39 protein-coding genes (1 of these 39 running past the window's edge) are annotated in these 57,671 nt (G+C 61.7%); 9 read left to right on the top strand and 30 right to left on the bottom strand.

Annotation, left to right across the window (positions count from 1 at the left end):
- A protein-coding gene (locus IB241_RS26585; RefSeq protein ID WP_192301153.1) for a hypothetical protein crosses the window boundary here: on the top strand, window positions 1–192 show its 3' end. The gene continues 225 nt to the left of window position 1, outside the view; 192 of the gene's 417 nt are visible here — the last part of the coding sequence; its start codon lies off the left edge, out of view; it ends in the stop codon at window positions 190–192.
- 140 nt (window positions 193–332) lie between these two features.
- Here IB241_RS26585 and IB241_RS26580 read toward each other — a convergent pair whose 3' ends face one another.
- Both IB241_RS26580 and IB241_RS26575 read right to left on the bottom strand, forming a co-directional pair.
- Window positions 333–1,391 carry a diguanylate cyclase gene (locus tag IB241_RS26580; protein WP_192301152.1) on the bottom strand — a complete coding sequence of 353 codons (1,059 nt, stop codon included), beginning with the start codon at window positions 1,389–1,391 and terminating at the stop codon, window positions 333–335.
- An 82-nt stretch (window positions 1,392–1,473) separates the two neighbouring features.
- Entirely contained in the window at window positions 1,474–2,106 is a 633-nt protein-coding gene (locus IB241_RS26575; protein ID WP_192301151.1) for a LysE family translocator, read from the bottom strand.
- A gap of 124 nt (window positions 2,107–2,230) precedes the next feature.
- Between IB241_RS26575 and IB241_RS26570 the strand changes: the two genes are divergently transcribed.
- The gene (locus tag IB241_RS26570) at window positions 2,231–3,646 is read left to right on the top strand and encodes a PLP-dependent aminotransferase family protein (RefSeq protein WP_192301150.1); all 1,416 of its coding nucleotides are present in this window, start codon (window positions 2,231–2,233) and stop codon (window positions 3,644–3,646) included.
- A 4-nt stretch (window positions 3,647–3,650) separates the two neighbouring features.
- Here the strand turns inward: IB241_RS26570 and IB241_RS26565 are convergent, their stop codons facing one another.
- The 5 genes from IB241_RS26565 to IB241_RS26545 all read right to left on the bottom strand — a co-directional run bounded on the left by IB241_RS26565 (window position 3,651) and on the right by IB241_RS26545 (window position 7,508).
- Window positions 3,651–4,316: a methionine ABC transporter permease gene (locus IB241_RS26565; RefSeq protein WP_192301149.1), complete on the bottom strand. Its 666-nt coding sequence runs from the start codon at window positions 4,314–4,316 to the stop codon at window positions 3,651–3,653.
- Window positions 4,313–5,059, bottom strand: coding sequence for a methionine ABC transporter ATP-binding protein (locus tag IB241_RS26560; RefSeq protein ID WP_192301148.1), 747 nt, complete (start codon window positions 5,057–5,059; stop codon window positions 4,313–4,315). Before IB241_RS26560 ends, IB241_RS26565 begins: the two co-directional genes overlap by 4 nt.
- Window positions 5,056–5,850, bottom strand: coding sequence for a MetQ/NlpA family ABC transporter substrate-binding protein (locus IB241_RS26555; protein WP_192301147.1), 795 nt, complete (start codon window positions 5,848–5,850; stop codon window positions 5,056–5,058). Before IB241_RS26555 ends, IB241_RS26560 begins: the two co-directional genes overlap by 4 nt.
- Before the next feature lie 15 nt (window positions 5,851–5,865).
- Entirely contained in the window at window positions 5,866–6,903 is a 1,038-nt protein-coding gene (locus IB241_RS26550) for an isopenicillin N synthase family dioxygenase (RefSeq protein WP_192301146.1), read from the bottom strand.
- Between the two features lie 134 nt (window positions 6,904–7,037).
- Window positions 7,038–7,508: an Lrp/AsnC family transcriptional regulator gene (locus IB241_RS26545; protein WP_192301145.1), complete on the bottom strand. Its 471-nt coding sequence runs from the start codon at window positions 7,506–7,508 to the stop codon at window positions 7,038–7,040.
- Between the two features lie 124 nt (window positions 7,509–7,632).
- Between IB241_RS26545 and IB241_RS26540 the strand changes: the two genes are divergently transcribed.
- Window positions 7,633–8,877, top strand: a complete 1,245-nt coding sequence (locus IB241_RS26540; RefSeq protein ID WP_192301144.1) for a methionine gamma-lyase — start codon at window positions 7,633–7,635, stop codon at window positions 8,875–8,877.
- Window positions 8,878–9,095: 218 nt separating this feature from the next.
- Window positions 9,096–9,767: a helix-turn-helix transcriptional regulator gene (locus IB241_RS26535; protein ID WP_192301143.1), complete on the top strand. Its 672-nt coding sequence runs from the start codon at window positions 9,096–9,098 to the stop codon at window positions 9,765–9,767.
- Window positions 9,768–10,046: 279 nt separating this feature from the next.
- On the opposite strand, the gene IB241_RS26530 is transcribed toward IB241_RS26535, so the two are convergent.
- The 21 genes from IB241_RS26530 to IB241_RS26430 form a co-directional block, all read right to left on the bottom strand.
- Window positions 10,047–11,126: an OmpA family protein gene (locus tag IB241_RS26530; RefSeq protein ID WP_192301142.1), complete on the bottom strand. Its 1,080-nt coding sequence runs from the start codon at window positions 11,124–11,126 to the stop codon at window positions 10,047–10,049.
- A 10-nt stretch (window positions 11,127–11,136) separates the two neighbouring features.
- The gene (gene tssE / locus IB241_RS26525) at window positions 11,137–11,574 is read right to left on the bottom strand and encodes a type VI secretion system baseplate subunit TssE (protein WP_192301141.1); all 438 of its coding nucleotides are present in this window, start codon (window positions 11,572–11,574) and stop codon (window positions 11,137–11,139) included.
- A gap of 3 nt (window positions 11,575–11,577) precedes the next feature.
- Window positions 11,578–12,105 (bottom strand): type VI secretion system lipoprotein TssJ, encoded by a 528-nt coding sequence (gene tssJ / locus IB241_RS26520; RefSeq protein ID WP_192301140.1) that lies wholly within the window; start codon window positions 12,103–12,105, stop codon window positions 11,578–11,580.
- Window positions 12,086–13,174, bottom strand: coding sequence for a type VI secretion system baseplate subunit TssG (gene tssG / locus IB241_RS26515; RefSeq protein WP_192301139.1), 1,089 nt, complete (start codon window positions 13,172–13,174; stop codon window positions 12,086–12,088). The genes tssJ and tssG overlap by 20 nt, the downstream gene beginning before the upstream one ends.
- A complete protein-coding gene (gene tssF, locus IB241_RS26510; RefSeq protein WP_192301138.1) occupies window positions 13,138–14,907 on the bottom strand; it encodes a type VI secretion system baseplate subunit TssF in 1,770 nt (589 codons plus the stop codon). Before tssF ends, tssG begins: the two co-directional genes overlap by 37 nt.
- A 24-nt stretch (window positions 14,908–14,931) precedes the next feature.
- Window positions 14,932–16,506 carry a type VI secretion system protein TssA gene (tssA, locus tag IB241_RS26505; RefSeq protein WP_192301137.1) on the bottom strand — a complete coding sequence of 525 codons (1,575 nt, stop codon included), beginning with the start codon at window positions 16,504–16,506 and terminating at the stop codon, window positions 14,932–14,934.
- Window positions 16,503–19,820 (bottom strand): ImcF-related family protein, encoded by a 3,318-nt coding sequence (locus IB241_RS26500; protein WP_192301136.1) that lies wholly within the window; start codon window positions 19,818–19,820, stop codon window positions 16,503–16,505. Before IB241_RS26500 ends, tssA begins: the two co-directional genes overlap by 4 nt.
- Before the next feature lie 9 nt (window positions 19,821–19,829).
- Complete coding sequence (locus tag IB241_RS26495; protein WP_225595743.1) at window positions 19,830–20,864, bottom strand: hypothetical protein; 1,035 nt, start codon at window positions 20,862–20,864, stop codon at window positions 19,830–19,832.
- 86 nt (window positions 20,865–20,950) lie between these two features.
- A complete protein-coding gene (locus tag IB241_RS26490) occupies window positions 20,951–21,214 on the bottom strand; it encodes a PAAR domain-containing protein (protein WP_192301134.1) in 264 nt (87 codons plus the stop codon).
- Between the two features lie 72 nt (window positions 21,215–21,286).
- The gene (locus IB241_RS26485) at window positions 21,287–22,066 is read right to left on the bottom strand and encodes a hypothetical protein (RefSeq protein ID WP_192301133.1); all 780 of its coding nucleotides are present in this window, start codon (window positions 22,064–22,066) and stop codon (window positions 21,287–21,289) included.
- A 53-nt stretch (window positions 22,067–22,119) separates the two neighbouring features.
- Complete coding sequence (locus IB241_RS26480; protein WP_192301132.1) at window positions 22,120–22,911, bottom strand: hypothetical protein; 792 nt, start codon at window positions 22,909–22,911, stop codon at window positions 22,120–22,122.
- The gene (locus IB241_RS26475) at window positions 22,908–25,550 is read right to left on the bottom strand and encodes a hypothetical protein (RefSeq protein WP_192301131.1); all 2,643 of its coding nucleotides are present in this window, start codon (window positions 25,548–25,550) and stop codon (window positions 22,908–22,910) included. Before IB241_RS26475 ends, IB241_RS26480 begins: the two co-directional genes overlap by 4 nt.
- Before the next feature lie 31 nt (window positions 25,551–25,581).
- Window positions 25,582–27,939, bottom strand: coding sequence for a type VI secretion system Vgr family protein (locus IB241_RS26470; protein ID WP_192301130.1), 2,358 nt, complete (start codon window positions 27,937–27,939; stop codon window positions 25,582–25,584).
- Window position 27,940: 1 nt separating this feature from the next.
- Window positions 27,941–30,571, bottom strand: a complete 2,631-nt coding sequence (gene tssH / locus IB241_RS26465; protein WP_192301129.1) for a type VI secretion system ATPase TssH — start codon at window positions 30,569–30,571, stop codon at window positions 27,941–27,943.
- 122 nt (window positions 30,572–30,693) lie between these two features.
- A complete protein-coding gene (locus tag IB241_RS26460; RefSeq protein ID WP_192301128.1) occupies window positions 30,694–31,185 on the bottom strand; it encodes an Hcp family type VI secretion system effector in 492 nt (163 codons plus the stop codon).
- Between the two features lie 22 nt (window positions 31,186–31,207).
- Window positions 31,208–32,923 carry an OmpA family protein gene (locus tag IB241_RS26455; RefSeq protein WP_192301127.1) on the bottom strand — a complete coding sequence of 572 codons (1,716 nt, stop codon included), beginning with the start codon at window positions 32,921–32,923 and terminating at the stop codon, window positions 31,208–31,210.
- Window positions 32,924–32,930: 7 nt separating this feature from the next.
- The gene (tssL, locus tag IB241_RS26450; protein ID WP_192301126.1) at window positions 32,931–33,608 is read right to left on the bottom strand and encodes a type VI secretion system protein TssL, short form; all 678 of its coding nucleotides are present in this window, start codon (window positions 33,606–33,608) and stop codon (window positions 32,931–32,933) included.
- Entirely contained in the window at window positions 33,605–34,948 is a 1,344-nt protein-coding gene (tssK, locus tag IB241_RS26445; RefSeq protein ID WP_192301125.1) for a type VI secretion system baseplate subunit TssK, read from the bottom strand. The genes tssL and tssK overlap by 4 nt, the downstream gene beginning before the upstream one ends.
- A gap of 23 nt (window positions 34,949–34,971) precedes the next feature.
- Complete coding sequence (gene tssC, locus IB241_RS26440; protein ID WP_192301124.1) at window positions 34,972–36,510, bottom strand: type VI secretion system contractile sheath large subunit; 1,539 nt, start codon at window positions 36,508–36,510, stop codon at window positions 34,972–34,974.
- Window positions 36,511–36,541: 31 nt separating this feature from the next.
- Window positions 36,542–37,042 (bottom strand): type VI secretion system contractile sheath small subunit, encoded by a 501-nt coding sequence (tssB, locus tag IB241_RS26435; RefSeq protein ID WP_192301156.1) that lies wholly within the window; start codon window positions 37,040–37,042, stop codon window positions 36,542–36,544.
- A gap of 451 nt (window positions 37,043–37,493) precedes the next feature.
- A complete protein-coding gene (locus tag IB241_RS26430; protein ID WP_192301123.1) occupies window positions 37,494–39,125 on the bottom strand; it encodes a PvdJ/PvdD/PvdP-like protein in 1,632 nt (543 codons plus the stop codon).
- Between the two features lie 142 nt (window positions 39,126–39,267).
- On the opposite strand from IB241_RS26430, the gene pvdM reads away from it, so the two are divergent.
- From pvdM to IB241_RS26415, 3 genes are read left to right on the top strand one after another with little or no spacing between them, the layout of a single operon-like run.
- The gene (gene pvdM, locus IB241_RS26425; RefSeq protein ID WP_192301122.1) at window positions 39,268–40,617 is read left to right on the top strand and encodes a pyoverdine-tailoring dipeptidase-like protein PvdM; all 1,350 of its coding nucleotides are present in this window, start codon (window positions 39,268–39,270) and stop codon (window positions 40,615–40,617) included.
- An 18-nt stretch (window positions 40,618–40,635) separates the two neighbouring features.
- Entirely contained in the window at window positions 40,636–41,904 is a 1,269-nt protein-coding gene (locus IB241_RS26420) for an aminotransferase class V-fold PLP-dependent enzyme (protein ID WP_192301121.1), read from the top strand.
- Window positions 41,905–41,935: 31 nt separating this feature from the next.
- Complete coding sequence (locus tag IB241_RS26415; RefSeq protein WP_192301120.1) at window positions 41,936–42,808, top strand: formylglycine-generating enzyme family protein; 873 nt, start codon at window positions 41,936–41,938, stop codon at window positions 42,806–42,808.
- A 139-nt stretch (window positions 42,809–42,947) separates the two neighbouring features.
- Here the strand turns inward: IB241_RS26415 and IB241_RS26410 are convergent, their stop codons facing one another.
- Window positions 42,948–43,772 carry a N(5)-hydroxyornithine transformylase PvdF gene (locus IB241_RS26410; protein WP_192301119.1) on the bottom strand — a complete coding sequence of 275 codons (825 nt, stop codon included), beginning with the start codon at window positions 43,770–43,772 and terminating at the stop codon, window positions 42,948–42,950.
- Between the two features lie 199 nt (window positions 43,773–43,971).
- Here IB241_RS26410 and IB241_RS26405 point away from each other — a divergent pair, with 199 nt between their 5' ends.
- Together IB241_RS26405 and IB241_RS26400 are read left to right on the top strand one after the other, a co-directional pair.
- Window positions 43,972–45,624 (top strand): cyclic peptide export ABC transporter, encoded by a 1,653-nt coding sequence (locus IB241_RS26405; RefSeq protein WP_192301118.1) that lies wholly within the window; start codon window positions 43,972–43,974, stop codon window positions 45,622–45,624.
- A 109-nt stretch (window positions 45,625–45,733) separates the two neighbouring features.
- Complete coding sequence (locus IB241_RS26400; RefSeq protein ID WP_192301117.1) at window positions 45,734–48,145, top strand: TonB-dependent siderophore receptor; 2,412 nt, start codon at window positions 45,734–45,736, stop codon at window positions 48,143–48,145.
- Window positions 48,146–48,991: 846 nt separating this feature from the next.
- Here IB241_RS26400 and IB241_RS26395 read toward each other — a convergent pair.
- The coding region (locus IB241_RS26395; RefSeq protein ID WP_192301116.1) for a non-ribosomal peptide synthetase at window positions 48,992–57,671 on the bottom strand (8,680 nt) is incomplete at its 5' end.

Below are 57,671 nucleotides of genomic sequence, written 5' to 3'. Positions count from 1 at the left end.
GCCTTAACCACTCAAGACTTCGACTTCGCCAAAGAATTCGAAAGCGATCACGACAAGTACGAAACAATGGCCTGGGACGAAACCGAAATAGACGACCCCCGAGGCTTCTTCGCCGACATCTACCGAATCGCCAACGAAGTCTGGAAAGACGACCTCCAAAAAGCCAGCCAAGAAGACCCATCAACCTGGTAACACCACCAAACCTGCAGTGAGCGAGCTTGCTCGCGCCGGGCCGCGCAGCGGCCCCAACCCAGGCCACGCGTTTTTTCCAGTCAGGTCCGGGTCGTCCGTGTTGGGGCTGCTGCGCAGCCCGGCGCGAGCAAGCTCGCTCACTACAGGGACCGCAACCAACTTACTTGTACTGAGCTGACGCGATTACGCCCGCTGCTCTTGGCTTCGTACAACGCCAGGTCAGCATCACTCAGCCAACTGATCGAATCCGCGTGCGTCGATTGGTACGGCGCCAAGCCGATGCTCAAGCTAGCCCGCAATGTCGGGTCCTGCGCATAGGCCAGCGCGTTGAACCGATCACGCAAGGCGTCCATCACTTCCGTCGCACGGTTGAGGGGCATGCCTGGCAGGATCACGCAGAATTCGTCGCCGCCGTAGCGCCCCGCCAGGTCGGTGGCGCGCAGGTTCTGGCGCAGGACTTTGCTCAGTTGGCGCAGGACGATGTCGCCGGTGACGTGGCCGTAGGTGTCGTTGATGATCTTGAAGTGGTCGATGTCGATCAGCGCAATGGCGGCGCCGGTCTGGCTGCGGCGGCAGCGTTGGAATTCGATTTCCAGCTGGTCTTTCCAAGCGCCGTGGTTGAGCAGGCCGGACAGGCTGTCGGTACGGCTCAGGGCCAGCAGTTCGCGTTTGTGCCGGGCCAGGGTGACGGCCTGGCGGTAGCAGATCCAGCCCAGTGCCATGGGGTAGAGCATCAGCAGCGGCAAGCAGGCGTAGAGTTGGGCCTGGGTCGTCACGCCGATGAACGCCGGGGTGAATAGCAGCAGCGCAGTGCCGATGCCGAGGCCTTGGGCGGCCCAGCCAGCCAGCATGAAGCGTGCGCCGCCGATGGCGACATTGTTCATGGTCATCATTGACAGGCTGGTCACCGCTGGCAGCGGGTTGAAATGCATGGCACCGACCCAGAACCCGCCGCAAAAGGAGTCGATAAGCAAGTTGCGTCGTTCGCTGCCCAGGGCATGCTCGGCACGTCGCGAGATCAGGAACGCCAGGTGCGGCCAGACGAAGGCGTTTACCAGCATCAGCGCCCATACCCACGGGTGCGGATCCAGGGGGTACATCGCAAACGCCACGCACACAAAGCCGAGCATCAGCCCCAGGGTGCGGGATTTATACAAGCGCGAAGCGAGCGGAAGTCCCTTTCCTCCGACGGCTGCCATGGTGAGGTGCAATCCTGAGGTATTGCTCGGAGTCTAACAGGGTAACAGCAAATCGCCACTACCCCTTATAAGCTCGCCGCATTCAGTGGGAAAAGCCCCGCGCCAGCATCAATGCGACGCCCAGCAGCACCACGGCGGTGACCCGTTGCAGCAACACACGCCGCTTGGGGTTTTCGAGGACATGCTTGATGCGCTGCCCGAAGTAGCAATACAGGCAGCCACTGGCAAATTGCAGCAACAGGAAGGTCAGCCCGAGGATGGCGATGTCCGACGCCGAACTGTGCTCCCCTGCCCCGGCAAACTGTGGGAATACGGCGCTGAACATGATGATCGCCTTGGGGTTGGAAAACCCGGTCAGCAGTCCCTTGCCGAACAGACTGCGGGCACCTTCCACGGCGCCAGCCTTATCCAGCGACACGCCACTGCTGGTCCACTGTTTGTACGCCAGGTACAGGATGTAGGCCACGCCGACCAACTGGATGCCCTGGGTAATCGCCACGTTGCCCTTGATCAGTTCCGAAAAGCCCACGGCAAAGATCAGGATCGAAATCAGGTACGACACGCTGGCGCCAAGCTGAGCCGGGAGTGATCGACGCAGGCCGTCGCGCAGGCCCAGGCTCAACAGCAGCAGGGTCATGGGGCCGGGACTGAAGGTCAGGGTCGCGCAAAACAGCAGGAAATAGACAAACGAAGAAAGCGTCAATGCGCTGGTCATGGTGGTCAGCCCTGGGGGAGAAGGCTTGCAGTCTAGGCAAGCGGCGTTGCGCAGGGCAGGTAAAGTCAGGCCTAATCCGCCCGGACTTTACCGGTAAAATCACCAGCAAAGATAAGGAAGCTGCATGTTGGTATCCGCCATCGCTTTTGTGCCGGGCACGCCCAAGGTGCAACAGATCGTCGAGACGTTCAGCCAGGCTATCGCGAACGGTGAATGGGCACCGGGCAGCCCGTTGCCGTCGGTGCGCGAGTTGAGCCAGACCCTGGGCGTCAGCAAGTTCACCCTCAATGAAGCGCTCGACCGCCTGCGCGGACGCAACCTGCTGACCTCCCGTCAAGGCCGTGGCTATTTCGTCGCGGTGGACAGCACCCGTCCCGCCTCGTCGACCTGGGTCGAGTTGCTGCCCCAGGACCTGCTCAGCGTGCTGCGCCGTCCCCTGGCTACGGTCTATGGCGAACTGCGCCCCGGCGGCGGCCACTTGCCAGAAGCCTGGCTGGACACCGAGGCTATCCGCCAGACCCTGCGCAGCGTGGTGCGTGCACCGGCGTTGCGCATCGCCGGGATGGGCACCCCGGCCGGGCTGTTACCGTTGCGCCAGGCCTTGCAGCAAAAGCTCCACGGTGAAGGCGTGTCGGTGCCGGTGGAGCAAATCATCACCACGCCCAACACTGTGCAAGGCCTGGACATGCTCATGCGCCTGCTCGCACGCCCTGGCGACACGGTGCTGCTGGACGCGCCGTGCTACTTCAACTTCCACGCCAACCTGGCCCTGCATGGGGTCAAGGTGCTGACAATCGAACGGCGCCCCGACGGCTTCGACTTCAGCGCCCTCGAACAGCTGCTGGCCGAACATCGCCCCAGCCTGTACCTGACCACCAGCGTGCTGCACAACCCCACCGGCCACTCCTTCAGCCCGAGCCAGGCGTTCCGGCTGTTGCAACTGACCCGGCAGTACCACTGCCATATCGTCGAGGATGATCTCTACGGCGACCTGCATCCCAACCCGCCACCGCGCCTGGCCGCACTGGCCGGGCTGGAGCAGGTCACCTACCTGTCGGGGTTTTCCAAGATTCTCAGCGCCAACGCGCGGGTCAGCTATGTGGTGGCGGCACCGCAACTGGCGGCCAACCTGACCAATATGAAGTTGATGAGCGGCGGCGTAACGTCCGAACTGTTCGAGCAGGTGGTGTACCGCATGCTCAGCGAAGGCAGTTACGCCAAGCATCGCAAGCGCATGCAACAACGCTTGATCGAGGCCGGTGCGCGGGTCGAGCAATGGCTCAAGCGCTGCGGTTGCGAACTGCCGACGCCGTATGAAGGCGGGATGTTTATCTGGGCGCACCTGCCACCGGGCGTCAACGGCGAACTGCTGGCCCAGGACGCGTTGAAACAGGGCATGGTGCTGGCGCCGGGCACCTTGTTCGGTTACGACCCCACGCGCCGCGACTCGATGCGCTTCAACGTGGCTCACAGCGACGAACCCCAGGCGCAGCAGGTATTCGAGGCCTTGCTGCTCAAGGCTTCACCGGCGCATCAGTGACGGCTCAGCGACGATGGGCCAGTGAGCGCACGCAGCGGTCCCCCAGGCTTTGCACGCCCTGCACCAGCAGCACCAGCACAACCACCGTGACCACCATGATCTGGTTGTTGAAGCGCTGATAACCGTAGCGAATCGCCAAGTCCCCCAGCCCGCCGCCGCCGATCACCCCGGCCATCGACGAAAAACCGATCAGCATCACCAGGGTCAACGTCACGCCGGCCACCAGCGCCGGCAAGGCTTCGGGCAATAACACTTTGAAAATCACATGGCGGATGTCACCGCCCATGGCCACGATGGCTTCGATGCGGCCCTTGTCCACTTCGTCCAACGCGGTTTCGACGATGCGTGCAAAAAACGGAAAGGCCCCAATGGTGATCGGCACCACCGCCGCCGTGCTGCCCAAGGTCGTGCCGACGATCAGCCGTGTCAGCGGGATCAACGCAATCAGCATCACCACGAACGGCAACGAGCGCCCGAGGTTGATCACCGCGCCCAGCGCACGATTGAGGCGCGGCAACGGCAGCAGGCCATCGCGACGGCTGATAAACAGCACTACGCCCAGGGGCAGGCCGATCAACAAGGTAAACAACCCGGCCAATAGCACCATGTACAGGGTTTCGCCGGTGGCATTGAGCAGCAGTTGCAGGATGTCATTCCAATCGGTCTTCATACCGCCCTCGCCACTTGCAGGCTCGGCGCCAGCGAACGACCAAGGCGCGACGCGGGGTCGGCCTGCAGTTGCAGCAGCGTGCCGCTTTCCACGACGCGGCCATCGGCCAGGGACACTGCGCTGTCGCAGATCGCCTTGACCACCTCCAGCTCATGGGTAATGAGCACGATGGTCACGCCAAGTTGCCGATTGATGTCACGCAGCAACTCAAGGATCGATGCGGTGGTTTCCGGGTCCAGGGCGCTGGTGGCCTCGTCCGACAACAGATACGCCGGGCGCGCCGCCAATGCGCGGGCAATGCCGACGCGCTGTTTCTGCCCGCCGGAGAGCTGCGAAGGAAACGCCTGGGCCTTGTCGCTCAAACCCACCAACGCCAACAACTCGGCGACCCGCGCCACGCGCTCGGGCTTGGGCACATTGCCGATCTCCAGCGGCACCGCGACGTTATCCGCGACGTTGCGCGAATGCAGCAGGTTGAAGCCCTGGAAGATCATGCCGATGCGCTGGCGTTGCGCACGCAGCGCCTTGCCCGTGAGTTGGGTGAGGTCCTGGCCATCCATCAGGATGCGCCCGGCGCTCGGCCGTTCCAGCAGGTTCAGGCAACGCAGCAAGGTGCTCTTGCCCGCGCCGCTGCGCCCGACGATGCCGAAGATCGAACCGTCGGCAATCTGCAACGACACATTATCCAGCGCCGCCGGCTGGCCGTCGGCGTAGGTTTTGCTGACGCCGTCGACAACGATCATTCGGCCGCCACCGGGATCACCGAACCGGCGTATTTCTCGGTAATGAACTTGGCCACCTGGGGCGAACGCAAGTCCTTGGCCAACTGCTCGATGCGCGGGTCTTTGGCCAGTTTCGGCGTAGTCACCAGGATGTTGGCATAGGGGTTGCCCTTGGCCGCTTCCAGGCCCAGCGCGTCCTTGGCCGGTTCCAGGCCGGCTTCAAGGGCGAAGTTGCCGTTGATCACCGCCAGGTCCACATCGTCCAGCGCACGGGGGATTTGCGGTGATTCGATCTCCAGGATCTTCAGGTGCTTGGGGTTCTCGGCGATGTCTTTCGGCGTGGCCTGGTCCTTGGCCGCATCGTTGAAACCCGGTTTGAGCTTGATCAGGCCATTGGCTTGCAGCAGGTACAGCGCACGGCTGAGGTTGGTGACGTTGTTCGGCACGGCGACGGTGCCCTTGTCCGGCACTTGGGCGAAGCTGTTGTGACGCCGCGAATAGATGCCCAACGGCTCGATATGCACAGTGGCCGCGACGCTGAATTTCTGGCCGAGCGCCTGCTCCTGGGAATTGAGGTACGGCAGGTGCTGGAAGTAATTGGCGTCCACATCGCCGTGGGCGAGCAGCTCGTTGGAGTTCACACCGCTGGGGATCTCGATGATTTTGAGGTTCAGGCCCGGGTCGAGTTTCTGCACATATTCGAGGATCTGCGCATGGGGAATCGGGTCGGCGGCAACACGCAAGGCATCGGCGGCCGACACGCTGAATGAAGCGAGCAACACTGCCAGGGAAAGCGCGGTTTTTTTCAACATGGGGTGATCTCCTGATCAGGCGGACAGTGCTTGGGGCAGCGTGGCATCGGTATAAAAACGTTGGGCGACATCGGGGTGCGAGCGCAGGCGGCCTTTGAGGTAGTTCCAACCGACGTCGCGCAGCAACGGGTTACGCGGGTCGCTTTCGGGGCCATGGGCGTCGCGCAGCAGTTCGGGCGCCAACTGGTACACCGGCACCACCGCGTCCAGTTGCGCGCCGAGGAAAAACGCCAGGGACAAACGCTCGCTGCCCAGCGGCGGCGAGACCACCCGGTGCACGGTGGCACGCAGGTAGCCGTTGCTTGCCAGTTCGAGCAATTCGCCGATGTTCACCACCAGGGTGTCGGGGCGCGGCGACGCGTCGATCCAACGGCCCTCTTCCACTTCCACCTGCAAGCCGGCTTGCTGGTCTTGCAGCAGGAAGCTGAGGAACCCCGAGTCTTTGTGCGCGCCGACGCCTTGGCGACTTTGCTGTGCATGGCGGCCGGGGTAGCGGATCAGCTTGATGTGTTCGTTGGGTTTGTCGCCGTACAGCGCGTCAAAGGCGTTTTCCGGCAGGGACAGGGCCTGGGCGAAGGCACGCAGCAGGCGCAAGGCCATCTGGGTCATCGCCTGCTGCCAGCCGAGCACCAGTGGTTTGAGCTCAGGCAACGCCGCCGGCCATTGATTGGGGCCTTGCAGCCGGGCCCAGGCGGCCGGGTGTTGCGCCACGCTCAAGGGCTCGCGCTCGGCACCGACATCGAACTGTTCGCGCAGGTCCGGCTGGCCACGGGTGATCTCCGAGGCGGCGCGGTTGTAGCCGCGAAAATGTGGCGAGTTGAGCATGCCGACGGCGAGTTTGTCGGCCTCGGGCAAGGCAAAAAATGCCCGCGCCTGCTGCTGCACCTCGGCCAGCAGCGCCGCGTCGATGCCATGGCCGGTGAGGTAGAAAAAGCCGATATGCCGCGCGGCAAACCGCAGCTCATCGAGGAACTGCTGACGCTGTTGCGGGCCTGCGTCGAGCTGCGACAAGTCGAGCAACGGCAAGGTGGTGATTGACTGAAGCTGGGACATCGGCGGCTCACTCCATGAACGTCTATGGTGGGAGCAACCAATCTAAATGATCTTAAAAAACCTCAATAAATAACTTTTTAGAATTAGCTTAGGCTGCCCCGCCCTATCGCCTCGATACGGGGTTGGTATGTGCGTTATTGGGGCAAGGGAATCACCCGCAACGGCCGCACCGACTTGTAGGAAAAGCTCGAATAGATCTCTTTGACACACGGCAGCGTCTGCAACACTTCCCGTGCAAATTCGCCAAACGACTCGAGGTCCTTGGCCACCACTTCCAGCAAAAAGTCATAGCGCCCCGAGACGTTATGACACGCGACGATCTCCGGGATCGCCAGCAGCCGCTGCTCGAATGCACGGGCGATTTCCTGGGTATGGCTCTCCATCATGATGCTCACGAACGCCGTCACCCCATAGCCCAGCGCTTTGGGCGAGAGGATCGCCTGGTAGCCGCTGATCACCCCGCTCTCCTCCAGGTTGCGCACCCGCCGCCAGCACGGCGAAGTGGTCAGGGAAACACGCTCGGCCAACTCGGCCACGGTGAGGCGGGCGTTACCTTGCAGCGCGTTTAACAGGGCTTTGTCGGTGCGATCCAGACTCACAGGCATAATGTGCCCCTATTCCTTGTTTTTATCGGTTTTTCATGCCTTGAGGCGGCGTTTTGGCAGCAAACTTTGCAACGTTCATCTGCGGTTATGAGCATAGCATTGTAGGAAATAAGGAGCGCCCGACATGAACAATAAACACAATGCATTCGGCTTTTCGACCCGCGCCATCCACCACGGTTATGACCCCAAGGACCACCACGGCGCACTCGTGCCGCCGATCTACCTGTCCGCCACCTTCGCCTTTCCCACCGCCGAATACGGGGCTGCGTGTTTTGCCGGTGAAGCCAACGGCCACTTCTATACGCGCATTTCCAACCCCACACTGGCGTTGCTCGAAGCGCGCATGGCCACCCTGGAAAACGGCGAGGCCGCCGTGGCGTTCAGTTCCGGCATGGGCGCGATTGCCGCCACGTTCTGGACCCTGCTGCGTCCCGGCGATGAAGTGCTCGTCAGCCAGACCCTGTACGGTTGCACCTTTGCGCTGTTGCACCACGGCATCGGCGAATTCGGCATCAAGGTGCGCCATGTCGACCTCACCGATCTCGCCGCCGTGCGCGCCGCAATCACCCCCGCCACGCGCATGATTTATTGCGAAACCCCGGCCAACCCCACCCTGCAACTGGTGGACATCGCCGCCGTGGCCGCCCTCGCCCATACGCAACCGAATATCACCGTGGTGGTCGATAACACCTATTGCACGCCCTATCTGCAAAGGCCGCTGGAACTGGGCGCGGATGTGGTGGTGCACTCGGCCACCAAGTACCTCAGCGGGCACGGCGACATCACCGCCGGTATCGCCGTAAGCAGCCTCGCCCTGGCGCAACGCATCCGCTTGCAAGGGCTCAAGGACCTGACCGGCGCGGTGATGTCACCGCAGGATGCGGCGCTGCTGATGCGCGGCCTCAAGACCCTGGCCCTGCGCATGGACCGTCATTGCGCCAACGCCCAGGCCGTCGCCGAAGCCCTGGACGCCCACCCGGCCGTGCAGTGGGTGACTTACCCAGGGTTGCGATCCTTCCCACAGTACGAGTTGGCGCAGCGCCAGATGAAACTGTCCGGCGGCATGATCGCCTTCGAACTCAAGGGCGGCATCGACAGCGGTCGGCGCTTCATGAATGCACTCAAACTGTTCACCCGTGCGGTCAGCCTGGGCGACGCCGAATCACTGGCCCAGCACCCGGCCAGCATGACCCATTCCACCTACACCCCGGAACAGCGTGCACACCACGGCATCAGCGAGGGCCTGGTGCGTTTATCGGTGGGCCTGGAAGACATTGCCGACCTACTGGCGGATGTGCAGCAGGCCCTGGCCAAATGCACGCGGGCTGCGCCGCGTCATACGGCAACGGTTGAGCATGCGCTGAAATAAACCGTAGCTCGTTTCCTTAACGGTGGTCGGAAGGGTCCGACTACCGTTATGCGGTTTTAATCTAGATTAATCCGGATTGGTCCCCTTCCCGACGCCAGGCTGTACTAGCATACGTCTCGGCGGGAAACGCTCTCACTGTGGGGTATTCGCACTAGCATTCGTTGATTCCCGCGGCGTCATGGCTGAATACCTGCACTCGAAACTCATGGACGAAGCAGATGAACTCACACCTGTTCCCACATATAGGCAAGGTCATCGCCAGCACCGGCAGTCGCCATTTCCCACGCATGCTGCATGACCTGATCCTCACCCAACTGGCAGTGGACGCCACCCATATCAGCCAATTGCGAGCGAGCTCCGACGGCCACACCCGTCGCACCATCAGCCCGGTCTACACCGATTCGGTGGCGACCATGGGCGAAGAACAACCGGCCGCGCAACTGCACCTCACCCGTCACAAGGACGACGTGCGCTACGTGCTCTCGGTATACCGCTCGCACCAGTCGGCCAACTTCTCCGCCCAGGAGCGCAGCATGCTGCAGGACTTTTCCACCCTGCTGCTGCCCATGGTGGAAAAGCACATCGCCGCGATCCAGCCGTGCCGCCTGGACAACGATGGCACGGCGCCGCAAAACCAAGGCCTCGAAACCCTGCGCCGACGCATCGAAGAGCGCCTGGTGCAATCGGGGCTGACCCTGTCCAAACGTGAACTGGAAGTGTGCGTTGGCCTGCTGGCCGGGCGTACCGCACCGGAGTTGGCCGAGCAGTTGGCGTTGAAGGTCAACACGATTGAGAGCTACCTCAAGCGCGCGTCGATCAAGCTGGGGATCAGTGGACGACATTCGTTGTTGCGGTGGATGTACTCAACAGAGCAAACCGCGGATGTCTGAGCCAACACAGTTCTAAATATGAGAGCGGGCTTGTGTGGGAGCGGGCTTGCTCGCGAATGCGGTGAATCAGTCAGCATATTCAGTGACTGTCACACTGCTTTCGCGAGCAAGCCCGCTCCCACAGTTGATCTTTATCATCCAAAAGAGGTGCCGGTTAAAAAATGCGGACGCAGCCGCACGCCTGGAGGGGCATCCGGTAGGGCTGGAAAATTAAGGGATTTGGCCGATGGGGGGTGACATGGGAAGCGGGGACAACTCGTATTCAGGCTGCGGCGCGGGTTATTCCTGCGCCCGTGCGGGCTCCTCACACGCGCCCACCTGTGGCACCAGTTGAATGTCCACACGCCGATTGGCGCTACGCCCGGCCTCGGTTTGGTTGCTGGCAATCGGTTGGCTGGCGGCCAGCCCCTGCACGGCAAAGCAGCTGTCGGCGAGGTCGCCCATGCGTTGCATCCAATCGCGTACGGCGCTGGCGCGGGCGTGGGACAGGGCCAGGTTGTGCTCGACGGTGCCACTCGCATCGGTGTGCCCGGCGATGACGATCAGCCAGCCCGGCTGGGCCTTGATGCCCACCAAGGCGTTGATCAGGACTTTGGTCGAACCGGGCTTGAGGGTTGAACTGCCGGGGTCGAACAGCGCCAGGCTGTCCAGCCGGATCGGCTCGGGCAGGGACGGCTTGTCACTGTCTGCCCCGCTGAGCCACAGCCCGGTGACCATGGCCGTCGCCAGCACCCCGGCGCCCAGCCACAACCCCCGGCGCGGCTTGCGCATTGGCAGGGCTGGCGGCGGCAGGATCACCACGGGGGCTGGCCACGCCGGGGCCGTTGCGCTTGGCAGCCGTTGCGGCTCCAAGCGCTGGCTCAACTGGCTGACCTGCTGGCGTAGCGACTCCAACGTCAATAACGGCCCGCCAAGCAGCGGCAGCAGGCGTGCCTGCAAACGCGCCAATTCAACCTCCAACTGCAGCAGCACGCTCACGCTTGGCGACATCCCCGCGAGGCTGCGCACCAACCGTTGCAGTTGCTCGCACAACCACTCCAGCAAGGTCTGGCGCACCGTCACCATCGGCGGCCACAAGCGCGACCACTCGCCCACCAACGCCGTGAGCAGCACCGCGCCCTGGACGATGCCCTCCAGCCCGTGGCGCTGGCCGCGGGCCAAGGTGTAGAAACACGCGCTGTTGAGCTCCACGCCATTGCTCTGGAACAGCGCCAGACAGCCCTGCTCCACCCTCGCCCAGTCCACATCCGGGCGGGCAGGATGGCCGAGCTTGGCCATCTCGGCGTGCACGGCGGTGAATTCGGCCAGGTGCCGCGGGTCGCCACCGACCTGGATATGCATTTCAAACACTGCGCTCATGGGGTGCTCCTTATGGCTCTGGGGCGGCGCCCGGTTTCAACGCCCGCAGCGTGACGTCGCCCGTGGGTGCCAGGGTGGTGCCTACGTTCACGCGCTGCCCATCCTTCAATTGCAGCTCCAGGGCGTACTCAAGGTGCCCCGGCAGCGCCTGGGGCAACAGCTCGATGGCGATTGCCGCCAGGCGCGGTTCGTAAGTGAGCAAGGTGTCGCCCATGATCCCGATCAGGCTGTGGGCCGTGGCGGGCAGGCCTTGCAGGATCAGGCCCATGTCCGGCAGGCCGTAGTCGGGCAAATGGCTGAGGGCACCGGCGCGGCTGTTGAGGATGCGCTGCAGGTTGTCCAGGACTGACAGGGTGTGCTGATGTGCTTCGCTGACCTGATGCAGCGGCAACTCACCGGCAAAGTTCTGCAGCAGCAATTCATACAACGACGGGTTGGATTCGCCCATGGTTCAGTCCTTTGCCAACGGACGCAGGCGCAAGCGGTTGTCTCCCAACTCGATGACCCGCACCCGGTCGGGGTCCAGTTCATCGCGAGCCAAGGTCAGGCGCCAGCTGTTGGCGCGGGTATCCGGGCTGCGGAACAAGGCCGCCACGCTGACGAACCGCGCGTCCTTGTGCAGGGGCACACTCAGCGGTGCGCCCTCCTCGGGTTTCACCACCAGGGTGTGTTTGTCCAGCAATGCGCCGGCCAACAGTTGCTCGTCATCGCCCAGCAAGCCTTCGTAGGTCGCCCGCGCTACAGCGGTGTCGTCACGCAACTGGTACACGCGCACCAGGGTCGGCAGCGACAGCGCATTCATGTCGGCGGTGTCGGTATTCAGGGCTGCGCGCGCGCTGAAATCCAGATGCAGGGTTTTCACCTGCTTGTAGAAAATCGCCTGGGCGGTGGACGCCGTGCCGTCCGCCACGGTCTGGGCCAGGCCACACCCGGCGAGGGGCAGCGCCAGCATCACAAGGCTAAAAAGGGTACGCGACATGCTGTGTCTCCCGGTTGCAAGGGTTTATCGACAGGCCTTGATAGCGGCCCAGGTTGATCGTCAGGCGTTGCTGCGGTTGGGCGTCGCCGCCGGGCACCAACACAGCGGTCATGCCCAAGCGCAGCGGCGCGCGACCCAGTACTGGCGTCGGCAGGCTGCGCAGCGGCAGGGTCAATTGCAGCTTCGCGGTGCAGCGCCACCCCAGGTAGACGCGCAGGAGCACCAGCAGATCGCTGTGCAACTGCCCGCCGGGCAGCCAGTCGCGGGCTTGCTGTGGGTCTTCGGTATACAGCGCCAGGCGCAGCTGGCTGCTGGCATCACGGGCGAGCGGCCCCAACGGCGCCTGTTGTGCCAGGCGCATCGGGCGCCGCGTGCACAGGCGCGCTGGCTGCGCGAGCACGATGTACTGCGGCCAATGCGCGGTGACTTGCGCCAGGGTGTTGGGGGCCAGCAACTTGACCAATGCGCCGATGCCTTCGGCATTGCGCGTGGGCAGACGCATCACGCTGAGCAAGGCCAGAAAACGCGAAATCGGCGTACCGATCTGCGCAGCGGTGCCCGGAATGCCCAGGCCGACCAAGCCCAGCAGGCACTGCGAAGTGGCATCGGCGCCGCCCGCTTCAAACGTGGCCGGGTAGGAATACTTGCGCCAGATCCGATAGAACTGGGTGAAGATCCGGTGATTGAAAATATCCAGGAAGGCTTGCAGCGCTTCATGCCCTTCACGGCGTTGCGCGATGTCATCCAGGTAGGCGCTGGGCAGGGGCGAATCCACCCCGTATAACCCGAGCAAACGGGTGCGTACCGTGGCCGGGCGCTCGGGGTGCTCGCCCGCGCTTTCAATCGCCCGCAGTTCGCCCCCCGGAAACCCCATGCCGGGGTCGGGCCGAAAGCGCACGACGTCATCGCCCGGGTGCGCAGTGCTGCCCAAGGGCGGGTGGCCGGGCAACACCTGTTCCAGCAGTTGGCAGAAGCGATACAGGTTGGCCTCGGCCACCGGCCCGGCCATGGCCTCCAGTAAACCGCTGGCGGTCAGCCGGGAATACGCTGATTGTGGTTCTCGTTCCATCGCAGGCACTTTCCAGTCGGTTGCAGGACCAGCGTGAGCTGGGTGTACAGATGCACATCGGCGTAGAGGGCAAAAAAACGGTTGAGCATCTCGCCAAACAGGCTGATGTCGCCCTCCCCTGAAAAGCCTTGGGCATCCAGGACGATTTCGATGTCCACGCCACGCAGCAGCAAGCCCTTGTCGAAACGCTGGACCAGGTGATGGCTGACTTCGACAATCGCGGCCAGGCGCCGGCGGTTCAGCTCGCTGCCCGTCCAGTCATACAGCGCCAGGGTGCCGCGCAGCACTTCGGCGTTATCGAGCATTGGCAGGAAATTCGAGCCCAGGTGACTGAGCACCCGCCAGTGAAAGCGGTCGCGGCTCGGCGGGTAGCAGGGCAAGGTCGGCGCGCACAGGTTGCGCACACGCAAGCCGACTTGGGTGGACTGCACCACACTGTCGAGAGAGGTGCTTTGCAGGGCCTTGCGCGGCAACTGGCCGTGAGTGCCGGTCAGGCGCAGCGACAGGCTTTTGTGTTCGAGCAGGCGGTCCTTGTCGAAGCCCTCGCCGCCAAGGATCAGCCAGGTGTCGTGCAGGCCATTGGGCGCGCGCTTGAGCCGTGTATGGAAATACCGCTCCGGCGCATCGGCGCGCAGCATGCCGCCCTTGTGACGAAAGCTGGTGAACGGCACGTAATCCTGGCGCTCGGCGTTTTCCGAGACAGTGACCTGGTCCACCGAGTAGATCTCCATATGCCCGTCCTGCAAGCGCATCGGCCGCAGCAGGTAGTCGGTTTGCAGGGGCGCCAGGGTCAACGGGTCGGCTTCCAGCGCAAACAGATTGATCACCGGCACGGCGTGCAGCCGGATGTGTTCGCTGTTCAAGTCGAACGTGTGCGGCCAAGGCTCGCGCAGTACCACATCAAGTTCGAACCAGGCGGTGCCGGGTGTGATCTGCAATTGCTCCAGGCCACACAGGGTCACGAACATGAATTTCTCGCGAAAGGCGAAATACTCCAGCAGCAACTGGTAGCCGCTGAAGGCGCTATCGCCTTTGGGCCATAGCCGGTCCTCATCGGCAAAGCCCTTGGCACTGAAATGCGCTGCCAGCGGCTGGCGTTCGGCCTGGCCCGGCCAGCGCAGGTACAGGGCCTGGACGTTGAGGGTCAGCGCCTGATGCAATGCACTGGCCAGGGGTGCATCGGCATTCAGGTACAACGGCAGGCGGCTCAGGTCGATCTGGCTCCAGTCGGCCTGCGGCCCGCAGGCGAAACGCAGGCGCAGGCGCGAGCGACCGTCGGTTTCGTAGCCGCGCCCCAGCGCTGTCAGGGCCAGCGGCCGCAGGGTCAGGTCCTGGGTGGTGGTGAAACGACACCGGGTGCGTTGTGGCCCGATCGGTTGCGACAACACTTCGAAGCCTTGGGCGATCCGCTCGCTGCGTTTCATCTGTTCGAGTTCAGGCGCCAGTTCGACCACCGACAACGATGGAATCGTACGCAAGTAATGCGGCCACAACAGGCTGACCAGCCCTTCGGTCAGCTCCGGCAAATCGTCGTCGAGTTTTTCCCGCAGGCGTCCCATCAAGAACGCGAAGCCTTCGAACAGGCGCTCCACATAAGGGTCCTGCGCGCCTGGCTTGTCCAGGTTGAGTTGGGCAGCGCGGTCGGGAAACGCGTCGGCGAACTCCTTGCCGGCTTCGCGCAGGTAGCGCATTTCGGCGTCGAAGTAGCGCAATGTCAGATTGTCCATGTCCATAACTATCATCCTGATTGTTGAGGTTCAGCCACACAGCACGGCGGCGCGTACCGGATCGATGGCCACCAGCGCCGCCTGCAAGGCCTCCATCCTGCGGGCCAGGGTGGGTTTGTCGGCGTCGTTGCGCTGGGCTTTGGTTCGCAGCAATTTGAGCAGGCGCGCCTTGACCTCGAAATGCAGGTCGGGCTCCCACTCGGCCAGGGCCTGACGTTGTGCGGTGGCGTCCAGTTCGCCCAGCAGGTGGATGGCCAACTCGCCCTTGCCATGCTGTTCGGCGACACGCGCCATCAACAGGCGCAGCAGCCAGCGCTGGCGCCCGGTATGGATGCCTGGGCGCGCCGCCAGCCAGGCCAGGGCCTGGTCCACGCCGTCGCTGTCGGCCTGGGCCAGTGCTTCGCTTTCCAGGGGCAGGATGTCGTCGGGGTCCGTCGTGGGCGCGGCGGACGCAACCGGAAGCCAGGTCTGGGGGCGATTGCCACTGACGTGCTGGGCGATCCACTCGCGGGTGGTCTCATCGGCGAACGGGCTGCCGTCGTTCCAGCGCAGTTCTTCCAGCCCCGGCAGGCGTTCAAGGAACATGCCCAGGTCGCGCTTGGCAATATCAGCCCAACCATCCTGCGGCGCCGGTTGCCGACTCAAGGCCTGGTACAGGTACCACTGCAGGTCGAGCCAGAAATGGTTCACGCCCTCGGCGTAAATCCGCTCGACCTGATCGAGCAGCTCGGTCCAGCCCTGTTGCAGGTACAGGCGCTTGAGCTGGGCGCGGTAGTCCGCACGCGGCGGCGCCAGGCGCGTGTTGCCATTGATCTCTTGCGGCGGCGCCTGATGCACCGTGTCCCAGCGCAGACTTTTCATCAGGCGGTGGGCGGCCAGCCAGCCCTGGGGTTGCTCGCGCAGGTAAATGGCCAGTGCACGGCCGCTGTCCAGCAGGTCGCGCCCGGATCTTATGACTGGCGCGGGCAGTGCAGGCGACGCCGGGCTGGCGCTGTTCTGCGGCACCAGTGCATCCATGCCGCCGGACTGCGCGAGCCTGGCGCTCAACGCGTCATACAACGGGCCCAGCAGCGGCCGCTGCGCCTGCGGCCACGCAGTCACGCCCCGCTCCAGCCAGGCCAATGCCGCGGCGGTACGGCTGGCTTCGGCCCTGACCACTTCCGGGTACAGCAACAGCAGGTCCAGCACCTTGCCACTGGCCAACCATTCCAATGCCAGCTTGCGGCTGTTGGGCCTGGCGGGCAGCAGCGTGTCGCCGAAACGTTCCACCAGGGCCGCGAGCAAACACAGGCCGTCGGCCAGGCCGGCTTCGCCGTCTTTGTGCAGGCGTGCCCATAAGTAGTAGGTGGCCACGCGCAGGTCCTTGCAGCGATGGAGCAATAGGTTCTGCGCCAGCTCGGCGACCTGTTCGGCATCGGCCCCCGACAGTTTGTTGACCTCTTCGCGCATGCGTTGGAAGTCGTCGTGATAGGCCGGGTCTTCGCCGACGCTGGATGCAGCGCTGATGGGTAACAGCCAGGGTTGCCAGTGGCTCATCTGGGCACTGGCGAAGGAAGGTGCATCACGTCCTCCCAGGCAGCGATCGATCAGGGTTCGCAGGCTCATGGCAAGCTCCCGTTTTGCGCATACGGCGTGTCGATCCCGCGCTCGCTGAGAAAAATCTGCCGGGGCAATTTGAACCCCCTCAGCTTGAGCAACGCCAACGGTCCGGCCTCCAGTTCGGTGCGCAGATGCCAAACCAGATTCAAGCCATCCGGCGCCTTGAGCAGCACGCGGTAGCGGCTGTCGGCATCGTCCAGCGGCGTGACCTGGGCCTTCTCCAGCAGGCGCAGCAGGCCCCAGGTCCCGGGGAAGTCACCGAACAAGCGTTCGCCGCTGTGCACGCTGGTCCAGCTCAGGCTCGCACCGGGATAGTCGCTACGCCCCGGCCAGTTGAAGCGCTGCCAGCTCTCCTTCTGGTTGAAGTAATCATGGCGTTCGCCATCGAGAATGAAGCGGGTTTGCACCACATCGCGCACCGGTTTGCCTTGCAGCTCAAAGCGCAGGCCCATGCCGCCGTCGGTGTAGAGCACGTCGGCCAGATCGCTGAGTTGGTTGATTGCGCTGAGGAACTGCGGGTTGAAGCGCAAGCCCTGACTGTGGCGTGGGTCCGCCAGCCAGCGATTGCCCTCCTTGCGCAACACGCCACTCAATTGCTGCTGCAAGAACCGTTCGATACGTCCGGAGTCGGCGCGGATCATCTGTCCGAGCATGGGCAAGGAGGCGTCGCTGGCGCTGGCCGCAAACGGGTAACGACTGGCGAAGGCACTGTCCCAATGGTTGACGATCGAACGCTGCCACTGGCTGTTGAGCCCGGCTGCCGAGGGTTGCAGCACGCGCTGCCAGGCGTGCTCCAGCGGCTGCACAAATAACGTCTGCGCCACGCCGCCCCATTCTGCGCCAAGACTGGCGGCCAGCAGGCTGCCGTAGGACTGGGTGTCGGTGAGGTCGATACTGCGGCCTTGAAACACACTCTGCGCCAAGGTCTGGGTCATTTCCAGCGGGTCGGGCGCAGTGCTGACTTGCTGCAATGTCAGGCGCACCCGGGTCACGCGGGTGAGGAATGTTTGCAGGCTCAGGCCATCATCGTTGCGTTTGTCGAGCAGCGCCAGGAGCGGCCCGAAGGTCGTGTCCAGCGGGCTGCCGGGCACATCGGCCAACTGATCGATCAGCGGCGCCTTGTCCTGCCCGATCAGCTTTTGCGCAGACTTCACCAATGAGTCCGCCAGGGCCGGCGTCCGCGCCCCCGCCTGCCCCTGGTAAGCGAGGGTGTTCATCAACGCAATCAGCGGCGATTGGCGTACATCGCTGATCAGCGTCAACTGGTCGATCGCCTCATCCAGACTGCCCGCAGCCTGCCAGCGCAGACTGTTGAGCATGCCCAGCCAGGCGCTGGCGTAGTCCTGGAAGTAACGCTCGGTGAGGCGCTCGCGCAGTTGATCCGGGCTCAGCCGGGAATCGAGGTCCGTCGGTTTGTCGCTGAGCACCCAGTCGATTTCCTCACGCCGTGCCTCGGCAATCCGCTCGATGGCTTGGCGCACCTGCCCCTCCCAGGCCTGCCGGGTGAAGACCCCGGGCACGCTGGCGTCGGTGGCAAACAGCGCGAAGGCATCGGTGTCGCCAACCAGTTGGTGCAGGCCCAGATCGGGATAGTGATTGCCGGCATCATCAAGGACTTGCTGATAGAGGCTCGCCTCGGCGTTGCGCTGGCCCAGTTGCAGCAGCAGAAGCTGGCGGACTTGCGCCACCAGGCGGGGGTCGAGCGGAATGCGCCAGGAGGGGTTGGCGGATAAGTGTTCAGCGTAGAACTGACGCAGGTTGGGGGGGATGCCTGCGCGAGCGGGTTCCAGTTCGTTGAGGGTTTTGAGCAGGAGGGCGGCATCGGCTTTTTCCGGACGCGCCATCATCAGGTAAGCCTTGAGTTGGGCGTAAGCCCCGGCTGTCCGTTGCGGGTTGTCCGGAGCCAGTTTGAGCAACGCCGAGAGCTGCTGGTGCAGGATGGCGGCTGCGGGGTCGCGGATCAGACGGTTGTTGGCTTCGACGTAGTGGGGCCAGAGGGTTGCCAGCAGTGATTGATTTTGATTGAGGCCGAAACGTTGATACCAAGGCGTGCCGTGAACGGCGCGGTAATCCAGGCGGGCCAGCTCGTCGACCAGCTCGTTGAGGGCCAGCAGTTGGGCGTCGCCTTGGGACGTGGTTTGCAGGGTGTGGAGAACGGTTTGGACGCGGCTGATCTGGGTGCGGTTTTGGCTGAAGGACAGGAGCAGGCCTGCGGTCCACAGTAGGGTCATGGATAGCGCCAGGGTGTAGGCGATTCGGGGCGCGCTCCAGCCAAGGCGACGCGGCGCGGGTTTGTCGTTGACGATGCCTTGCCAGGCTGGGGGGACGGGCCAGATGTGTTTGGGGCAGTTTTCGACGGGTTGGATGGGTGGGCTGAACCATAGGCCGCGCAGTGGTGTGCCGTGGGGACGCCTGCCTAGTAGCGGTGCAAGTGTTTGGCGCCAACGGGTAATCCCTTCCGAGTGCAGGTCGCGGGAGAGGCGTAGTAGGAAGTCGTGGTTTAGATCAGCGTGTATGTTGGATAGGCCGAGGTGACGCAGGGGCACCAGCAAAGTCTCCAAACAGCCCTGTATCACGTGGCCATCAAGTCGTGTCGGCAACAGACAACCCACGGGTTGCAAGTTGCGCGCTCCCTGAGGCCAGTGGCTGTTGCAAACCTGCCAAAAATGCAAAGGTAACTGCCAACTCAGGCTATGAGCCAATTGCTGCAATTGGCTTGTACCTGTGCTCATCAAGGCGCCATCAACACAACGCACCTGGTCCAGTGCCCAGATGACCCCGTCCAATGCGCGCCAGTGGCTCAGCCCTACCCATTGCAAAGCGAACGACTTGCTCAGTTCTGCTTGAGCACGGCCGCCCCATAACAGGACGGTATCCCGGCCTTCCAGCCAACGTTGCGCGCCAAGATTGGGAGCAACAGCCTCAATGTGCTCAGGCTCACCCACCACCAACATCAGGCGCACCTTTCGACGCCAGAAAAAACCATAACGAGCATGCAAATGCTTTTTCAACGAATCGACACACTGCGCCTGCTGAATATCACGAGGCTCAGTGACAACACCTTCGGACACGTCGTCTGGCGCCTGTCGCTGGTAAGCCGAACGCCCCAGCTGATGACCCAGAAAATGGTAGGCCACCAAGAACGCCATCAAGAGTAAAGTCGTAGCCGATATCAACCACAAACCGATGATTTGCCCAACACTGCCGGGCGTTATCCCGACTAATTCGGGATAACGCCAAATCAATATGCCCAGTACCGCACCGACCAATAGCAGCGCGGACAATAGAACGACTAACCAAACAATCCGTCGAAATTGCATCCGAAATTCCTACTTCGAAAATGATTCCATGGGTGTCAAAACCATGCACCAGAGCCCATGCGCTCCATTGCCGTCACCACTAAAGATGAACTGCGATCCGACACCGCACTCGATAGCCTGGGTGGCTACGGCAATCGCCAGCCAAGGTGATGCTCTGCCTGGGTTACCCTGTGAGGTATCCAAGTCGTTAAATCTTTTCTTGTGCATTGCCGGAATCGGCACTTTGTCCAATACCGCAAGCAACTGCGCTCCCCCCTCGGTGTCAACTCCCACTCGCCAGATCTGCTCGACGGGTTGCGCATCCAACGGCGCCCATTCCAGTGCCTGGCGTGCGGCATAAAGCAAAGCATCGTCATTTGCCTCACGCGCCTGTTCCGGGCGATGCAGACAGGCTTTGTAAGGCAACGCCTGATGCGCCCTGCTATTAGCGAACAATGTCCCGGTCGCCACTTCAGCCTTGCCTTCCGGCTGTGCCGGCATGAACTGAATCGTTACCACCAGGAGCAACGCTTGATCAGCAATGCGATGGTCCAGCCAATAGTCCAAGGCATCCAGCCCGCCACTCTGAACAGGAACCACCGACTGCCGAATTCCGCAGAGGCTCCACGCTTGTCGCCATGCTTGTCGCGACACAGCCTCCGGCAGAGCACTCTCTGTTTCGAACAATACGGCCAATGGCGTATTTCCAGGCACCTGTTCCAGCACTTGTACAAGGTCAGCAAGTACTTGCGTCAGTACTCTCTGTAGCCTCAGCCCAGGGGCTTCTTCGGTACTACCCGCGATCCAGTGATGGTTCGCCGCCAACACCCGTAGAACACGCCGACCGCGCCGGAGTTTGTGGGCAAGATCCTCTTCGCGGGCCATATCCCAACCATCGGCAACTTGCTGTTGCCCCAGGTACAGCAAGGCACGTCCAAACCCCAAAAGACACCAACCAAACAGTGGAATACCCACCGCCAGCCCCAGAAAACCAATCGGGTTCTGACGCAGTAGTTGAGCGCCGAATAAAAACACCCCACCCACACCCAGCAAGAGCAGAAACAACGGTAAACCTGCAAACCACCACCCTTTCCCCGGCCGAACGGGTCTGGAAGCCTGGGCAGGCACTTGATCCAACCTGACAGGCATGACTAACGCGCACTCACGGCAGGCAGTGACGAAATCAACGCGCAGCCACAAGCACACCGATGCCCATCGAAGGCTACCGGAAGACCATGGTCACGGAATGCGGGATGCCCCTCGGCAATAACCGTTTGACCATGACCAGGAACTGGGCAACTTACGAGATCGCCTTGGCGTGCCGCGCCTATGCCCCTGAAAATCATCGTGGTAGAGCCTGATAGAACTGTGCCGCCGCTGGTTGTTTTGTCGCCGATGCGGATGATGTTTTTCATGGAAACTTCCGACCAGTAGAAATTAAAGACTTGACTAGACCAACAATGACCAGCAGCAATCGCGCTGGCAACTTAGCGTTTGCTGAAAGTCGCTGACTTGCATTGCATCCATCGCTTGATTTCCTTTCCTCCGCCCAAATACAAAATCTTGCACCAGCCGGCCGTTGAATCTTCAAGCATCACTTCATCGCCGCTTATCAAATACATGCCCTTCGGGTCTTGCTCGGAAGGCTCTACACCTCCTCTATATAGGAATGTTTTTTCTTTAACCACACCAACCACCGGGGAAGACGCATATAAAAAATCAAACAGTGGAGAGCGCACAACGTCAACCACTGCACTTCTTTCCTTATAGGGATATATATAACCACTTCTCCCATGCGCACCAAGCAAGTCTCCCCCCAGACTAAAAAACCGAGAAAGCTTTTCATCTTTAACAAGTCGACCGACTTGAACCCTCATCACAGCCACATCGTAAATATCACCGGCAACATCCCAGGAGTTTGGTGCTTCTACACTATGAATCACAAACAACACTTTCCCACCTGCATCGCCAACAGAAAGCGAAAACACATCGTTAATCCTGCCCTTTGTCCCTGCATACGGAAACTCATAAACAAGCATCGCCCCCTCAGATTTAGATACTGAGTAAGCCGCAATACCGTCAGGGTCACGCGACAGCTGCTCTTGTTTTTCCTTTGGTATTTCCACGTATACAAAGCACACAACAACTCCGTCAAGTTCGACTGGTCGATAACCCCGCCCACCGCCAACTTCATCACATGAGCGCTCATGCGCAAGTACCGGCAACATAAAAACATAGAAAAAAACAAAAACCAGATATTTAACCACTTTTTATGCTCACCTCTATACCAAACCCGACACTTTAATTTCACAGTATTAAATCAACCAAAATCACACCCACCAACATCGCTGCACCTCAACCACCCTTCAGGGTCGGAATCTTTTGAAAACCTAAACTCAACCCATTCCTCCCCGCCCACACGCTCAACATTCAAAAAAGTAACTTTATCTCCCGCCATCAGATATTTTTCGGTTGGCCCTGCAGCCTCTGGCGAGGAAAAAACCCATGCCCTTAGAGACTTCACTTCAGCGACAAATGGAGCTCTAGCCTCGAAACTCATATCATCGGACACTAAGAAGCTAGAAAATGAACCATCACGCCTGTGCGCTCTACGCGTCACCTCGCCACACCCTACACAGCTATCCGAGAGTTCAATCAAAAACCTCCCACCTCGAAAAAAGTAAACATCCTCAATCCACACCGCACCATTTTTATAAGAACTCACTACGCGACCACTTTCCATCCTGTAATTGCATAGATCCCCCCCAGAAAAAAGCAACTCATCTAGAGACCTATTACGTTCTATGTAAGTCAATACTTTGTAGCACGCATTAGCGCCTCGCCCTTCCAAACGAAAAAACACCTCTGCCACACCATCACCAGTTATATCTTCAACATACACATCCTCATACATCTCAAAAACGTCGCGCATAAATTGTTGTGATGGAGACACCGCGAACGTTTCTCCCTTCACGGAAACCGACAACAAGAGTGGCACACGACTAATTACGCTAATGACAGGCGACTCTGCCTGCCCATGGCTTACGCATGAAAAAACACAAAAAAATACGACCCCAAACACCCTCAACACATACGTCGTAACCTGCATCATGAAAGCCCCCATTCTTTCCGAATTTCCTCATATATTTTCATACGCTCATGCAGACCATTGTCACCGCCATTCACTGCGCGAGTTACTAGCTGAACGTTGCCAGGCTCATGATCTACCAAAACGTTAATATCGCCCCGCGCATCATATTTCCTAGTGACAGCTCCGCTAAACCGCCAATACCAGCACGAAACGTCTATCGCATTAAACATATTGGAAGCTAGCGCTTCCGGATCCACTACAAAGTCTACCTTCCGGTAGTTAGAGTAAGACGTGTAGTTATTTTTCCATGTCAGCTGAATCAAGCCCCTGCCCTTATATTTCGGACCATCACCAACCTTTGTATTACCGTTAGCCACTGCACTCGAATGCCTTCCAGGGTCATACTGCACGCCGGAACCAAATTCAACTGTCGTCTCGAAGGCCGCAGACTCATGAAAACATTGCGAAACAAAGTGCGCCTGTTGATGTGGCGTTATGATCCCGTACCGCTCAAGTGCATCATTCAGCTCCCCAACAAACCGGGACTTATCATAGTTATATATTTGCGGGTACTTCACTTTGAACATTTCAGCAAATGCGCGGCCTGCGCCTTTCCCGGAGAACCAGCCACCCGATTTACCAGTTATCTTCTCTAATAGTTCTACTGTGATTTTATGTTTGCTTGTATAGAACTTCCCCACCAACCCCACCGGATGCAAGTGATAAACCTGCCCATGCCCTGGCAGCCCAACCCCTACCGCCACTTCATCCCACCAACTCATCGCGTTGATCCGCCCCTTCTCCGCCACCCAATTCAGCTGCGGTGTCGAGCCGTTATGACCCAATATCTCGTCCAACCCATCCCACTTACTCGGGGCATGACGCCACTCGCTTTCATAAAAGATGATCAGTTGCGCCAATGACTGCGCATGGGCCGGTAACGCCATCGCGGACTGCAGCTCGTCGGCGCTCATGCTCCCATCGCGGTTGCGGTCGATGAGGTCGTAGAGCCGCGTCTTGAGCGGGCCGGTATCTGCCATGTCCGCCAAGGCGCCGTGGCGTTCGATTTGCTCTGCACTTAAACGGTTGGCCGCACGCAAGAAGGAGGCAAGGGCCTGGCGCGGCGTGTCGTAGTTGAAGATCACCTCAAAGCCATCCCATGACCAGGGACTGACCCAAGGAGTGACGCCGACTTCTTCGCAAACCCAACCGTCGAGCAGGTTACCGTCTGCGTCGTGAAGCAGGCCTTCCAGCCGATACCAGTTGCACACCTTGCGACCCGGCATCGCCGCTACCTGGATTTTTTTCTCAGAGGGAAGCCCGTCGAGCAGGCTTTTGGGCACCCACAAATCAGCATCGCTGGGGGTGTTGGCCGCGTTCAGAGACGGTGGTTGTGTTGCACTGAAGTACGCTTGATGCGCCACCACGGCAGTGTCCTTGGCAAGTTTCAGCCAGGTTTTGCTGCTCGCCGGCAGTCGCTCCGCCCAGGCGCGGCAATCCTCGATGAAGGTTTCCACGTCATCGCCACTGAACACTTCCAGATGCAGTTTTTCTTCCGGGTAATCAGCAGCGCAGTCTTGATATAGGCCGATGTGACCGATCAAGTCGGCGGCCTTGATCGCAAAGGGCGGTTCGAGGACAACGATGCGATCCGCTACCGGCTCGCGCTCGCCCTCCAGAGAGTCGGCGTGAACATACTGGTTTACGCGCTCCAATTTACGGAAGGCACCTTCACCGCTGACGCAGACTTCCGTGCCCTGGGGCAAGCGCATAAGGACGTCGCTATTGGCGCTCGCTGCGGCGCGGACATTCAGTGCACTGGCCCCGATCCGATACACGCCCTCGCCAAACGCGACCAGATACTCATAGGCCACATAACCTTGCAGGCGACCGTCGGCATCTTTCAACACCTCCGGGCCATCGGTGCCCTCCACCTTACGGTATTCCCCTTCCCCGCTGACCGTCACTTCCATGCCCCGAGGCAACAGGGCCAGGGCTTTGCCACGTCGCCTCTGGCCGAACACGCTCAGACCCTGCTGACCGGGATAATCGGGGTGGGTATCGCTTGCCGTGGCCTTGACCCGACGCGTTTGCGCCTCGGGCCAGAATCCCGGCCGTACGATGGCCGGATCCGTTTGGTACACCGCCCAGTCGCGCAAATGCATGTACAGGCTGTAGAACACCAGGCTTGGCGGGGCGTCTGGGCTGCCCTCGATTTTGGGCGCCTCAAGACGGTGGCGCACCAACACGAAGTTGCGTGAAAACGGCTTTTTCACCGTCAGTTTTTCAAAGAAGTAGGTCGTGCCGGGCGAGTGCTGATCGATGCGATAAGCCACCACTTCACCATCGGCCAGGCAATGCACGCCGGATTGATCCAGAGTCCCCGCAGTGCCACCGTCGAAATGCACGCCACCGTGCCACAGGCCATTGCGTCCCACGGGGTAGTAACCTGCTGCAGCCTTGGCCATTTGGGTCAGTTGCAGAAGCGGATGAGCTTTGTCCTTGAAGGGATGGCTCCAGTTCTTCAGTGGTAACGGTGTTGGCGCAGGCGCAGTTGAATGAGCAGAGCGGCTCTGCGCCGTGGGCGAGTCGGGCAAGTAGATCGGCGTGTGTCGAGCGGGACTGAAGAGCTCGAAAAACCGAGAAAACAAGTTGGTCATGGCGTAGTTCACTTCTGGTTTCGCAAGGTGATCAGCCAGAGAAACCCGTAAGCCCAGAGGGCACGGATTTATGCTCGGTCAGTTGAGGGGGCTGTGGCATTTCCAGCGACTGCCGGGAGGGCTCCAGGAATTGGAAATCTGCAGCCTTGATATTGAAGTCACCTTGGGTGCCAGCTTCGATCCCGCTTTGATTCAGGGTGATGTAACTACCACCTGCATTCAGGCTGATTTTCTTTTTCGCGACGATGCGGATTTCATCTTCAGCACTGATGATTTCCAAGCCATTGCGCGCCATCAGTTCCAACGTGTCGTTCTGTGCCTGAATACGTACAGGGCCGGCGTTGGCGATCAACTTGATCCCCAGCTTGCGCACAAACAGACTGACGCCCTGCCCCACACCGATAAACAAGCGCTTGACCACACTGACATCCGCCTCAGCCCCGGCGTTGATCATCACGTTGCCCTGCGCAGCCAGTTGCAGGTGCTCCCCGCTGCTCAGGGCAACGCCCCGGGGAGCGCTGAGTAGAAGCACGGACGACTTGAGTCGTTCCAGGTCTTGCTTGAGTAAATTCAACTGCGCCTGCACGTCCGCCGGATCGGCATTCGCCGCCAGAGCGTCAGTGGAGAGCGCGTCCAACTGCTCACTCGCTTGCTCCAAGCGGGCCATCGCCGCGCCCATTTCAAGCTGCTGCCCCTGCGCCCTGGCCTGCTCATCCGCACTGATAAACACCCCCTTCCCACCCCGGATCGCGCCCCACCCATCCGTGCGCAACTCGAACCCTTCACCACGCTGTTGCCTGTGCGCATCCACCAGATGCCCCAGGTTCAACTGGCTCTTGCCGCTGTGTTCCGTGCTCAGCTTGATGTGCTCCTGCCCCCGCGTGTCGTCCATGCGCAGTTTGTTATTGGCCGGAGTGCGCAGCACGTTGCGTTTGTAGTTGCGCAGGGTCACGTGGTCGACGTGCTGGCTGTCGTGCAGGGCGTGGGCGATGTAGGGGCGGTCCGGGTCGCCTTGTTCGAAGGCGATGGCCACTTCGGTGCCGGGGATCAGTGGCAGGTGCAGGCCGTGGGTGTCGCCTGCGTAGGGCCGGGCCAGGCGCAGCCACAGGCTTTCTTCGCCAGGTTTCCAGGTGTCGCGGTCGAACAGGAAGTTGACGCGGTAGCGGCCTTCCATGTCGATGTGGCCGTAAGGGTCGTGGGCCTGGGGGCTGGTGACGCGGGCCGGGACGGTGCCGGCGATTTGCGGTTTGGCGTGCGGGGCCGGGCGAAAGCACAGGGTTTCTGAATAGGGCATCGCCTCGAACGTGGCTTCGAAGCTGCGGTCGCGCGCGGCCTGGGTGGTCAGGCGGGTGATGACTGCACCGGCTTGGAACGCCTGGGGTGCGCCGCCGCTGATCCTGAGGACCTGGCCCGGCGCCAGGGTGGCGCTGCTGCTGAGGCCGCCCAGGCGGGTCTGCTGGTTCAGGTACTGCTCGTGGCGCAGGCGTGCGAAGAAGTAGCCACTTTCGCATGGCAGGTCTTCGTCTTGATCGAGGCGGTTGCCGAGGATTCTGTAGGGTTCGGCGTAGTGGTAGGCATCGCCGTAGGCCCCGCCGCGGCTCTGCTCGATCCCGCCGTTCAGGTGGGCGCAGGCGTCGCGGTGGTGGTAGGCGCGTACGCTGACCTGTTGCTCGACGACCTGGTGGCTCGATTGCAACGCCCATACGCCGTCCTGCCCGCTGCTGCCGAGCCCGGACTGCGGGCGGTATGGCAGTTCGACGTCGAATTGGTAACCGCGCTGGCTATCGAAAAACTCGACGACCTCTAGGCGCAGGCGTTCGTCGCTGGTGAAGCGATACCAGATGCCCACTTCGGCGAGCAGCCGGCTGATAAAGGCCAGGTCGCTTTCGCCGTATTGCATGACCTGTTCGCGCCGGGGGTAGTCGCGCTTGAGGGTGAACAGGAAGTCCTGGCCTTCGAAAGCGTGGCGGCTGCGCAGGATGTGTTCGACGATCTCGGGCACGGATTGGTGCTGGTAGATACGCAACTGTCGGCCACGTTCAAGCAGGGCCAGACGCGGTTGCAGGGTGATTGCATAGGTGGCCTGGTCATTGGAGCCGGACCGGCGGGCGAAGGCGGTGACGACGCCGTGCAGCACGCGCAGGGGTTTGATCTTGGGGGGCGACAGGCTCAGCAGCGGCAGTTTTTGTGGTGGGGCGTGCAGGCTGAAACTGGCTTGATGGCCGAGGATGGAGTCGGCGGCGAGGTCGAGGTCGGGGCTGGTGAATTCGATGCGGTACTTGAACGGCTGGCTTAGCCCCTCCTTGCCTTCAAAGGCCAGAACCTCAAGCGGCGCGGCAACATTGTTGACCCGCAATGTGTGTCGACTGTGATCGAAGAAGACACTCATCTCACGCCTCCATGATTGCGGTTTGCGGCGCAGCATCGTCGTCCGTGAAACTCAGGCAGATGCCCTGCTCTTCGCTGAACTCAAGGCTGACGCATTGGCAACGCTGTTGTGCTGCGCGCCGCTCCAATAGTTGCTGGCTGAGGACAGGCAGGATTTGTTCGTTGAGCAGGCTGTCGATGTTGCGCGCGCCCATGTCCGGTAACAGGCAGGCGGCAACCAGGGCTTCGTGGAGTGAGTCGCCCAACCGGCAGTCGAGGCCATAGTGGAAACGCAACCGCTTGGCCACTTGGGCCAGCTTGAGCGCGACGATGCGCTTGAGTGCGTCGGCTTGCAGCGGTCGATAGATCAACGTCTGGAACCGTGCAAGCAAGGCCGGCTGGAAGTGTTCGCGCAGGATGGGCCGCAGTTGTTCGTGCAGCAGGCTGTCGGGGGCGTCGGGCTGGGCCTGCAAGCAGTCGTACAGCAGGTCGCTGCCGAGATTGGAGGTCATGAGGATGACGGTGTTGCGAAAGTCGATCTCGCGCCCTTCACCGTCTCGCATGAATCCACGATCAAACACTTGGTAAAACAGATTGAGCACGTCGCTGTGCGCCTTTTCGACCTCGTCCAACAGCACAACACTGTAGGGCCGCTGCCGCACGGCTTCGGTCAGCACACCGCCCTTGCCATAGCCGACGTAACCGGGCGGCGAGCCTTTGAGCTGGCTGACGGTGTGGGCTTCCTGGTACTCGGAAAAGTTCAGGGTGATCAGTGATTTTTCGCCGCCGAACAGGCTGTCTGCGAGGGCCAGGGCGGTCTCGGTCTTACCCACGCCGCTGGTACCCACCAGCAGGAACACTCCCAGCGGTGCATGCTCGTTGGTCAGGCCGGTCTTGGCCGCGCGCAGCCGTTGTGCCAATGCGCTCAGCGCCGCAGCCTGGCCGATCACCCGCTGCCCCAACTGCTGCTCCAGCGCCAACAGGCTGCGGTGTTCGTCCTTGAGCAAGCTGCCCAGCGGAACGCCGGTCCAATCGGCAATCACGTGGGCCACGCTGCGTACGTCGACATCCAGTGACAGCAGCGGCTGCTCGCCTTGAATGGCATGGAGTTCCCGTTGTAGCCGTGCGCAGGTGCCCGGTTGTGGTGGCTGCATCCGGCGTGCACTCATCAGTTGTTCGGCCAACTGACGCTCTTGCCGGTATTGCTGCTCCAGTGCGCTTTGCTCGCGCTGCAAATCCGCGGATTGCACGTCGATCAGCCCCAGGCGCTCGCCAACGTCGCCGCCGCTGAGGGCCTGGTCTTGCTCCAATGCCTGACGCTCCAGTTCCAGCGCCGCTTGCCGCGCCTTCAGCCGGACCAGCGCTTGCGGCTCACAATCCAGGCTCATGCGCACGCGGGCACTGGCGGTGTCGAGCAGGTCGACCGCTTTGTCCGGCAGTTGGCGCCCGGTCAGGTAACGCCGTGAAAGGCTGACTGCGGCCTGCACCGCCGCGTCCTGGATATGCACGCCATGGTGAGTGGCGTAGCGCGATTTCAGGCCGCGCAGCATCAGGCCGGCATTGGCGTCGTCCGGCTCGTCGACCTTGACCATTTGAAAACGTCTTTCGAGGGCCGCATCGCGCTCGAAGTACTGTTTGTACTCACTCCAGGTGGTCGCGGCGATGGTGCGCAACTCGCCACGGGCCAACGCGGGTTTAAGCAGGTTGGCGGCGTCGGCAGCGCCGGCCTGGTTGCCGGCGCCGATCAGGGTGTGGGCCTCGTCGATGAACAGCAGCACCGGGCTGTCGGCTTGTTGCACGGCATCGATCAGGCTTTTCAGGCGTTGCTCGAACTCGCCCTTGACGCCCGCACCCGCCTGCAACAACCCCAGGTCAAGAGTGCGTACGCAGACTGACTTGAGGCTGTCAGGCACGCGTCCCTGGGCAATGCTCAATGCCAGGCCTTCCACCAAGGCCGTTTTGCCGACGCCAGGCTCGCCCACCAGCAGCGGATTGTTTTTACGCCGACGGCTGAGGATGTCGATGACCTGACGGATTTCATCGTCACGGCCAAACACCGGGTCAATCTCTCCTTGTGCGGCCTTCGCGGTGAGGTCTCTGGTGAACCTGTCCAGCGTTGCCGACCGGGCATCATCACCCTTCGGTTCAATGGACTCCGGTTCGACAGTCTCTTGCAGCGCCGGACGCTCTTCGGAGACCTGGTCCAGCAGCCCCATCAACCGCTGCAACTGTGCCTCACCGAGACTGAGCAATGGCCAGGCGGCTTCGCAGGCCAACAGGCCGGGCGTCTCCATCAGCGCGCCCAACAGATGCACCGAGCGCAGGCTGTCGTTGTTGTCGTCGAGCGAGGCGCGTAACCAGGCCTGCCTGATCAATTGCTGCAAGGGCGCGGACAACTGCGGCTTGCCCTGCACGCTGCGTGGCAGGCCGTCGAGGTGTTCAAGCAGGCCGTACCACAGTGCCTCCAGATTCCACTCGTAACGCCGCGCGATGACCGTGAGGTCGCCCTCCCCCTGGCCCAGCAGCTTGAGCAGCCAGTGTTCAATGGTGATTTGCGCGTGGCCGCTGCCCTGGCACAGGGACGCGGCCGCACTCAACGCCTGCGCGCAGAAAGGGTTGAGTCGACGAAGCAAACGGGTGGAGTTCTGGGCCATACGCAATACATCCTCACCAAAGGGGCTGGGTCGTCAGGTTGAAACGCGATGTGTTTGGCTGAGCGCCCGCGAGCGGACGCTCAACCCAGCACACCGGCAAATCGCCTGGTGGTGCAGGTACATCACGCGCTCTGGCGTTCGCTCCAGGCATCGGAGTGGATGATGTTGCCGTCCTTGTAGGTCCAGGTGACCTTCTCGTAGCGCAGCTCAATCTGCTCCAGATGGTTGTGTTTCTCTTTGCTGGGGTCTTTGACGTCGTGCATTTTTGGCGCGACCTTCACCACCTTGACGTTCTCCAGCTTGGTGATGAAGTACTCGACCTCCTGCCCCGCATCGTCGATGCGATACCACTTGAACTCGGCGCTCTTGAGGGTTTGCCCAGTGGTGACGGCCTTATAGAGGTACGGGCTGGAGGCATCGATTTCCTTGGAAAACAGGAATGGGGTGTGCACCCGCGTACCGGTCAACTTGCCGGTATTGTTGTCGGTCGGGATGTACAGGCTGTGGTCCTGGGCGACCACCTCGATGCTGCCTTCGCGCTTTTGCACGTCCACCGAGCCTTTGATCTCTGCGCCACCGTCGTCTTGAAGCCAGAGGTAAACGGGAATTGCCATGTGAAGCTCCTTTTCTTGGACATTAAACGTCGCGATGTGCGACGGGAGGTTGCCCGTCTGGTCCTGGAACAGCGCGTGAACACGCCCCTGCCTCAGGCACCAGACGGATGTCGACACGACGATTGGCTGCGCGCCCTTCTACCGTGTCGTTGCTTGCAATCGGTTGGCTGGCACCGAACCCCTGCACCGCGAAGCAGTTGTCGGGGATTGCGCTCATCTGCTGTATCCAGCCATGCACGGCAGCGGCCCGGGCGTAGGACAGCCGGCGGTTTTTCTCGGCGTCGCCAGTGGCATCGGTATGCCCCGCGATCACAATCAACTGGCCAGGCCGTGCCTGGATGCCGGCCAGCGCACGGATCAGCACCTTGGTCGAGCCCGGCTTGAGTCGGGCGCTGCCGCTGGCAAACAGCGAAAGACTGTCCAAGCGCACCACACCCGCCGGTCCCGTGGGCAAAACCGTCGGTGGCGGCTCGACATGGGCGGCCAACACGGCGAGTAACGGGGCACGCAGATGCTCGCCGCGGTACAGGCCCAGTCCCAGGGCCAGCGGTGCACCCTGTCGGTAGTAGGTATCCAGCCGTTGGGCGGCCTGGCGCAGCGCAGTGACGGCGTCTTCGCGCAGCAGGAACGCACGCTGTTCTCGGTGCGTCGGCGGCGGAATCGAGGTATAGCGACGCAGGTCATCACTGACCTGGCGCAGCAACAAGGTGTTCTGCCAGGCTGAGCTGGCCAGCGCGACCGCGCTGGCAGCTACCCACAACCACAAGGCCACGACGCTTGCCCGTTGCCGCGGGGTACGCGACGGATGGCGCTTGAGCACGCCAAGCAATGCATCTGGAAAAGGTAATGTCGCCGTCGCATCGATGACGCGGCCATCGACCAACGCCACCTTGTGCGCAAGCCATTGCCCCCACAGGTTGCCCTCCACCGCCCGGGGCAGCACCGAGACCATTTTGACCGCGCACACGCTGGCGACATCCGTGTCGTGATGAACGAGACAAGGCAACACCTTGTCCTGCAGCCAACCGGCGACACTCCCCAACTGAACGCAAGCGTGCAACCGTGCGGACTGCTCAGGCAGGTCGGCGGCTTGGTGCTGCCACTCACTCAGCGTGGCGCACTGGTCTATATCGCGGACATATGCCTCGGCGTTGCCGCCTTCCCAACTGAACCACGGCTCGGCGCCCTGCACGGTTTGCAGATAACTCACCAGCAGCAATGGCAGCGCGATACCTCGCTTGCGTGCCAGGGTGGCCTGGTAACCGAGGGCTCGCACTCGACCGAGCAGCGCCGAGCTGTCGCTGTGTGCACCGGGATTCACGACAAACATCACGCACAGCTGGGCGCCCCAGCCGGGTCGCAGTGCCAGGATGCCGTCGCAGATCAGCGGCAGTTGCCCAAGGCTGGGTACCCGCACGTAACAACCCGAGGGAGTCTCCCGCAGGCTCAACTGCTCAACGCACACCGGGCCAAAAAGCGCATCAAGGCCATCACCACAGACCAGTACCACCGGATGCCGGAAGGACGCCGCCGGCAAGGCGACGTTGCCACCCAGCTTCACCGATTCGCGCAACACGCGTGCCCGGCGGTTCACTGCTACCCATGCCAACCCGATACCGCACAACCCGAGGACGAGCCCGGCCGCTCGCACCCAGACGGTGAGTGGAATGATCGCCAGCAACGCAAGGAGCAGCCCCCCTGCCCACAGCACCAGCAGTCGATGAGAGGAGATCGTCATCGGGCCCTCACGCTTGATCAGGCAGGAGCAACGCAACCGCATCGCTCAACAGTTGATCCAACCCCCACCACGTTGCGGCCAGTACCACGGTGGCGGCCAGCACATGCATCAGCGGCGACTGCAACCAGCCCAAGCCCGGGATGGCGCCGCCACGTGCCTGGGTGACAAGGCTCTGGTTGAGCCTCAAGGGCGGCACATGGGCGTTGAGCGCGTGCAGCAAGCGTTGACGCTCAGGGTCGTTCAGGTCGCGGTAACGACCTTGAAAACCCAACATCAGCACGCGATGGAACACCGTCAGGACCTGCCGGTCCGGTGCCGGTTCGCGTAACACTGCCTGCATGTCCTCGTACAGGAACTCGCCAGCCTGATGGTGGTTGAAAAACTTGGCCTGAAGGGGTTTTGCCCACGCGGCCTGATCGTTCTTACTCCCATACGTCAGCACCGTCTCATCCAGCAACGCGCATTGCGCATGGGAGATGTGATCGACTGCGCGCTTCGTCATGCCCGCCGACGCGAGCCGCTGTCGAACCTGCTCGACCTGCGCGACACATACTCCCCACAACTCCGGCCGGCCCTCGGATGCAACGCCCTGACGCAACTCAACCACCAGCAGGTAGGTGTCCTGCAGCAGCTCATCAACGTCCGCAGGTGGGGTGTCGTGACCGTTTGAATTGATCTGGTTCATGCGCGCAGCACCGCAAACAGTTCGAGCCTGACGTCGACCAATGTGCTTGGGACGTAGAACGCACAGACTCCTGCGTCCAGTACCGCCTGGCCCTTGGGATGGCTGAAATCAAGCACGAAATACTGGTTTTCCAGGCGCAGCGGAATCGCTGCCGGCACATGGCTGAGGGCCTGCAATGGCACGCCGTCGAGCGCCGCGTTGATCAGGTAGTCGACCGCGTCCGGCGTACCCACCTTGCAGAGCTGCGCAAACTGATCCTGCAACTGCGCCGCGGACAGACGGCTGCGCACCGACAGATAGAAATCCGCACCGTCACGCTCACGCAGGCGGGGATCATGCAGTTGCACCTGCCAACGATTGGCGCCCTGTGCCTCCAACTCCAGGGCAACGACCCGCGACGGCAGACTGGCTTCCAGCAACAGCGAAATAGTGTTCATCAGCGGTGCGAACACCGCTTCCAGGTTGCCGTGTTGATACGCGGGCACTTTGTCGATGTCGTGCTCCAATGAGAACGTCAACAGGCTGCCGGCGAGTTTGATCAGTTCCTGGTAGACCTGTTCGGGATGACGCGCCGGAAAACTCCGCAGATCGGCCAGGACCGGTTGGTAGGTGTTCAACGCATTGAGCAACCAGAACAGCGAGACATCGGCCACGGCAAAATCGGCCATGCGCTGATTGCTCTCGCGCCGCATGCCCATGAGCCGTTGCCGCTTGGCCGCCAACTGGGTCAACAGATTATCCAACTGGCTCAACAAACCCGGATGCGCTGCAAAGTTGAGCAGCGGCGGCACGTAGATCGGGTCAAGGCTCCAGGCACCCTGCCCGTCACGGACCAGCCGCGCAACGGGACAGGTCACGTAGTCCGCGTTGTCGTCACTGTGCAAACGCAGGCTCAGCGCGTGCTCCAGCACTGCGATGGATTGCCGTTCATCGCTGTAGACATCCTGGACCTCGCGCCAGTCCTGGCGATAACGGATCGGCCGGTCGCTGTTGCCGCCGTCAAACAGACAGTTGTTGCCATTGGCCTGCTCCAGCGGCAATGCCACATGCACCAGCGTATCTTGGACCTCATCGGCCAAACCCAAGGCAGGTGGCAGGCGGTCAACGCAATCGGTGTCGATCCACGTCCCGTCGGGTAGGCACACACGCAACTGAGTGGCCTTGAGTTTGCCCAGGCGCAAGGCTTCCAAATCAAACCCGACGGCCTGGACGCCCCAAGGGTGCGCCAGGCTCAGATGAGCAAGCTGTGCGTTGGCCCAGGCCTCCCAACGCGTTTGTTGCTGGAATTGCTGCGCCGACAGCAATACGCCGCAAGCCCACAGAGGGCGATCGATCTTCATGGCATCGTTTCCCTACGATTGACTCAAGCCTTGGCCTTGGGCATTTGCGAAACCAGCGACAAGTTCACATCCATGCCCTCCACCTGGAAATGCGGCACGGCGTACAACTTGACGCGGAAGAAGCCCGGGTTGTCTTCGATGTCTTCCACCGTCACCTTCGCATCGCGCAGCGGGTGTGAAGCCTGCAAGTCATCGCCGGGGTCGGTCATTTCAGTCACGAGCCCGCCAATCCACTTGTTGAGCTCCAGTTCCAGCAAGCGCCGGTCTTTGGTAGTGCCGATGTTTTCGCGCTGGATCAACTTCAGGTAATGGGCGATGCGTGACAGTAGAAAGATGTAGGGCAGGCGCGCGTTGATACGACTGTTCGCCGTGGCATCCGGGGTGTCGTAGAGGGCAGGTTTCTGCGCGGAGTTGGCGGAGAAGAAACACGCATAGTCGCGATTCTTGTAGTAGGAAAGTGGGATGAAACCGAGGTTGGCAAATTCGAATTCGCGGGTTTCCGGGATCATGACTTCCGAGGGAATCTTCACCTGGTTGCCAGTGCCCAGGTCGTACAAGTGGATGGGTAACTCGGTCACCGCACCACCGGACTGTGGCCCTCGGATCTGCACGCACCAGCCATTGGCGATGAAGCTCTTGACCATATTGGCGGCGAACGCGAAGGAGGCGTTGGTCCACAGATACTTGTGGTGGTCCGGACCCTTCACGCTTTCGACGTAATTGAAACTGCGCACCGGAAGAGTGTCTGGGCCATAGGGCAGGCGCCCCAGCACACGCGGCATGGTCAGGCCGATGTAGCGCGCATCGTCACTGTCCCGGAACGACTTCCACTTGATGTATTCGGCGCGATCGAAATAGTTGCCGATATCCTTGATCGCGGCCACTTCCTCCATGGACGCTTTGCCAAAGAATGCAGGCCCGACGGAACCCACGAACGGCATGTGGGCAGCCGCGGCCACTTTGGAAATGTTACGCAACAGGGCAATGTCCTGCGGGCTGCGGTCAAACTCGTAACTGGAGATGGCAGCAGCGATGGGCTCACCGCCGGGGGTGTCGTATTCCTGGGTGTAGGTATGCAGGTAGAGACCGCTCTGGGCGATTTCCGGCGCGTCTTCAAAATCCTGCACCAGATGGTCTTTGCTGATGTCCAGCAGCTCGATACGCACGTTTTGGCGGAAATCCGTCTGGTCGATCAGCGATTTCACCCCACGCCAGGTCGACTCGACGCGCTGGAAGTCCGGGTGGTGCATGATCGCATCCAGTTGACGGCTTATCTGCCGATCCAACGAGGCGATATGCTCATCCAACAGCACCTTGTCCAGGCGTTCGACCTTATGGGCTGACTGTTTCAATAACTGCAGGAACACATTGACCGCGGCGGTAACCCGCTCATCAGCAGACACATCGGAAAGTGCCTCGGTATTTTGAAACACCTCGAGCCCGCCTAACTCCGCCACGGGACTCAAGTTAATTTTGCTGAACAGTGTGGCGTAGACCCCACTGTTGTTTTCCGACAGTACGGTGCTGCCGTGGGATTGCGAACCGGATTGTTCTACGGACATGCTCAAAACTCCTTTTTCAAACCCGCGGACATCAATTAGTTTTAGGCGCCAACGCGGCCAGTTCGGTACGAAGTTCAGCGCTTAACGCGTCGTCCTTGAGAATGCGCTCCAACTCATGTCGGAAGGTCGCGTTATCCAGCAAGTTGGATTTGAGATCGCGCAACAGATTGCGCATGGCCAGAAGTGCACGTAACTGCGGGACTTGCCGCGCAACCTGCTCCGGTTCGAAATCCTTCAGGCGTTGGAAGCTCAACTCGACAGTGGTGTCGCATGCGTCATCCGGCAAGGTGTTTTCCACCACCAGTTTCAGTCCCGGCGAGAACTCGCCGAGAACACTGTCAAAGTTGTTTTTATTGATATTGATCTTGCCCCGCTCCGAGAGTGGGCGTTGTTCCTTGCCGTTACTGTAGTCCCCCATCACCATTAACTTCAGGGGCAACTCGACTTTTTTCTGGGCGCCGCCGGTATGCAAGTCCAGTTTGATATTGACCCGCGCCTTGGGCACTTCATTCTGAAAACTATCTAGCGTCATCACTTCATCCCTTGCTGTATGGCAAAACAATAACCGGCCATCACTGGCGCTCTCTGTCGCCGCAAGAATGAAGTATCCCAGACATTTTTTACCAGCCCCCGAACTATGCGCGGGAACTTTCCACAAAGCTTTGAAGATGCATCCTACAAACCGCACAGATAAACTCTATTTCAACTTTCTATTTATTCATAAACAAAAAAATATGAAACAGCTGTCAGAAGAAGAGTAAATCCAGGGAGAACCCAAAACAAACCGATGAGGCAAGACCTATACAGACAGAGTGTTCCTAGCGTTAGAAATCACAATGCCTACAAACGCGAGAAAACCCAAGGCGAGGCATTCGATGAGAAGAACGCTTAAAAAGCGAGGCACGACTCACACCGCAACCGGCACATTAACGTCCGGCTGCGGTCGGTTGAAATCGTAATAGTTGTATTAGGGCAAGTCGGGATCAGGCCTCCCGACTTTTCACCTTCAGATGCCGCGCGTACCAGGGCCGCTTTGGCACCCGCTTGAACAATCCCTTCAGCGCGTCATCTTCTGCACCGAAAGTAATGCGCAATGCCAGCTTCATGGTTTCCGGGTCCATCTCCATCGACCGCCCCATCTGCAACCCCGGTGTGGTGCTGCAGCCGTGGGTGTCCGGGCCCAGCCAGGGGTCGCCGACTTCTACCCAACGCCCCTGGGCAAACCACGCCACACCGTTGACCTCAAGCCGGCTGACCTCACCCGGATTGAAGCGCTCATGGGCACGGAACCAGTCCTCGATACGGTCGTCGATCCAGCCATGAAAATGCCAGAACACCGGGTTCACATGGGATGAGAACGGGTCGCCCAGAAAGTCGTTTTCCGCGGCATACCACCGCGCGGCGAAGTCCGAAGGATCGCGGGCGAAGGGCACCGGGCCACCGTTGGAGGGGTCGCGAGGCACGGAGGCCCAGCGCATGTGCAGCCAGTCGTGCAGCCCCAATTCCATCTCGGAACCGAGCTGGCCCAGGGTCAACTTGGCCAGGTAGCGCGGATCGCGGTATTGGGACTCCCACACTTGAAAGTTGCTGTGGTAAGTCTCGGCCGCCTTGATGTCGCTGACCCACTGGGTGTAGTCAGGGTCATCCGGCGCCGACCAGGTGGGCGGCAAGGCAAAGCCATCGTGGTTGTCGAAGTAACGCACGAAACCCAGCCGGTCACGCTCCAGTGCAGGTTGCGGTGCAGGGAATTCGGGCCACGAAGGCAAGTCTTGCATCGAACGCGCGGTGCCGAGCATATGGCGATGCATGAAGAAGAAATCGATCCCCGAACCGTTGCGGTCCTTGTGTTTGCCGCGCGCATCGCGCTCCTGGCCGCGGGGGCCGGGTTGCCAACCGATGCCGCGCAGGGCATCGCGCTTTTCTTCGGAGAGTTTGTGCCATTGGTCACGGGTCGCGTGCCAGAGCTGGTGGAACAACCGATGTTCGGCGCTGATCAGCCAGGCCAGCAGGGTCGGATTGAGGCCGATGCGCTCGCGGGCTTCGGGAAACAGTTGCTTGTGCGCGATAAACCGGTTGTCGCGTTCGGTCAATGCCAGGGGACGATCGAGGTTGAGAATCTGCCCGCTGAGGGTGCCGCTGCCGGCGTTGCCAAACACGCCCCAGACTTCGTCGAGGGTCATTTTGAATTCATAGGCGGGCACGCCACCGGGCGCGTCGCGGTCGATCAGGCGCCAGTAGAGCGTGGCGCCCTCCCCCGGCAGCAGGTCGCCGAGGACACGGTAACGCGGTTCGCCGGCGGCGCGCAGGTTGGCTGCGGTGTCGAGGTAGCCACGCAGGCCACGACCCCGTGGGGCGATGTCGAGCAACAGTTCCAGGCCCTGCAGCGGCAGGCCTTTGAGACCCGCGTCGCGACCTTCCAGGCGCAGGCTCCAGACACCGCGCAAGCTGTTCGCCAGGTGCTGGCCGGCAGTGTCGGCCAAGTCCACCGTGGCTTCGCCGGGAGTGATCGGGAATTCTTCTTCACGCGTCAGCTCGCGATGGGCATAGAAGGCCGCTGGCACAGCCGCGCCGGTCAGCGCCAGGCCTGCGATGAACCCACGTCGAGAGATCGTCATTGTCTACCTTAGGAAACGGCTTAATCAGAGCTAGAACGTTTGCAGGCCGGGGAAATTTACCGCACTTGGCGCACCGCCTAAATTTCTGCGTCCAGCGCTCGTTCTTCCCTGATAGCAAAGGCCTCAACTGACTGAGATGGCAATGACAAAACCACGTTCGAAAAAGGCGCTGTATATCGGCCTGCCACTGGTACTGGCCATCGGCGCCGCAGCCGGTTTCCTGGCCTGGGATCACTGGTTCAGGGGCAATGCGGGTTACCCGCTGGCAGTGATCAAGCAGGCCAATGAAATGCAGGATCGCCTGTTGTCGTTCGACAGCCATATCACCGTGCCCCTGGATTTTGGCGGTGTCGGCAGCGAGGCCGACAAGGACGGCAGCGGCCAGTTCGACCTGGCCAAGGCTGCCCGCGGACGCTTGTCGGGAGCGGCGCTGACGATTTTCGGCTGGCCGGAGATCTGGAACGGTGCCAACGCCCCGCACAAACCCACCGACGGTTTTGTCGAAGAAGCGCGCCACGAGCAGGAAGTGCGCTACAAGATCATCTCCGGCATGGTCCGCGACTTTCCCAACCAAGTGGGCATTGCCTACACCCCGGACGATTTCCGGCGCCTGCATGGCGAAGGCAAATTCGCGATCTTTATCAGCATGCTCAACGCCTACCCCCTGGGCAATGACCTGAATCAGCTGGACCTGTGGGCCGCACGTGGCATGCGCATGTTCGGCTTCAGCTATATCGGCAACAACGCGTGGTCCGACTCATCGCGCCCACTGCCGTTTTTCAATGATTCCACCGACGCCCTCGAAGGCCTGTCGCCGATTGGCCAGCAAGCCGTGCACCGCCTCAACGACCTGGGCGTGATCATCGACGTGTCGCAGATGTCGACCAAGGCGCTGGAGCAGGTGGCACAGCTGAGCCGCACGCCAATGGTCGCGTCCCACTCGGCGCCGCGAGCGTCGGTGGATATTGCGCGCAACCTCAGCGACAAGGAACTGCAACTGATCAAGAACAGCGGCGGCGTGGTGCAAGTCGTCGGGTTCTCGGCGTACCTGCGGCCGCTGAGCCAGCCGACCCAGGACAAGCTCAACAGCCTGCGCGCACGTTTTGATCTGCCACCGCTGCCAAACCTCGCGATGGCGCTGATGCCCGGCGACGCAATCATCGCCGCCTGGCCCGAGCAGAAATTCGGCCAGTACGCCCAGGGCCTGTACGGCATTCTTGAGGAAGAACCCAAGGCCAGCCTCAAGGATTGGGGCGACGCCATCGACTACACGGTACGCAAGATCGGCATTGATCACGTCGGCATCTCGTCGGACTTCAACGACGGCGGCGGCATCGACGGCTGGGAGAACGTCGGCGAGGTGCGCAACGTCACCGCCGAGTTGATCCAGCGCGGCTACTCCGAAGCTGACATTGCCAAGCTGTGGGGTGGCAACTTCCTGCGCGTGTGGGACCAGGTACAAAAAGCCGCCAAGCCCTTGGCCAATCGCTAATCACCTAGAAGCACGTCCATGACCGACCGCCGTACATTTCTCAAGCAGGCCGGGGTATTTGCCGCCAGCCTGCCGCTGCTGCCCGAGGCGCTGGCCGCGACTGCCGCGCCTGCGGCAAAACATCCATGGACGGATCTCAAGCAACTGTTCAACCAAGACCCGAGCTACCTGCACTTCTCCAACTTCCTCGTGGCGTCACACCCCAAACCGGTGCGCGACGCCATCGAGCACTACCGCCTGCAGATCGACCGCAATCCCGGCCTGGCGATGGACTGGGGCCTGGAAGAAACCTGGAAGCGCGAAGGCCAGGTGCGCGAATGGGCCGGTCGTTATTTGCAGGCCGCACCCGCGCAGATCGCCCTTACCGGCAGCACGTCCGAGGGCCTGGCGATGATCTATGGCGGCATCCAGCTGCGCGCCGACCAAGAGATCCTCACCACCGTGCACGAACATTACGCGACCCAGAACGTGCTGGATTTTCGCGTGCGCAAGCAAGGCACCCAGGTGCGCCGGTTCAAGCTGTTCGAGCACGCCAACCGCCTCTCGGCGGACGAAGTGCTCGGTAATATCCAGCGCAATATCCGCCCCAATACCCGCGTGCTGGGCATGACCTGGGTGCAGTCCGGCAGCGGCGTGAAGCTGCCCATCGGCGAGATCGGCCAGTTGGTGACTGAACACAACCGCCACCGCGACGACCACGACCGCATTCTCTACGTGGTCGATGGCGTGCATGGCTTTGGCGTGGAAAACCTCGACTTCCCGGACATGCACTGCGACTTCTTTATCGCCGGCACCCACAAATGGATGTTCGGCCCGCGCGGTACCGGCCTGGTCTGCGCCCGCGAGAGCGAGAACAAGTACATCACGCCGATGGTGCCGACCTTTTCCGAGGACACCAACTTCGCGACCACCATGACCCCTGGTGGCTTCCACGCATTCGAACACCGCTGGGCGGCCGATGAAGCCTTCAAGCTGCACCTGCAGCTGGGCAAGGCGCAGGTGCAGGCGCGTATCCATGCGCTCAATACCGAGCTTAAAGACCAACTGCTGAGCCACCCGCAGATCGAACTGGTCACGCCGCGCAGCGCCGAACTGTCGGCTGGCTTCACCTTCTTCCGGGTCAAGGGCCAGGACAGCAGCGACATCGCCGACTACATGATGAAACAGCGTGTTGTCATCGATGCGGTGGACCGCGATGCCGGCCCGGTGATCCGCACCGCGCCCGGCCTGCTCAATTCCTCCGACGAGATCCAGCGTTTCATGGCCCTGCTGAGCCCTCGGCTGTGACGTGCATTTTTCCTTTTGACCAGAGGCCCTCATGATGCGATCCCGATTCAACCCCCTGGCCGCCCTGACCCTGGCGGCCGCCTGCGGCGCCCTGCTGCCAGGCCTGGCCCAGGCTGCCACGCCGCAGCCGGGCAAAGTGTTCAAGGACTGCAAGGACTGCCCGGAAATGGTGGTACTGCCCGCGGGCACGTTCACCATGGGCACGCCCGAGGATGAAGTCGGCCGCGAGCCTGACGAAGGCCCGATGCACACAGTGACCTTCGCCAAGCCCTTCGCCATGAGCCGCTTCCACATCACCGCCAGCGAGTGGGACAGCTACGTGCGCCAGACCGGAGTAAAAATCGCTGACGGCGACACCCGCCCCGGCCGCGAATGCATCGCCAGCAAACCGCGCTACCCGCAGGGCCCACGCCAACCGGCGGTATGCATGGACATGGACGACATCCAGAGGTACGTGAGCTGGCTGTCGAAAAAGACCGGCCAGCAGTACCACATGGTCAGCGAAGCCCAACGCGAATACGCCGCGCGGGCCGGCACCAAGGGGCCCTTCCCGTTCCCGTTTGACGAGGGCAAGGGTTACAGCATTGCCGGGCACGCCAACACCTACGGCCCGGCGGATGGCTACAGCTATTCCTCGCCGGTGGGCAGCTATGCGCCGAATGGGTTTGGCATGTATGACATGCACGGCAATGTCTACGAGCGGGTTGCCGACTGCTACCACGAGAACTACGCCGGTGCGCCGTCCGATGGCAGCGCCTGGACGGAACAGACCTGCGAGGCCTACGTCATTCGTGGCAATGACTGGGGCGAGGCGCCCGTGTTTTCGCGCTCGGGCAACCGCAACAATATCTACCCGCAGACGCGGGGGGACTGGATTGGCTTTCGGGTAGTGCGCGAACTCTGAAGCACTGAAGATTCAAATGTGTGCAGGCTTGTGTGGGAGCGGGCTTGCTCGCGAAAGCGGTGTGTCAGTCACTATTTCCGGTGAATGACACACCGCTTTCGCGAGCAAGCCCGCTCCCACATTTTGAACTGTGCCCGCTTCAGATTTTTGCCAACAGCTCCAACCCTTCATGCAACGCCGGGAACAGGCTGTTGTTGAAGTTATTCCAGCGCAATTCGAGGATGGTGTCCTCAGGCGAAATCTCGGTCTTCAACACGTCGTGAAACACCTCCCCCGAATCAATGCCGTTATCCACGTAATGAAACGATGCGCCAGTCAGGTACAGCGGTTCCGACGGCGTGGTGGCCTTGGTGGTCCAATCCGTCACCGTCAGCCCGCGCGCGCCGTACAGCGCATTCCACGTGGCATACGCGCCGCGGCGCTCGTACGGCGATTCGATGCGGGTAATACCGGGGTGAATGTTCATGATGCGCCGCGCAAATGGCGCACCCGGTCGCACCAGCTCATCCAGGATCACCAGCAAGCCATCGAGCACCACGATGTCAGCCTTCAATTCCACCAGCGTGTCATGCAAGCGACGTTCGAAATCCTGCTTGCCGGCGATGTGTTCGGCGCTGCCCCGTGGCAAGCGGCGATAGGTGGACGGCACACTCAACAACAAGTCATTGACCAGCCGGCCCTGCACCCGCAGGTCCGCCGGGTACAGCCACTGGCGGCCAGGCTGGTAGGCAAAGCCGTAGTCCTTGACCAGTTGCTGGTCCCGCGGGTTCTGCTCGTCATCGTCGTACACCACGCCCACCAGGTTGTAGGCCTCGCCCAGCGAGGTGTCGTTCAACGAACCCACCAGGAACTCCAGCACCGATTTCATGTAGCGCTCGTGGTCCTTGTAGGCCACCGGCTGCCCGGCCTTGTCGGCGGCAGCATTTCTCAGGGACCACACGTACACCAGATTCTTCTTCGACATTGTTTCGCTCTCGCTGGATGGACTGCGCGCTGCGTGTTTACGCGTGCGCCTACATCACAAGAACGAACCAGCCCGCCGCCAATTTATCTGCCGCCGGCACCACCGGGCACATCGCGCTAAATACTCGCCACCACGCTTCGTTTGTCATGGGTAAGGGTCTGTGTGCCCAGCCCCTCTATTCACTCTCCGGGAAGTATTTATGACCGACCCCAAGCGCGGCGCCTTCAATGGTCTGCTCGCATTGCTCAGACCTTTTCGTACCCTGGTGACGGTGTCCGTCGCCCTGGGCATGGCAGGCGGCCTGGCCATCACCTTTTTGCTGGCCACCATCAACAACGCCCTGCACTCCTCCACCGGCATGACCCAAGGCGTGGTACTGACCTTTGCCGCCCTGTGCGTGCTGGCCCTGACCAGTTCGATCGTGTCCGACATCGGCACCAACTATGTCGGCCAACGCATCATCGCCGCGTTGCGCAAGGAACTGGGCGAGAAAGTGCTGTCGGCGCCCATCGAACAGATCGAGCGCTACCGCTCCCACCGCCTGATCCCGGTGCTGACCCACGACGTCGACACCATCAGCGATTTCTCCTTCGCCTTCACCCCGCTGGCCATCGCCACCACCGTGACCCTGGGTTGCCTGGGCTACCTGGCGTACCTATCGGTGCCGATGTTCCTGCTGATGATCGTCGCCATCGCCATCGGTTGCAGCGTGCAGTTCATCGCCGGCGCCAAGGGCATTCGCGGTTTTGACGAGGCCCGTGACCTCGAAGACGAACTGCAACGCTACTATTCGGCAATCGCCTCGGGCGCCAAGGAGCTGCGCATCCACCGGCCACGTCGCTATCGCATGAACACCCATCGCATCCAGGAAACCGCCGACCAGATCAGCGACATCCAGGTGCGCTCGGTGAACATCTATATCGTCGCCAAGACCTTCGGCTCGATGCTGTTCTTCGTAGTCATCGGCCTGGCCCTGGCGATGCAGGCCTACAGCCCCAATCCGGACCCGGCGGTGATCACCGGTTTCGTACTGGTGCTGCTGTACATGAAAGGCCCGCTGGAGCACGTGGTGGGTTACCTGCCGATCATCGGCAAGGCGCGTATCGCGTTTGCGCGCATCAGCGAACTGGCCGAGCGGTTCTCATCCCCCGAGCCGCACCTGTTGATGGACGCCAGCGAGGCGCCCCACCCGGTGGTCACCAGCCTGGAATTGCGCGGCGTGAGCTACAGCCCGCCGCCGGTGGAAGGCAGCCAGCCGTTCCACCTGGGGCCGATCAACCTGAGCATCAAGCAGGGCGACATCGTGTTTATCGTCGGCGAAAACGGCTGCGGCAAGACCACCCTGATCAAGCTGTTGCTGGGCCTGTACCCACCCCAGTCCGGAGAAATCCGTCTCAACGGAGAAACCGTCACCGACCCGGTGCGCGACGATTATCGCCAGTTGTTCACCACCGTATTTGCCGACTATTACCTGTTCGATGACCTGGTACAGGGCAGCGCCACGCAGTCGCTGGACAGCGCGACCAAGTACCTCGAGCGCCTGGAGATTGCGCACAAGGTCAGCGTCAAGGACGGCGTGTTCAGCACCACCGACCTGTCCACCGGCCAGCGCAAGCGCCTGGCCCTGGTCAACGCCTGGCTCGAAGAGCGCCCGGTGCTGGTGTTCGACGAATGGGCCGCCGACCAGGACCCGGTCTTTCGCAAGATTTTCTATACCGAGCTGCTGCCGGACCTCAAGCGCCTGGGCAAGACCATCATCGTGATCAGCCACGACGACCGCTATTTCGACATCGCCGACCAGTTGGTGCGCCTGCGTGCGGGCAAGGTCGTGCACGAATTGGAACCGGCATGAAAAAAACTTTCCGGTTTTTTCAAGTAGGAACGTCTCACTAGTGGTAATGAGAACCAGACTCAATAAACATCTATAATCTGCCCACTAAAACATAGAAGAGAAAGTATTCATGTCAGTACGACTCGGTCTGAGCCCCCTGAGCAAAGCGCTATCGATGCGACGGGCACTGAACTTCAACCTGTTGCCCAGCGCGCTGGCGCTGGCCGTGTCGCTGCCGATTGCCGGCTATGTACAGGCACAGGAACTTGAGATCGACGTGCCGGCCCAGTCCCTGGGTAGCGCACTGCAAGCGTTCGGCCGCCAGTCCAACCTGCAAGTGCTGTACAGCCCGACGGATGTGGAAGGCAAGCGCAGCAACGCCGTCAAAGGCAAATTCGACCCGGACCGCGCCCTCGGCACCCTGCTCAAAGGCACCGGCGTCGGGTATGGCCTGCAAGGCAACACCATCAGTATCAGCAGCCACGCAGGTTCCGGCCTGGAACTGGGCGCGACCCAAGTGACGGCCAACCAACTCGGCACCGTGACCGAAGGCACCGGCTCCTACACCCCGGGCACCATCGCCACCGCCACGCGCCTGGTGCTGACGCCACGGGAAACGCCGCAATCGATCTCGGTGGTCACGCGCCAGGCCATGGATGACTTCGGCCTCAACTCGATTGACGACGTGATGCGCCACACCCCCGGCATTACCGTGTCGACCTATGACAGTGAGCGTACCAACTATTTCTCGCGCGGCTTTTCCATCAATACCTTCCAATACGACGGTATTCCAACCCTGCGCGACGCCCAATACTCGGCTGGCCAGACGCTGACCGACATGGCCATCTATGACCGCATAGAAGTGCTCAAGGGCGCTACCGGTTTGTTGACCGGGGCTGGCGGTGTAGGCGGCACGCTCAATTTGATCCGCAAGAAGCCGACGTCCGAGTTCCAAGGTAGCGTCGAATTGGGCGCCGGGTCTTGGGACAACTACCGCTCCCAGATCGACGTAAGCGGCCCGCTGACTGAAACTGGAAATATTCGTGGTCGAGCGGTTGCGTCATATCAAGACAAGCACTCGTTCCTCGACCACTACTCGCGCAAGACCAGTGTTTTCTACGGGATTCTTGAAGCCGACCTGGACGAAGACACCCTGCTGACCGTAGGCGCCGACTACCAGGACAGCGACCCGAAAGGTTCCAGCTGGACCGGCAGCCGCATGATCTTCGACGCAGAAGGCAAAGAGCTGGACTTGCCACGCTCGTTCAACAACGGCCCGAAATGGGGTTCGTGGGCGCAGTACAGCCGTACAGCCTTCGCCACTCTGGAACATAGCTTCGCCAATGGCTGGGTCGCCAAAGGCCAATACAACCACCAGATCAACGGCTACCATGCACCGCTAGGCGCCCTCTCTCAGGACTCCGGCAACCAGAGCTCGCTGTTTGCAAAAAAACACACTGGCGAAACCACCGGAGACAGCCTTGACGCCTACGCCACGGGGCCTTTTGAACTGTTTGGTCGTGAGCACGAGTTGGTGGTGGGCCAATCCATTTCGACCAGCAAATGGACGGGCAAGAGCTACAACGCCGTCTTTGCTCCCGGCACCAACTCTGCTGACTTCTATAACTGGGACGGCGACATTCCGGAGCCAGAGTGGGTTCAATACCGCAAACTCGACCAGAGCACTCGCCAGACCGGCACTTACCTCACCAGCCGCTTCAGCCTGACCGACGAAATGCACCTGCTGCTCGGCGCGCGCCTGGCCAACTACGAAGTCACCGGCACCAGCAAGTCCAAGGAGAGCGGTAAAGTCGTGCCTTATGCCGGCCTGACATACGACCTCAACGATAACTTTACCGCCTACACCAGCTTCACTGAGATCTTCCAGCCGCAGACCGACTACTTCGACCGCGAAGACAAAATGCTTGAGCCGGACGAAGGTAAGAACTACGAAATCGGCCTCAAGGGTGAATTCTTCAATGGACGTTTGAATTCCAGCCTCGCGTATTTCGAAGTCCACGAAGAAAACCGTCCGGAACTCGACAGCGAGCACAACTCAGTTCCCGGCAACGATACGGCCTACTACGGCATCAAATCCAAGACCAAGGGCTACGAAGCAGAAATCTCCGGCGAAATCGCCACCGGCTGGCAGCTGCAGGCGGGCTACACCCACAAGGTTGCCCGCGACGACAGCGGCGTGAAGGTTTCCACCTGGGAACCGGAAGACCAGGTCAACTTCTACACCACCTACAAACTCACCGGCCCGCTGGACAAGCTCACCGTCGGCGGTGGCGCACGCTGGCAGAGCGAAGGTTGGAAGTCGATCCGCAACTCCGGCCTGCGCCGCTCCGAAGTCCTCACCCAAGACCCGTACTGGCTGGTGGACCTGATGGCCCGCTACCAGATCACCAAAAACCTGTCGGCCACCCTCAACGTCAACAACGTGTTCGACAAGAACTACTACACCAACATCGGTTTCTATGACTCCGCCTACCCTGGCGACCCGCGCAACATGATGGTCACCACCCGCTACAACTTCTAAACCCGCGCTAAAGCAAAAGCCCCGTATCTCGCGATACGGGGCTTTTTTGTGCCTGCAATACCATTTTGTAGTGAGCGGGCTTGCCCCGCGCCGGGGGGGCGAAGCCGCCCCAAACCCAGGCACCTCGGTCTGTCTGAAACACCGCGCAGGACCGTTTTGGGGCGGCTTCGCCCCCCAGCGCGGGCAAGCCCGCTCACTACAGGGATGGTTTATGCCAGAGCCGCCGCCAAGGCCCCGTCTAACGAGATACGCGGCTTTTTTATCACCCTGAAACGCAATCTGTAGTGAGCGGGCTTGCCCCGCGCCGGGGGGCGAAGCCGCCCCAAACCCAGGCACCTGGGTCTGTCTGAAACACCGCGCAGGACCGTTTTGGGGCGGCTTCGCCCCCCAGCGCGGGCAAGCCCGCTCACTACAATGACGGTTTATGCCAGAGCCGCCGCCAAGGCCCCATATCGCGAGATACGGGGCCTTTTTATCACCCTGAAATGCAATCTGTAGTGAGCGGGCTTGCCCGCGCCGGGGGGCGAAGCCGCCCCAAACCCAGGCACCTGGGTCTGTCTGAAACACCGCAGAGGACCGTTTTGGGGCGGCTTCGCCACCCAGCGCGGGCAAGCCCGCTCACTACAATGACGGTTTATGCCAGAGCCGCCGCCAAGGCCCCGTCTAACGAGATACGCGGCTTTTTTATCACCCTGAAATGCAATCTGTAGTGAGCGGGCTTGCCCGCGCCGGGGGGCGAAGCCGCCCCAAACCCAGGCACCTCGGTCTGTCTGAAACACCGCGCAGGACCGTTTTGGGGCGGCTTCGCCACCCAGCGCGGGCAAGCCCGCTCACTACAGGGATGGTTTATGCCAGGGCCGCCGCTAGGCTTTTGATGAACTCAGCGTTATCAACAATCCGATGGTGAGTCGTGTCGATCACCACCGAGCGCTCGATCCCCGCCTGCCCAATCACCTCGCGCAAACCACTTTCGATCAGCGCCTGGTGCATCCCCGCCTCGCTACGTGCCGCCCACCAGCAACTGACCGGCGCCTTGATCGCGCGGAAGTCGGTGGCCTGCAAACGCTCATCGAGGATCTGCTTGATCGCCCACGAACGCTCGGTTTCACCGCCACTTTGCAGTTCGGCCTTGAGGGCCTGGAAGCTGGCGCCCAGCGTCGCATCCGCCCAGTCGCACAGGTGCTGCCACTGTTGCTCCTCATTGCAATGAGCCTGCTGCGCCTGGCGCCATTGCGCCTGGACCTGCTCGGCATGCGCGGGGAACATCACCTCCAACATCTGCGCCCGGCGTTCAACCGCACTCAGTTGCGGCTGCGACGGTGCAGCGCCCTGCTCCCAGAACGCGGTAAACCGTGCCGGCGGTGGCGCGTCGATCCAGCCGACAAACTCCACCGTGCGCCCGGCCTGCTCCAGCAGGTACGTCACTTCCATCGCCAGGTTCCCACCCAGCGACCAGCCCGCCAGTCTGAAGGCGCCCTGAGGCTGCGCGTTCAACAGTTGCTGGGCGTAGTCCTCGACCATCTGCGTCCAACCCGGCACTGCACCGTCCTCTGCCACCAGCGCCCGGCAAATAATCCCGAACACCGGCCGCTGTTCACGCAATGCCAAGGCAATTGGCTTGTAGCAATGCACCGAGCCGAAACTTGGGTGGAACAGGTACAGCGGCGTGCCTTGGGTCTGGCTGTTGAGCGGCACGATCAATGAACTTGGCGCATCACCCTCGATACAACGGGCTTGCCCGGCCACCGTGGGGTTGAGCATCAACTGATTGACGGCCAGCACCGCGCCGCAGAGCCGATTGATCCGCTCCTTGAGCATCAGCACCAACAACGAATGGCCGCCCAATTCAAAGAAATTGTCGTGCAAACCAACGCGCTCAACCTCGAGCACCTCGGCCCAAATCGACGCAATCTGCTGCTGCAACGCCGTTTGCGGCGCAGCGAATTCACCCCCCCGGCCATGGGCATCCGGCTTGGGCAGCGCCTTGCGGTCCAGCTTGCCGTTGGGGCTCAGCGGCATCTGCTCGAGCACCACCCACTGCGCCGGCACCATGTAATCCGGCAAGTGCCGGGCTAGGTGCGCGCTGACGTGCGCACGCCACTCGGCGTCGGTCGCGTGCAGCACCACATAGCCCACCAGCTGTTTGCTATCGACCACCAGCACCGTGGCTTCGCGCACCAACGGATGCTCCAGCAGGCGCGCTTCGATTTCACCTAACTCAATACGCAGGCCGCGCAACTTGACCTGATGATCGAGGCGCCCGAGGTACTCAATCACCCCGTCGGCACGTTGGCGAACGCGGTCGCCGGTGCGGTACAAGCGTGCGCCGCGCTGGAATGGGCACGGCACGAAGCGCTCGGCCGTCAAGGCCGGACGCCGGTGATAACTGCGCGCCAGGCCTTCACCGCCCAGGTACAACTCACCGGCAACCCCGACCGGCACCGGCAGCAACTGCGCATCCAGCACATGGGTACGCAGGTTGGCAATGGGTTCACCGATCGGCACGGTATCGCTGCCTTCATCGGTGCAAGTCCAATGCGTCACGTCAATCGCCGCTTCCGTCGGGCCATACAGGTTGTACAGCCCGGCCTGGGGCAACTTGGCAAAGACCTGCTGCTGGGCATCCACCGGCAGCGCTTCGCCACTGCACACAATGCGTTGCAGGCTATGACAGGTCGATACCGCCGGGTCTTGCAGGAACGCCTGCAACATTGACGGCACAAAGTGCAGCGTAGTGACCTGCTCGGCGTTGATCAGGCTGACCAGCCTGGCCGGATCGCGATGATCACCCGGCGCTGCCACCACCAGGCGTGCGCCAGTCATCAACGGCCAAAAGAACTCCCACACCGACACGTCAAAACTGAACGGGGTCTTTTGCAGCACCGTGTCTCGCGCATCCAGACCATAGGCCTGCTGCATCCAGCACAGGCGGTTGGTCAGTGCCGAATGTCGGTTGCCTGCGCCTTTGGGCTGGCCGGTGGAGCCGGAGGTGTAGATCACATAGGCGAGGTTTTCCGGATCGATAGCGATGCCTGGGTTGTGCTCGCCATACCCTTCGAACCACGACTCACCCAGCACCACGCTGTGCAACCCTGCTGGAATCGGCAGTTGTTCCAACACGTGCGCCTGGGTCAACAGCAGCGTCACGCCGCTGTCTTCAAGCATATAGGCCAGGCGTTCGCGTGGATATTCCGGGTCAAGCGGCACATAGGCACCGCCCGCCTTGAGGATCGCCAGCAAGCCGACGACCATTTCGATGGAGCGCTCCACTGCCACGCCGACCAGCACGTCAGGGCCCACACCGGCGCTGATCAAACGATGGGCCAGGCGGTTGGCGCGACGGTTCAGCTCGGCGTAGCTCAGGCGTATTTCAGCAAATGCCAAGGCTGGCGCATCCGGCGTGCGTGCGGCCTGTTCTTCGATCAGCTGGTGCACACCGCGTTGCAGCGGGTAAACCTGGGCGGTGGCGTTCCAGTCGTGGACCACTGACTGCTGCTCGAGCGCATCCAGCAACGGCAACTGGCCGATGCGCTGTTGCCCATCACCGGCCATGCCTTCCAGCAGATTCAGCCAGTGCCGCGCCATGCGGGCCGGCGTGGCGGCGTCGAACAAGTCGCTGGCGTAGATCAGCGAAGCCAATAGCGCATCGCTCGACTCCTGGGTGCTCAGGCTCAGGTCGAATTGTGCGGTGCGGGTTTGCCATTCCAGGCCACTGACGTGCAGGCCCGGCAGTTGTTGCGCCGGTTCTGAGGTCTCGGTCTGGTGGTTGAACATCACCTGGAACAACGGGTTGAAACTCAGGTTGCGCTCAGGGTGCAACGCTTCGACTAACTGTTCGAACGGCAAATCCTGGTGCGCCTGGGCTTCCAGCGCCCGTTGCTTGACCTGTTGCAGCAGCTGGCTGACGGTCAGTTGGCCGTCGATGTCGGCCTTGAGCACCTGGGTGTTGACGAAGAAGCCGATCAGCCGCTCGGTTTCCTCACGGTTGCGGTTGGCAATCGGCACGCCGACGCGGATGTCCGACTGGCCGCTGTAGCGGTGCAGCAAGGTCTGGAACGAGGCGAGCAGCAACATGAACAGCGTGACTTCTTCACGCTGCGCCACTTGCCGCAACGCCGCCAGCAAGCGCGGCGGCACACTGATGTCCAGGCTCGCACCGCGATGGCTTTGCAAGGTTGGGCGGCCGTGGTCCAGCGGCAGCTCCAGCACTGGTTGCTCGCCACCCAGGCGCTCGCGCCAGTAGTCGAGCTGGCGATGTTTTTCGCCGGCATCCATCCAGTCGCGCTGCCAGCTCGCGTAATCGGCGTATTGCAGCGCCAGGTCAGGCAGTTGCAGGTCCTGGCCGCGGCTGTAGGCCGCATACAGTTGCACCAGTTCATCGACCATCACCTGCATCGACCCGCCATCAGAGACAATGTGGTGCTGCACCAACACCAACACATGCTCGTCCTCGGCCAGGCGCAGCAGGTTGACGCGCATCAGCGGGCCGCGTTGCAGGTCAAACGGCTCGGCGATCAGTGCTTCGACCAGGGCCAGCACGTCACCCTCATCGACGTCACGGCGCGAGATCTCGACCTCGACATGCGCCGCAATCACCTGTACCGCGCGCTCGCCGTCCTGTTGCACATGGGTGCGCAGGCTTTCATGACGGGCGACCAGGGTGTCGAAACTGCGCTGCAACGCAGCCGTGTCGAGGCGCCCTTTCAGGCGCAAGGTGCCGGGGATATGGTAAGCGGCGCTGTGTGGGTCCAATTGCCAGAGGAACCACTGGCGCTCCTGGGCGTACGACAACGGCAACGGCTGCTCACGCCCTACCGCCACCATCGGCGGCGCCAGTGGCTGTGTGTTCACGGCATCGGCCAGCACGCTGGCGACAAACCCTTGCAGGCGTGGCTGCTCGAACAGGCTGCGCAGCGGCACCTCACGCCCGAGCAGGTTACGCAGGCGTGAGATCACTTGCATCGCCAGCAACGAATGACCGCCCATCTCGAAGAAGTGGTCGTTCAGGCCGACACGCTCGGCGCCGAGGATCTCGGCCCAGATCGCCGCGATGTGTTGCTCCAGTTCAGTGACCGGCGCAACCCAATCCTGTTGCGCCTGGCTGGCGTCCGGCTTGGGCAGGGCCTGGCGGTCCAGCTTGCCGTTCGGGTTGAGCGGCATGCGCTCAAGGAAGATCAGGTGCGCGGGCACCATGTAGTCCGGCAGTTGCTCGCGCAGCAGCGTTTTCAGGGCTTCAGCGTCCTTATCGGCAGCGACCAGATAAGCCACCAGTTGATTGTCAGCCGCCAGCACCAGGGTTTCGCGCACACCGTCCTGCGCCAGCAACAGGGCTTCGATTTCCCCCAACTCGATACGGAAACCACGGATTTTCACCTGATGGTCCACACGGCCGACGTATTCGATCACGCCATCGGCGCGATAACGCGCCAGGTCGCCGGTGCGGTACAGGCGGTCGCCGCCGAAAGGATCGGGGACGAAGCGTTCAGCAGTCAGTAACGGGCGATTCAAGTAAGCACGGGCCAGGCCGCATTGGCTGCCGATGTACAGCTCGCCGACGGCGCCCAACGGTGCCAGATTCAAATCGCGATCCAACACGTACAGCGCACGCCCCGGCAACGAACGGCCAATCGGGCTGGCGGTGGCACCGATGGTTTCTTCACCACGGGTGCAGTCCAGCACGCTCGACACCACCGTGGCCTCGGTCGGGCCGTAGGTATTCAACAAACGTACGTGGCCAAGGCCAGCCTTGAACCACTGCGCCGGGCCGTCCAACGGCATCGCTTCGCCGCCGATATGGATCTGGCGCAACGCCCCATAAGAGCGCGGCCCCGCCGCCAGGCAATCGAGCAGGAACAGGTTCCAGTACGCCGTCGGCAAGTCCGCCAGGGTGATGCCTTGGCGGATGATTTCCGCGTACAGGCGGCCGGTGTCCCACAGCTCGGCACCGCGCAGAACCACGGTCGCGCCGTGGGTCAGCGCCGGGTAGAGCTGCTCGACGAAACCGTCGAAGTTCAGGGTGGCGAACTGCAGGACGCGATCGTCCTCGCTCAACCGCGAATAGCCGGCCGCAATCGCGGAAAACTCGGTCAACGCCGCATGGTTGATCGCCACGCCTTTAGGCTTGCCGGTGGAACCCGAGGTGTAGATCACGTAGGCCAGGTTCTGTGGTTCAACTGCTACCTGCGGATTACCTTGGGCACACGGGTCCAGCGCCACCCGATCAATCGCCACGCTGCGCAGCCCTGCGGGCAACGGCATTGGTACGTGGGACTGGGTCAGCACCAGGCTCACGCCGCTGTCTTCCAACATGTGCAGCAGGCGTTCGCGCGGGTATTGCGGGTCCAGCGGCACGTAGGCGCCGCCCGCCTTGAGGGTCGCCAACAGGCTGACCACCATGGCGAACGAACGCTCCACCGCGACACCGACCAGGACCTCGGGGCCGACCCCCTCAGCGATCAGGTAATGCGCCAGCTGGTTAGCCTGGCGATTGAGCTCGGCGTAGGTCAGCGTCTGCTCATCCAGGCACAGGGCAATGGCGTCGGGACGTCGTTGTACTTGCCGCTCGAACAGCCCGTGCACACCCAACGGGCTTTGGAATGCAGCAGCGCCGTTGTTCCATTGCGCTTGCTCGACCCCGGCCAGCAGCGGCAACTCGCAGACACGTCTGTGCGCATCAGCGGCCACTGCGTGCAACAAGTGCTGCCAGTGCCGGGCCATGCGCGCGATGGTCGCGTCGGTAAACAGGTCGGTGGCGTAGGTCAGCGTGGCAAACAGGCCATCGGCCGAGGCTTGGGTGTCCAGGCTCAAGTCGAAATGCGCCGGATGGTTGTTGGACTCCAGCCCTTCCAGGCGCAGGCCCGGCAGTTGTTCGCCACGCTGCACACGCAGCTCGGACTGGTGGTTGAACATCACCTGGAACAGCGGGTTGTGGCTCAGGCTGCGTTCCGGTTGCAGCGCTTCCACCAACTGTTCGAACGGCAGGTCCTGATGCGCCTGGGCTTCCAGCGCACGGCGCTTGGTCTGTTGCAGCACCTGGGCAAAGCTCATTTGCCCGTCGATTTCAGCCTTGAGCACCTGGGTGTTGACGAAGAAGCCAATAAGACGCTCGGTTTCCACGCGGTTGCGGTTGGCAATCGGCACGCCGATGCGGATGTCCGACTGGCCGCTGTAGCGGTGCAACAGGGTCTGGAACGAGGCCAGCAACAGCATGAACAGCGTCACGCCTTCGCGTTGTGCCAAGGCCTTGAGGCCGGCGACCACATGCGCCTCCAGCGCCACATCCAGGCGTGCGCCGCGATAGCTCTGCACGGCCGGGCGTGGATGATCCAGGGGCAACTCCAGCACCGGTTGCTCCGCGCCCAGCAGTTCGCGCCAGTAACTCAGTTGGCGCTGCTTTTCACCGGCGTCCATCCAGGCACGCTGCCACAGCGCGTAATCGGCGTATTGCAGTGGCATGGCGGGCAACTGCACGTCATGGCCCTGGCTAAAGGCGGCATACAGTTGCACCAACTCATCGACCATCACCTGCATCGACCAGCCGTCCGAGACGATATGGTGCTGCACCAGCACCAGCACATGTTCCTGCGCGCTCAGTTGCAACAGCTTGACCCGCAGCAGCGGGCCCTGGCGCAGATCGAACGGGCGGGCGATTTCGGCTTCCACCAGCGCCTGCACCTGCTCGGCAGTCGGGTTATCGAGTGCCAGGCTGTCGATGTGCAGGGTGACCACCGGCAGCACGCGTTGCAGGGTGCGCTCGCCGGCGCTGACAAACACGGTGCGCAAGGTTTCATGACGGGCCAGCAGGCTGTCGAAGCTGCGTTGCAACGCCGAGCGGTCCAGCTCGCCCGTCAGGCGCAAGGCATTGGGCACGTGATAGGCCGCGCTTTCAGGCTCCAACTGCCACAGGAACCACTGGCGTTCCTGGGCGTAAGACAGGCTCAGCGGTTGATCACGGTCCACGGCCAGCATCGCTGGAGCCAACGGCGCTTCATCGCTTTGCAGGGCCTGCAAGGCCAACACGAAACCTTCCAGTTGCGGTTGTTCGAACAGCGTACGCAGGGCGATTTCCCGCGCCAGCAGTTGGCGCACCCGCGAGATCACCTGCATCGCCAGCAGCGAATGCCCGCCCAGCTCGAAGAAGTGATCGGTCAGGCCGACGCGCTCGGCGCCGAGCACATCGGCCCAGATCGCGGCGACTTGTTGCTGCAACGCGGTGACCGGTGCAACCCACATGCCCTGGGACTGCGCGGCGTCAGGTTGCGGCAAGCCCTTGCGGTCGAGTTTGCCGTTGGGGGTCAGGGGCATTTTGGCAAGGAACATGAAGTGCGCGGGCACCATGTAATCCGGCAGGCGGGCTTTCAGGGCGCGGCGCAGGGTGTCGCGGAACGCGGCGGTATCAGCCAGGTTGGCCTCGGCCGGAACGACGTAGGCCACCAATTGCTTGCCGGTCGGGCCGTCCTGGGCCACCACCACGGTTTCGCCGACGCTGTCCTGTTCCCGCAGGCGCGCTTCGATTTCCCCCAGTTCGATGCGAAAACCTCGGATTTTCACTTGATGGTCGACGCGCCCGAGGTAATCGACCACGCCGTCCGCACGCCCACGGGTCAGGTCGCCGCTGCGGTATACGCGGCTGCCGGGTTTGCCGAAAGGATCGGGCACGAAGCGTTCGGCGGTCAGCGCCGGGCGCTCCAGGTAACCCCGGGCCACGCCCTCGCCGCCCAGGTACAACTCGCCGGCGACGCCGATGGGTTGCAGGTTGAGCTGGGCGTCCAGCACGTAGCCGCTGCGGTTGCCCAGCAAGGTGCCAATCGGCGCGTAGACGGCGCCGCAGGGATCGCCTTTGCGCGCTTTCCACAACAGTGGCGTGACCACGGTTTCAGTCGGGCCGTAACCGTTGAACAGGTAGGTCGGCTTGAGCGCACGCCAAGCCAGGTCGTAACTGGCCTGCGCCACCGCATCCCCGCCAAAGCAGTAGACCCGCACCGCCGGTGGATTGCCGTCGCGCTCGGCATGTTCGGCCAGCTGTTGCAGGTACACCGGCGGGAACACCGCCATGGTCACGTTGTGGCGATGCATCTGCGCGTAGGTGTATTCCGGCAGCCACAAGCTGTCATCGCGGATCAGCACGCTGGCGCCGTTGATCAACGGATGCATCCAGCCTTCATGGGAGCCGTCGAAGGCGAAGGACATGAAGTGCAGTTCGCAATCGGCCGGACCGGTTTCGTAGCGCTCGCCAGTGGCGATGATGTGCGCCACCAATGGACCGTGGGAAACCGCCACGCCCTTGGGCATGCCGGTGGAGCCGGAGGTGTAGATCACGTAGGCAAGGTTGTCGCCGTCCAACGCCACCTCTGGCGCGGTCTCGGCATAGTCCTCGGTGCGATCGATCGCCAGCACCTTTAGGCCCTCGGCAATCGGCAGTTGCGGCACCGCACGGCTGTGGGTCAGCAGCAATTGCGCGCGGCTGTCTTGCATCATATACAGCAGGCGATCACGCGGGTATTCGATGTCCAGCGGCACGTACACA

It is taken from the genome of Pseudomonas sp. PDM05, assembly GCF_014851685.1.
In the GTDB taxonomy this organism is placed as follows: domain Bacteria; phylum Pseudomonadota; class Gammaproteobacteria; order Pseudomonadales; family Pseudomonadaceae; genus Aquipseudomonas.
Note: the sequence above shows the minus strand (reverse complement) of the source record. Positions and strands in the feature narration are given on the sequence as shown.

Excerpts from the sequence above, each read along its gene's own strand:
- pvdM (WP_192301122.1), top strand. The coding sequence starts at position 39,268 with ATGACAAAACCACGTTCGAAAAAGGCGCTGTATATCGGCCTGCCACTG.
- IB241_RS26575 (WP_192301151.1), bottom strand. The coding sequence starts at position 2,106 with ATGACCAGCGCATTGACGCTTTCTTCGTTTGTCTATTTCCTGCTGTTT.
- IB241_RS26460 (WP_192301128.1), bottom strand. The coding sequence starts at position 31,185 with ATGGCAATTCCCGTTTACCTCTGGCTTCAAGACGACGGTGGCGCAGAG.
- tssC (WP_192301124.1), bottom strand. The coding sequence starts at position 36,510 with ATGTCCGTAGAACAATCCGGTTCGCAATCCCACGGCAGCACCGTACTG.
- IB241_RS26410 (WP_192301119.1), bottom strand. The coding sequence starts at position 43,772 with ATGTCGAAGAAGAATCTGGTGTACGTGTGGTCCCTGAGAAATGCTGCC.
- IB241_RS26455 (WP_192301127.1), bottom strand. The coding sequence starts at position 32,923 with ATGACGATCTCCTCTCATCGACTGCTGGTGCTGTGGGCAGGGGGGCTG.
- tssH (WP_192301129.1), bottom strand. The coding sequence starts at position 30,571 with ATGGCCCAGAACTCCACCCGTTTGCTTCGTCGACTCAACCCTTTCTGC.
- IB241_RS26550 (WP_192301146.1), bottom strand. The coding sequence starts at position 6,903 with ATGTCCCAGCTTCAGTCAATCACCACCTTGCCGTTGCTCGACTTGTCG.
- tssE (WP_192301141.1), bottom strand. The coding sequence starts at position 11,574 with ATGGGCGAATCCAACCCGTCGTTGTATGAATTGCTGCTGCAGAACTTT.
- IB241_RS26500 (WP_192301136.1), bottom strand. The coding sequence starts at position 19,820 with ATGCAATTTCGACGGATTGTTTGGTTAGTCGTTCTATTGTCCGCGCTG.
- IB241_RS26560 (WP_192301148.1), bottom strand. The coding sequence starts at position 5,059 with ATGATCGTTGTCGACGGCGTCAGCAAAACCTACGCCGACGGCCAGCCG.
- IB241_RS26405 (WP_192301118.1), top strand. The coding sequence starts at position 43,972 with ATGACCGACCCCAAGCGCGGCGCCTTCAATGGTCTGCTCGCATTGCTC.
- IB241_RS26530 (WP_192301142.1), bottom strand. The coding sequence starts at position 11,126 with ATGAGCGCAGTGTTTGAAATGCATATCCAGGTCGGTGGCGACCCGCGG.
- tssB (WP_192301156.1), bottom strand. The coding sequence starts at position 37,042 with ATGACGCTAGATAGTTTTCAGAATGAAGTGCCCAAGGCGCGGGTCAAT.
- IB241_RS26475 (WP_192301131.1), bottom strand. The coding sequence starts at position 25,550 with ATGACCAACTTGTTTTCTCGGTTTTTCGAGCTCTTCAGTCCCGCTCGA.
- IB241_RS26470 (WP_192301130.1), bottom strand. The coding sequence starts at position 27,939 with ATGAGTGTCTTCTTCGATCACAGTCGACACACATTGCGGGTCAACAAT.
- IB241_RS26415 (WP_192301120.1), top strand. The coding sequence starts at position 41,936 with ATGATGCGATCCCGATTCAACCCCCTGGCCGCCCTGACCCTGGCGGCC.
- IB241_RS26545 (WP_192301145.1), bottom strand. The coding sequence starts at position 7,508 with ATGCCTGTGAGTCTGGATCGCACCGACAAAGCCCTGTTAAACGCGCTG.
- tssK (WP_192301125.1), bottom strand. The coding sequence starts at position 34,948 with ATGAAGATCGATCGCCCTCTGTGGGCTTGCGGCGTATTGCTGTCGGCG.
- tssA (WP_192301137.1), bottom strand. The coding sequence starts at position 16,506 with ATGAGCCTGCGAACCCTGATCGATCGCTGCCTGGGAGGACGTGATGCA.
- IB241_RS26540 (WP_192301144.1), top strand. The coding sequence starts at position 7,633 with ATGAACAATAAACACAATGCATTCGGCTTTTCGACCCGCGCCATCCAC.
- IB241_RS26535 (WP_192301143.1), top strand. The coding sequence starts at position 9,096 with ATGAACTCACACCTGTTCCCACATATAGGCAAGGTCATCGCCAGCACC.
- IB241_RS26490 (WP_192301134.1), bottom strand. The coding sequence starts at position 21,214 with ATGAAAAACATCATCCGCATCGGCGACAAAACAACCAGCGGCGGCACA.
- IB241_RS26420 (WP_192301121.1), top strand. The coding sequence starts at position 40,636 with ATGACCGACCGCCGTACATTTCTCAAGCAGGCCGGGGTATTTGCCGCC.
- tssL (WP_192301126.1), bottom strand. The coding sequence starts at position 33,608 with ATGAACCAGATCAATTCAAACGGTCACGACACCCCACCTGCGGACGTT.
- IB241_RS26430 (WP_192301123.1), bottom strand. The coding sequence starts at position 39,125 with ATGACGATCTCTCGACGTGGGTTCATCGCAGGCCTGGCGCTGACCGGC.
- tssG (WP_192301139.1), bottom strand. The coding sequence starts at position 13,174 with ATGGAACGAGAACCACAATCAGCGTATTCCCGGCTGACCGCCAGCGGT.
- IB241_RS26480 (WP_192301132.1), bottom strand. The coding sequence starts at position 22,911 with ATGATGCAGGTTACGACGTATGTGTTGAGGGTGTTTGGGGTCGTATTT.
- tssJ (WP_192301140.1), bottom strand. The coding sequence starts at position 12,105 with ATGTCGCGTACCCTTTTTAGCCTTGTGATGCTGGCGCTGCCCCTCGCC.
- IB241_RS26570 (WP_192301150.1), top strand. The coding sequence starts at position 2,231 with ATGTTGGTATCCGCCATCGCTTTTGTGCCGGGCACGCCCAAGGTGCAA.
- IB241_RS26580 (WP_192301152.1), bottom strand. The coding sequence starts at position 1,391 with ATGGCAGCCGTCGGAGGAAAGGGACTTCCGCTCGCTTCGCGCTTGTAT.
- tssF (WP_192301138.1), bottom strand. The coding sequence starts at position 14,907 with ATGGACATGGACAATCTGACATTGCGCTACTTCGACGCCGAAATGCGC.
- IB241_RS26555 (WP_192301147.1), bottom strand. The coding sequence starts at position 5,850 with ATGTTGAAAAAAACCGCGCTTTCCCTGGCAGTGTTGCTCGCTTCATTC.
- IB241_RS26565 (WP_192301149.1), bottom strand. The coding sequence starts at position 4,316 with ATGAAGACCGATTGGAATGACATCCTGCAACTGCTGCTCAATGCCACC.
- IB241_RS26400 (WP_192301117.1), top strand. The coding sequence starts at position 45,734 with ATGTCAGTACGACTCGGTCTGAGCCCCCTGAGCAAAGCGCTATCGATG.